Consider the following 57,671-nt stretch of genomic DNA (forward strand, 5'->3'; position numbering starts at 1 on the left):
TTTTAAAAGTTCTATTTCTTCTAAGTTCAAATCAAAGCCACTTTTATCAAGTAATATTTTTTCAAAATCAATCTTAAATAAACCTCTAACTTTAGTATTATTTTTAAAACATCTAAAAGGTTCCTTAAAATAATCAGCATAATCCCTAAAACTAGGAATACTATTTTCTATTGGGTAAGTCATAATTTTCACATTATTTAAAAACTTCGTTCATGTAATTAATTTTGTCTTCTTCGCTTGGTCGGTAATAGGCATTAAATACCTCTAAACTAGTATGACCAGTGTAAGACATGATTATTTTATCCGGAACCAGCTGATTTTTCAATATTGTTATAAAGCTCCTCCTGGAAGTATGACTCGAAATTCGGCGCCAAAAATTTGAGTTCTTCTCAACCAGCTCATCACCATATTTCATTGTCTTTTTTATTTCTTCATCAAATTCAAGCTCCTTAAAAACTTCTTTGATATATAGATTCATCTTTTGATTAGTAATTCTTGGTAACTCATAATCATATTTTTCTAAAATCTCCCTAGATATTGAATTTAAAGGGATTGCTAATTTCTTTGATTTACTCTTTAAATCTGTGACTCTAATAAAATTTCCTTGTATATCACTCTTTGAAATCTGACTATAATTCCCAAATCTCATTCCTGTTGTACAGCCAAGAACAAATAAGTCTCTAACCTTCTCCAGTCGTTTGTTTTTAGAGAAATCATAATCATAGATTTTCGTTACTTGTTCAAGATTTAAAGCGATTTCATCAGTTTGAAATTTCGGAGGTTTCTTAAAATTAAAAAAGTCCGAATTATATGTATGCTTTTTGGTGTAAGCCCAGTTTAGAAAGGTTTTTAAAAGTCCAACATTTCTATGGACAGTATTTGCAGAATGTTTACGATTTTCAATACAGAATTTTAAAAATTGATTATACTTCTTTTCATCGAATTTTCCTAAAGCCAATTTTGCATTTGAACTAACTTGAAAATCTTCTAAAAGGTTACGATTGCACTTATAACGTTTAAGCGTTGAATTTGAGATTGAATTTCCTGAATAATCATTTTCCTTCTCTTCAATAAATAAGTCATATATTCTGAAGAAATCATCTACTTTCTTTGTTTTCTTAAAATGTTCATCAAATCTCTGTCTAAGAATATCAATTGTTAATTCTTCGTTGATGTTTTTATATCGATTTACCATTTCAAGAAAAAATGAACTATATCTATCTAATTGTTTTTTGATACTCCTATGGTTTTCCGCTTTAGATGTTCTTCCATTTAAATCATTGGGTAATCTATTTTTGAAATCCCATTCATTAGGTTTTAATTTTTCACCAGTTGAATATATAAAACTCTTCTTTTCATTATCGAAATACGACCGGAAGTAGATTAGTGATTCTTTGACTGAATTAGGTTCTTTTAACTTATATGTAAAATTCATTAGGTGCTAATTTAGGTGCTAAAAATTCAACAAATAAACATAAAATACACCTATGTTTATTTATACAAATATAGATAAATTACTGATAAACCGTATATTTATTGAAAATAAATTATAACCATTTTAATAAGGTTCATTTCCCTCCAACTCCACATTTTAAGATAGAACCCATTGAAAATTCAGTGGGTTTTCTTTTTTCATTATGACACAAATAAATTAACTGGTTAATGCTGACATTTCTCACCATTCAAAAACTCTTAATCTTTGATAATTTTTCTGCAAACAATGTCTAAATTTGAATAAAATTTCAATAATGAAAACATCTCCCGAACTAAAACTATTCTCATTTCTCTTCTTTCTTCTAACCACCTTTTATTATGCTCAGAAAAACGAAAATAGGTATCAACCCAAAGAATATGTAGAAATCACTCATCCAGAGTGGTCGAAAAATGCTACTATTTACGAGGTCAACATAAGACAATATACCCCAGAAGGAACTTTCAAAGCTTTTGAAAAACACTTACCAAGGCTTAAAAATATGGGAGTAGATATTATTTGGCTGATGCCTATACATCCTATTGGAGAGACCCATAGAAAAGGAAAATTGGGAAGCTACTATTCCGTGAAAGATTTCAAAGGTATTAATCCAGAGTTTGGAACGATGCAAGATTTCAAACATTTAGTCAATGAGATTCATAAGTCTGGAATGCATGTCATTATAGACTGGGTCGGGAATCACTCAGCATGGGATAATCCTTTGGCAAAAGAACATCCAGATTGGTATACCAAAAACAGAGATGGAAACTTTCAACCTACGCCTTGGTACGATTGGGATGATGTTATTGATTTCGATTACAACAATTCAGAATTTAGAGAATACATGACTGGAGCACTGAAATTTTGGATCAAAGAAGCCAACATTGATGGGTATAGAGCAGATGTTGCCGGATTTATTCCAGTTGATTTTTGGGAAAATGCTCGCCAAGAGTTAGACCAAATAAAACCAGTCTTTATGCTGGCAGAATGGGAAAGCAGAGATTTGTATAAAAAATCTTTTGATATGACCTATTCTTGGACATTATTTGATAAAATGAAGGATGTTACCACACAAAACAAAGGAATTGGCGGATTAGTTGAATATCTAGCTCATGATGTTGGTTCATCACCAAGAAACGCGTACAGAATGCTTTTTACCGACAACCACGACATGAATTCTTGGACCGGAACTCCTCAGAAAAATTTCGGAGAAGGCTACGAAACCACTATAGTTTTTTGCAGCGTTGTTAACGGAATGCCTTTAGTCTATAGTGGACAAGAAGCGGACCTTAATAGAAGCCTTAACTTTTTTGATAAAGATCTGATAGATTTTAGCAATTTAAAATACGAAAAGTTGTTCAAAACCTTGTTTGACCTTAAACATCGCAACCAGGCTTTATGGAATGGTAAATATGGGGGCGAAATGATAAGAATCACCAATAACCAGCCTAACCAAGTTATTTCTTTCTATAGAGAAAGTAACAAAGATGCAGTCATTTCGATTTTTAATTTTTCTGATAAACCGGTGGAAGTCACCCTTAATACAAAGGATTTCAAAGGTAACTACACTGACGTTTTCAACACTGCAAGATCAACTCTTGGGAACGCCACAACATATCAAATGAAGCCTTGGGCTTATATTATTATGGAGAAAAACTAAGCAAACCTAGATATATCTAAGCAACTAAAGATTCAAAAAAATACAAAAAAACAAATAATACTAAAGATTTTTTTATATTTGCACATTAACAATTTTAAAAAACCAAACTATGTCAGACATTGCATCAAGAGTAAAAGCTATCATCGCTGATAAGCTTGACGTTGAAGAAACAGAAGTAACTAACGAAGCTAGCTTCACTAACGATTTAGGAGCTGATTCATTAGATACTGTTGAGTTGATTATGGAATTTGAAAAGGAATTCAACATCCAAATTCCTGATGATCAAGCAGAAAAAATTACTACAGTAGGTCACGCTATCACGTACATCGAAGAAGTAGTAAACAAATAATATCTTCAACCGAATATCAATTATTGAAAATTTATGGAATTAAAAAGAGTAGTCGTTACAGGCTTTGGCGCAATTACCCCTATTGGCATTAATGCTGATGAGTATTGGAATAACCTTATCAAAGGTGAGAGTGGAGCCGCTCCGATTACTCTTTTTGATGCCACAAATTTCAAAACTAGGTTTGCCTGCGAAGTAAAAAACTTTGATCCACTTAACTACTTCGAAAAAAAGGAGGCAAAAAAAATGGATCGTAACACACAATTTGGGATGATTGCAGCAAAAGAAGCTGTTGCTCATTCTCGAATTATTGAAGACAATGTTGACAAAAACAGAGTTGGTGTTATCTGGGGTTCTGGAATAGGAGGATTAGAAACATTTGAAACTGAGGTTTTAGGTTGGGCTAATTCAGAGATTCCTAGATTCAACCCTTTCTTTATTCCAAAAATGATTGCGGACATTACGCCAGGACATATTTCTATTGAATATGGCTTCCATGGCCCTAACTACACCACTGTTTCCGCTTGTGCTTCTTCGGCCAACGCACTTATTGATGCTAAAATGCTTATCCAGTTAGGAAAAGCAGATGTAATCGTTTGTGGAGGCTCTGAAGCTGCGATTACTGCAAGTGGCGTGGGAGGATTCAACGCGATGATGGCACTTTCTACGAGAAATGATGATCCAAAAACTGCTTCAAGACCTTTTGACAAAGACAGAGATGGATTTGTGTTAGGAGAAGGAGCGGGATGTATCATTTTGGAGGAATACGAACACGCTAAAAAACGTGGAGCAACAATTTACGCAGAACTGAAAGGTGGAGGAATGAGTGCTGATGCACATCACATGACTGCGCCACATCCAGAAGGTCTAGGTGCTTACTTGGTAATGAAAAACTGTCTAGAAGACGCAGGTCTTTCAACGGATGATGTTGATCACATCAATATGCATGGAACTTCTACTCCTCTTGGAGATATCGCAGAGTCTGCTGCAATTTCTAGATTACTTGGAGATCACGCTTACGATATCCAAATCAATTCAACAAAATCAATGACAGGGCATCTTTTAGGAGCTGCTGGTGTTATCGAAGCTATCGCTTCATTAGGTGCGATTATGCATGGGATTGTCCCTCCGACAATTAACCATTTTACGGACGACGAAAAAATCGACAATCGATTGGATTTCACATTCAATACGGCAGCGAAAAAGGATGTAAAAGTAGCCATGAGTAATACTTTTGGATTTGGAGGACATAACGCTTGCGTACTTTTCAAAAAAATTGAGTTGTAAGATTGGATGTATTTGAAGAAATACTTTTCTAAATTCCTTCCGCTTAAAAGAAAAAAAAATCTCTCTGGCAGAGATGTGGTTCTTAGTGCCAAAATCAGTCAGTTAATTGGGCATCCCATTGGAGATATCCAACATTATCGAAAAGCTTTCACTCTTAAAAATTCTTCTCAGGAAGACCATCACTCCTATGAAAGATTGGAGTTTTTGGGAGATTCTATGTTAGGAGCAATCATATCTAACCATCTCTATGAGAAGTATGACACTGCCAATGAAGGTTTTCTCACTCAGATGAAATCCAAAATTGTCAACCGAAGGTATCTTAATCAGATTGGTGACGAACTAAAGCTTACTGATTTTATTGTTCTAGGAAGAAAAAAAATGCTCAGCGCTAATATCTCTGGTAACTTACTGGAGGCTTTAATTGGTGCTATTTATCTAGATTTAGGATACACTCTTTGTAATGATATTGTTTTAAACAAAATTATTACACAAGAAAAAATGAATGCCTTAGAAGGCAAAATTGTCAGCTACAAAGGTCTCCTCTTGGAATGGAGTCAGAAGACGAAGCAAGTCATCTCCTATCAAACAACGTCAGAGAATGGCGTTTCGGGACTTACTTTTAGGTGCAATATATTTTTGGAGCAGAAAAGGATAGCTACCGCTACCGAAACCTCTAAGAAAAAAGCAGAAGAAAAAGCAGCTCAAAGAGCTTTCTATAGTTTAGATAAAAAACAAGATATTCTTGGACATTCAAAGAATCATATTTGATGATCTAGAACAAGAAGACTCCACCGTAGGATTAGTAAAGCTGGTTGAGAAGTTGGATGATGTTCTGTTCTTTTTCAAACTCAATCAAAATCAAAGCATCAGTTTCTCACGAGGAGATGATTTGAAGATTGAGGGAGAACATTATGACCACTATTTCATGGTTTTTGAAGGAATTGATCCAGAGACCAAAACATGTTACAGGTGGATTAACAACAAATCTTGTTATTCAGTAGAAAAAAAGGCAATTACAGAACTATTTGCTAATGAGGAAGAAACAAGATTTCTACTCCCATCAATCACCGAAATAGATTATATTATTATTACAACAGATAAGTTTGTTGATTTTTCATTAATTTTGCTGCCGGAAAATCTTGTTTTACCAATAATGGGAAAAAAGATTACTTCCGAACAAGAATTATATCATATCATTCAATATTATGAATAAATACCTAAAAAAAACTAAAATAATCGCAACATTAGGACCTGCATCTTCTGACAAAAAAACAATGTCAGAATTGATAAAAGCGGGTGTTGATGTATTTAGAATTAATTTTTCGCATGCCGATTATGACTTAGTTAGAAATAACGTACGTCTCATTAGAGAACTTAACCAAGAAATGGGAACTTCTGTTGGGATATTAGGAGATTTGCAAGGTCCGAAACTTAGAGTAGGAGTTGTTAAAGAAGGCTCTTACCTTAATCCAGGAGATATCTTGACCTTCACCAATGAAAAAATTGAAGGTGATTCCACTAAAGTTTATATGACCTACCAACAGTTTCCGAACGACGTCAAGGTAGGCGAAAGAATCCTTATTGACGATGGCAAACTTGTATTAGAGGTTATCGACACTAACCATGTTGATACCGTAAGAGCAAAAACGATTCAAGGAGGACCGTTGAGTTCCAAAAAAGGAGTTAACCTTCCGAATACCAATGTATCTCTTCCAGCTTTGACAGAGAAGGATATTGAAGACGCTAACTTCATGCTAGAATTAGAACTGGATTGGATAGCACTTTCATTTGTTCGTCATGCTCAGGACATCAAAGACCTTAAGGATTTAATTGCAAAACATCCAACTAATAATGACAAAACCCCAATTATCGCCAAGATTGAAAAACCAGAAGGGGTAAAAAACATCGACGAAATCTTAAGTGAATGTGATGGATTGATGGTTGCACGTGGTGACCTTGGGGTTGAAGTTCCGATGGAGGAAGTTCCAGCAATTCAAAAAATTCTTGTTGAAAAAGCAAGAAACTATTCTAAGCCAGTAATTATTGCAACCCAAATGATGGAAACAATGATTACCAGCCTGACTCCAACAAGAGCAGAGGTTAATGACGTTGCTAACTCTGTTTTAGATGGAGCCGATGCGGTAATGCTTTCAGGAGAGACTTCTGTGGGAAGATATCCGGTAGATGTAGTCAAAAACATGACTAAAATTGTAAAAAACATCGAAAGCACCAATTTCTATAAAAGTAAAAACGCTCCTATCGAAAAAGAATTTAATTGCATTGATAGCAGATTTATTACCAACAGAATTTGTTTAGCTGCTGTTAGAATCGCGAAAACGACCGAAGTTGAAGCGATCATTACCCTTACACACACTGGATACACGGCGTTTCAGATTTCAGCTCATCGACCAAATTCGCATATCATTATTTTCAGTTCTAATCATAAAGTAACAACTATGTTGAATCTACTTTGGGGCGTTAGAGCTTACTATTATGACAGTAACAAATCTACGGATGAAACTATTATTCAAGTTAACAAATTAACCGAAGATCTTGGCTTTGTTGAAAAAGGAGATTTTGTTATCAACCTTAATGCAACACCAGCTGGAGAAGGAGGAAAAACCAATACGTTAAGACTTACAACGATATAATCCTAGATTATAGAACATATAAAATAAAGCCTTGTGAACTTCACAGGGCTTTATTATTTCCCTAACCAAAACCTTTAGACTATAAACAAAAAGGATGCGACTTCTCAGACGCATCCTTCTTTATATTATCATTAAATATTTTATTCAATTACAATTCTCTTGACTCCTACCACTTCATTATTATTCAAAATATTAACTACATAGATACCAGCGTTAATACCTCTAATATCAACTGGTACGTAATCCGAAGATTTACCAAAATCAAGCTTCCTAACCAACTTACCACTCATATCAAAAACCTGAATTGCATTCATTTTTTCATTTTTCAATTCAATGAAAAACTTTCCATTAGAAGGATTTGGGAAAATATTAATCTCTGCATTGGTTTTCTCTTTAATTTCATCAGTAGCTAGACTAACAAGAGGAGCTGTACCATAAGAAACCAAAAATGAATTAACAATCAAATGAGGATTGTAGCCATCATTACAGTTAGCACAAGTTACTCCAGTTATGCAATTAGGATTATTAGCATGGCAAAAATCAACATAAGAATTATCAAAAACATACTTTAGCGATACACTTGGCTGAGAAACATACGCATTCATACTATAATCATAATATTGCGCAATACTTCCTGGACACCATCCTGCTCTATTGTAATACCAAGTCCCATTTTGCGGACTACAACCGTCTGGATTGGGATTACAAACTTTCCAGTTATTTTGTGTAAAGGTTTGCAAATTATTAACCCAAATATGGTGCGTATTATTAGAAAATTCTGCTGCGTTATTGGTGTTATTATCTCCCCACCCGTGCCCTGTTGAAACAAGTTTGATTTTCGCAGAAACCGTATTTGGCGGAAAATTCTTCACAACCTCAGGAACTGGCTGAAGATTTCCCGGATCTCCAAACTGATGCGTACTAGTCCACAATTTCTGAACCTTAGAATAAGGATACTGTGCAGTACCAGCAACATAACCTAATTGAAGCGTATAAAGAAAACCGTTACCAGTAGTTCCAAGATTAACTCTAAATTTTGTTTTACCCTTTAACAAAGAAGCAAAATCAGTTAAATCAATACTATGATAACACGAAACACCATAAGGCGTAATGTACCTTATAATTTCGTACCATTCACCATCTTTTCCCATTGCTTCAATCGAAGAAATTCTATCCCATGGATCACAACCACCAGTTGGACACGTAATGACTAGCGTCCCAATAATTTGATTATATGCGCCTATATGACTCGGTAAATCAGCTTCAACTGTCGCAGAAGGCACATTTCCATTTACCCAAACATTAGTTGTGGCAGAAGCTGATGTAGTTATAGCAGTTTGACTCACGTTAACAACAGCGGTTTGACTTGTTGACGTTACAAAATTATTAGTACCACTAATAACTAGATTAGCAGATCCATATTGCGTTGGTGTCCACCAACCTGTAAAATATCCATTGCCATGATTCTGCAAAGGAATGTTCACCCCATTAACTGTACCATAAATTGTACCGATTGAAAACAAACTGGGATAAGCTATATCTGCGCGAACCGCTACTTCTATTGGTATCAAACTCGGCATATTAACTTCTCCCGCCAAAGGATGAAGAATAGTAATATTTGGGACTACCTGACTTTGACTTAAAACATCAAACGAATCGCTAACATCTGGTGCAGCTTGCCACGTTGAATTTCCAGCTTGACTGGCTTTAATTACAACAGTTCCAGGCGCTCCTGTTAAAGTAACCATATCTCCGCTAACTGTCGCTGGTCCAGAAACAATCGTGTAAGTAATTGGTAAACTTGAATTAGAATATGCTGTCAACTGAAATGCCGGACTAGAAGTAAGCTTGTCTGGAATCTGTGGAAAATTAATAGCTTGAACTCCTGGGTTCAAAGTTCCAATAAAATTAGAGGTTGTCCCAGTTAAAGCAAAATTATTGAGATTCATATTCTTACTAACGGTACCACTTTTATCGGTAACCTGAGTGATATTCAAATTATTTCCAGCAGGATATCCTTGATTAAATTTATAATAAAGCGCTAGTCCAGTTTCCGTACCTAGCAATTCATTAGTCATCATATTTTGGATCTACGTCTGCGTCAATGCTTTGTTCCAGAGTGTTACTTCATCGACACCACCGTTATATACAAAATTATATCCTGATGCTATTGTTTTACCAACAGCAAATGGCCTATTGGTCGCCGAAAAAGTTCCAGACGTTGCAACACTGCCCTGCAAAACACCATCAACGTATAGTCTTGCAGTTGTCTGATTAAAAACCCAAGCCCAATGCTGCCATACTCCAACTTGTGTAGTACCAGCAGGAGCGGTAAAAGTGTAGGTTCCTGTCGTAGTAATTACTCTACATTCAACAGATCCATTTCCTAATTGCAAAAGATACATTTGACCGCTTCCACTTCCATCACCACGAAATCCAACCATACCCTGACCATAAGCCAAAGCGTCATTTTTAAACCACCCTGTAATGGAAATATTGTTAGAGCCATTAACATACTGCGAAGCATTATTAATAACCGCATAATCATTAACACCGTCGAAATGCAAATACTGATTGGATTGAGCCTTTGTTGTTATTCCTAAAAAAATCCAAAAAACAACCAGACTTCTTAGAAAATAAAAATTCTTCATACTTTTTTAGTTAATTTTTTATTATTAAAACCACTTTTGATTAATCAATAAGTAGTCCTCAAATATAACATATTATTTTTAATGATAATTAAAGCCATTATGTCAACAATAAAAAGCCCAAGCAATTGATGCTTGGGCTTTAAATAAAATTGAGTTCACATGGTTATAGAAATCCACGCGAAGGTAATTTAAAAATTTGTGAAAAGTATAATTTTTCAAATAAAAACAACTGTTTATCAGATGCTTAGCATAGCAAGTGCAAGAAGAATAATTACTCCTTCATGTTTAAGATCAGACAATCTGCTCGTTAGAAAAAATTTAATCCCGCTACTATAACTGTTTGTAAATATCAACAATCGTTTGGTTAGCTTTTGAGGTGTTAATAAACCCCCTTCTTGGATTACCTGCATCAATGATAATTAGAACAGTAATTGCAGGCACCACAATGTAGACGATATCAATGATTCTATTATAGGATTTCTCTTTATCACTGAAAACAAAAATAAAAGTTGAGCAAAAACTCAATATCAACAAAGTATATATGATAGATTTGGGCAACGTTGCAATAATGGAGGAATCCCTAGAAGTCACGGCATCAATCATATCATTAAGAGCTGGTAGCATTAATCGACTTTCTTCAACATAATTTTTGCTTTTTTGTAGGTTAACCGCCAAATCCCAAATCTTATCAGATTTCTTTACTCCAAGATCTAAAACCGCTTTTGATCAATCAATAAGCGGTTCTCAATTATGATATATATTTTTTAATAATAAATTAAAGCCATTATATCAACAATAAAAAGCCCAAGCAATTGATGCTTGGGCTTTAAATAAAATTGAGTTCACATGGTTATAGAAATCCACGCGAACTTAGTTAAAAAAACAAATTAACAATATAAAATACTGTTCATCAGTGTTTTACTTGCTTATTTAACATAATACAAGTTAACATAATGCCTCCTAATAAGACCGCTTACTGAAAATTAATCTCACTTTAAAAGCAATTAGTTGAAAATAGTGTTAAAAATTTAAATTAGTAAGGAATTCAACCTGCTATTCTTTTAAAAAAAATCAAATATTTACAATTGCTTATAAATATCAACAATCGTTTGGTTAGCTTTTGAGGTGTTAATAAAACCTCTTCTTGGATTACCAGCATCAATGATAATTAGAACGGTAATTGCAGTCACCACAATGTAGACGATATCAATGAGTCTATTGAAAGATTTCTTTTTATCACTGAAACCAATGATAAAGGTTGAGCAAAAACTCAATATCAACAAAGTATATATAATAGATTTGGGTAATGAAGCATTAATGGCGGAATCCCTAGAAGTCACGGCATCAATCATATCATTAAGGGCTGGTAGCATCAATCGACTTTCCTCAACATAATTTTTGCTTTTTTGTAGATTAACGGCTAAATCCCAAATCTTATCTGATTTTTTTAGACCTAAATCTAAAATCGCTTTACTTTTTTCGTCGTCGCTATTAGCGTTAAAATAATCTATTCTTGTTTTAAGATAATCCTTGATTAAAGCCTTGAACTGTTTTTCGTTCTCAGTATCGTACATCTCAGTCCTAAGAATTGCGGTCCCGATAGCATTAGATTCTTCGATACTTGTTTGCCTTACCGTCTCGAGCTTCGACGCTGAAATACTGAATGTAAACCCAAGAAAAAAAGCAAACATTGCTAGTAAAGCGCCGACAACTGTCCCCATACTATCACCGCCACTCCAGCTTTTTTTATTCTTTAAGTATCTTTTAACATATCCACCAAGAAAATAGGAAATAAGAAGTCCTGCTAAAAATAAAATTAGAAATTGTGCGTCCATAGGTTATTAATTTTCAACTAATTTAAGACAATTTTAAAAGATTAGTACTTAAATTTCAAGAAAATGAGGGACATTAATGATCAAATGTGCACCCCAACGCATTATTTTGAATCTCAATAACTTCTTTTAAAATAAAATTAAAAAAAATGAATTCAAAAAAAATACAATACGAAATATGCACTTCCGCTAATGCTCAATGATTACAGTGCCATTAACTTTCCTCAGGTGCTTTTTATTATCCAGTGTATGATAATAAAGTGTTGCTTGATTCTGACTTTCTGTTTTTATTGCAAATTTGTCTCCAAAAACAATATTTCGATGCTTTGATAACTTCCAGTCTTCATTTTTATCTTCAGGAACAAGACTATCCAAGACCACCTCTAATCCGAAATTTTGATACTCTACATAGAACTCAGTTTTTGCACTTTCATCTGTATTTTCAACAAAGTAACCGTCGGTCATCAACAGAATATCTACAAGTTCAACCCCTACTCCTTCGTTGAAATTGTTTATTTTAACAAATGGATCATCTTCTTTCTTCCGAATAGTCTTTCTTATTTCTTTCTTTTCTATCCATAGACTATCTCCCAATTGTCCGTTCTCTGAAGCCAGAAAACTTCTAACATTCAAAGGCATGCTGAAGTAACTTACCATATCAGAACCCCAATTTTTTTCTTTGACTTCAGCAAGAAAAAATTTATTCTTATCCACCCTCAAAACCTTATAAACATGTTGCAAATAACCCTCTGTTTTAAAAACTAAAAAAGTATTTTTATTATCAATCGAATCTATCCTTTTGTGTAAAACCTTTCCCGTTGTTAACATTTCCTCTTCGATTTGTTTCTTCCGGTGATTAGAAGAAATCTCTTGAGAAACCATAAAAATAATGAAACCCACAAACAACAACAAAGGCAAAGCGAAAGCACCAAAATGCACCCTTGAATGCGGATAAATCCGTCTTATCCTTTCATCAATCTGAGGACTGAGTTCATATAACTTACCTTCTTGTTTCACAACCCAAATTTGACCCAAAGGAAAAACGGGAATAAAGTACAGATGAGCATATTTTTGGAGCAATTGTATTTCACTTCCCTTAAATTCGTCATCAGTGATTCCTACTTCTCGAGGTGACAATCGTTTTACAACAAAAGAACTATGACCAAAAAAAACACTCATCTTTTTTTCAATTGGATTAAAATCAAAAATAAATACTAATTTTGAAAAAAAACGAATTTATGAATTTTAAATTTTTACTTTTTCTGTTGGTTGCGATTACCTTAATTTCTTGTGAAAAAAAGCCAATAAAAATAGACATCAGCTATGATAGTGAAACCCAGAGTGGTATTCTTTTAGTCGATGGACAAACCAAAATCAAACTTCCTAAAGATTCGTTATCCATTACAGCAAGCATACTCCCTGGGGAACATAAATTCAAACTAAACAAAGACAAAGAATTCACTATCACTATAGCAGATGTTGGCGGAATCTTAAATCTTGATAATCAGCGTTTCGTAACCGTCCAACAAGATTATGGAACAAGTGAAGAACAGATTAATACATACAACATGATGAGGGTTAAAAACGAATTTATCATTGCAGACAGTATTGTATTTTTCTATAGAGAAGATTCTCTCCAAGAAGTGTCAGACACCGACATCAGAAACGCAATTGCAATGGACAAAAAATTTGATGGTTCTTCTAATACCATGAAACTTTATGAAGCTCAAAAATTTATACCAAAAGACTGGAACTATGGACTCAATGAAGAATTCCCCGAATCCATCGAACAGTATACAAAAAGTACCGACGTATTTCGAACTGCTACCAGAACCAAGATATTACCTTTGAATTTGTTTGTCACTTATGCTTACTTAAATCCTGCAAATTTTGTCATAAGGAGTTTAAAAGAAATCGAAGCAGGAGCAACAGACAAAGAAGTAGATAAAACAAAAACAAACAAACAAATGGAGATGGAATAGCCATCATGAAGCAAACCTAATCAGAAGTTGCAACCACAAATTGCAACTTTTTTCATAACTTTACTACTTTAATTCAAGGAATAATGCGCCAAAAAATTCACAATCAGAATCCAGATTTTAAAAACCTAACATTCAGCTCTAATTCAGAGAATTACACCTTCGAAAAAGATGGTCTCGAAATGAAATCGTCTTACAGCGAAAGTGATATAAAAGACAAGTCGATTGCAGAACATTCCGCAGGAATTGCACCTTATTTAAGGGGGCCTTACTCAACCATGTATGTTCAGAAGCCATGGACAATACGTCAATACGCAGGTTTTTCTACTGCCGAAGAATCCAACGCTTTTTATAGAAGAAATTTAGCAGCGGGACAAAAAGGACTTTCGGTGGCATTTGATTTGGCTACGCACAGAGGTTATGATTCGGATCACGAAAGAGTTGTTGGCGATGTTGGAAAAGCAGGAGTTGCCATAGATTCTGTTGAGGATATGAAGATTTTATTCAATCAAATTCCTTTGGATCAAATCTCGGTTTCGATGACCATGAATGGCGCAGTTTTACCCATTTTGGCTTTTTATATCGTTGCTGCAGAAGAACAAGGAGTTGCTCAAGAGCAGCTTTCCGGAACGATTCAGAATGATATTTTGAAGGAATTTATGGTACGGAACACCTACATTTATCCACCTGCACCCTCCATGAAAATTATTTCTGATATTTTTGAATACACGTCTCAGCATATTCCGAAATTTAATTCCATTTCTATTTCGGGTTATCACATGCAGGAAGCGGGAGCTACTCCGGTGTTGGAGATGGCTTATACGCTTGCTGATGGAGTCGAATATGTGCGAACAGGCATCAAAGCTGGGATGAAAATCGATGATTTTGCGCCGAGATTATCCTTTTTCTGGGCTATTGGAATGAATCATTTCATGGAAATTGCCAAAATGAGAGCCGCACGATATATTTGGGCAGATTTGCTTTCAAAATTCAATCCGCAGAATCCCAAATCTTTAGCGTTAAGAACACATTCTCAAACTTCGGGTTGGAGTTTGACCGAACAAGAGCCATTCAATAATATTACCCGAACCACCATCGAAGCGCTATCTTCGGCTTTAGGAGGAACCCAATCTTTACACACCAATGCATTGGATGAAGCCATTGCTTTACCGACTGATTATTCGGCAAAAATTGCAAGAAACACGCAGATTATTTTGCAACAAGAAAGTGGCATTTGTGATGTCGTAGACCCAATGGGAGGCAGTCATTTGGTGGAAAGTCTGACGCAGCAGATGATTGAAGAAGCCATGAAATTTATTGATGAAGTAGAGCAAGAAGGCGGAATGACCAAAGCCATCGAAGCTGGAATCCCAAAAATGAGGATTGAAGAAGCGGCTGCTAAAAAGCAAGCCAAAATCGATAGTGGTGAAGAATTTATCATCGGAGTGAATTCGTTTAAATCCAATCTTAAACAACAAGAAATTGAAATTCTAGACATCGATAACACCGAAGTTCGCCGAAAACAAATTGAAAGGTTGAACCGCATCAAAGCTGAACGCAATAACCAAGCTGTTTCTGAAATCTTGGAAGAATTGCGATTTGCGGCGAAAAACCACGACAAAAATTTGCTCGAATTAAGTATCGAAGCAGCTCGAAGAAGAGCCACTTTGGGCGAAATTTCCGATGCTTTGGAAAGTGAGTTCGGGCGTTATAAAGCCAATATTAAAACCATTTCAGGAGTTTATGCCATGAATGCCAGTAAAAATGAATACTTTGAAAAAGCCGTTGCTTTAACCCAAAAATTTGAAGATGAAGAAGGTCGACGCCCCCGAATTATGGTCGCCAAAATGGGTCAAGACGGACACGACAGAGGTGCGAAAGTGGTTGCCACTGCATTTGCCGATATGGGTTTTGATGTGGATGTTGCGCCATTGTTCCAAACGCCAGAAGAAGTGGCGAAACAAGCGGTGGAAAATGACATTCATATTTTGGGGATTTCTTCATTGGCTGCAGGACACAAAACGCTTGTTCCGCAAGTGGTGGAAGAACTCAAAAAGTTAGGAGCCAACGATATCGAAATTGTGGTGGGAGGAGTGATTCCTCAACAAGATTATGATTTTCTTTACGCCAACGGCGCCGATTTCATCTTCGGCCCTGGAACCAATTTGCCAAAATCTGCGGTAGAGATTTTAGAATCTCTGATGAAACGTTAATCAGATAAAAAATTAAACTGAATTAAATATTACAAAAAATAATAAGCATGTTTTTTGGCATGTTTTTTGGCATGTTTTTTGTTGCAAAAAAAAACATAAATTATGAAAAAAATTGTTTTTATTTTAATCTTAGTTTTCAATCTATCTAGCGCACAAAAGGTAGGAATTGGAACTACTACACCTGAAGCTGCTTTGGATATTGTTACCCTAACGAATGATTCTAGCAATAAATCTCTTCACGTCCTTAACAGTGACGATGAAACAATCATGACAGGTCTTGATAATGGGGATGTAAGTATCGGAAAAACCGAACTTTTACCTTCTGGACAACTAACAATTTTTGGGGATAATAACAACTTTTTGGATTCAAAGGCTGCCTTTAATGTCACTTACAATGGAAATCCTCAACGATGGGGCATTTATATCAATCCGAAACAAGGCGATCTTAATCCCGCCTACCCTGGCTATTTTACAATTAATTTTGATAATGATGGTAATAAATCTCTTTATTATGACAACACGAATAAAGTATATGGAGGGTTTTTGGGACAACACGGATCCGGAACAGCTTCAGGCATATTTGTGGCGGAAAACGGTTCAACATTTATAGCTTCATATCGAGTGGATTTTAATAACCTTAATTACCTTACTACAAAGAGAATTGGTGCATTTTTCTATGGATCAATTCGTATTCAAGATGAAAATAAAGGCCATGTTGTAGGTGGATCTTGTACGAATCCAGGAACGATTGCATTTGATTCAGTAAATAATAATTTCATAGGATGTGCCGAAATTTATTCCGGGGGTATTCCCACAGGAAGTATTGTCTGGAAAAAACTTAACAATTTATAGTGATGGTTAAAAGAAAAATTATACTTTTTATTTTTTGTATGAGCATAATGTCTGTTGGTGCACAATCTAATTATGTTGGTATTAATACTGATACACCAGATGCTAGGTTAACAATTTTATCCAATGGAAATTCTAATGCTACAAAATCATTTAGAATTCAAAATCAGAGTTCTTTAGAGACGCTCAATCTATTAGATGATGGCACTATGTCCATTAATAATTCAATGACACCCAACTCTACTATCAATCTTTTAGGCACTTCATCTGGTAACGATTTATTAATTGAAAAGCCAATAGCAATCACTGTGGGTTCTTCCTCCTATAAACCTAATTTTAGGCATCTTAAATATTTTGGAGGAGGATCTTTAAATAATGGAAACTATGGAGGACAATTGTTTATTATGGATATTGGAGGTACTGCTGCTAATAATGTTGTAGAGAGAGGGTTCTTTATAAGACCTTACAATCCAAACTTAACTGCTTCAGGAATTTATTTTGGCTCAAATGCCTATACTGGATTTTCTCTTGATAGGTTACCAACTACAATTGGTGACGTTGGAGGAAGTATCAGAATAAGGGAACAAAGTGAAGCCATAACGAATGGAGGAAGTTGCTCAGGAAGAAATGGTGAAATTGGTTATTATCAAGGTCATTTTTATGGTTGTTCAAATAATGCTTGGAAACAAATTGATAATTAAAACATGATGAAAAAAATATTCTTTTTAATTTCATTTTCTGTAATTGCATTCACCAATGCGCAATTCAAAAACGTAGGAGTTAATACGAACCAGCCAGAAGCTCCTTTAGATATCAAAACACTTTCATCTACCATAATTCCTTTCAGAATTGGTAAAGGAGCAGGAGTCAATAACCATTTGTTTCGGGTGATGAATAACGGTTACGTGATGTCTGGAGTGGGAACAACCCCTTCTTTTCCATTAGCAATCTATCCTTTTAATGATACACATGCAGATTTCGCAATCGTTGACAAACAAAATGGAAATGCATTTTTAAAACATTATCATATGAATACTGGAGCTGAAGTTACTGCCTATGGAATTCCTTCCTATGGTCAAGGGCCTGTATTTGTTTTTTCAAGTGGCGGAAATTATGAAAGTGGTCTTTCTTTAAATCCATTCTCGGATGTAGCTGGAGGTATTTATGTAGGAGAAGATGGCAACAATGGTATTGGACTTACTGAAAAACCAACTGAAAAACTTGATGTTGGTGGTAACATGAGGGTTGGAGCCCAAGCATTACCAACGACATCAATAGTTGAAAACGGACCCTGCAATCGACCTGGCGAAATCGTTCACTCTGGAGACGGATCTGGCTTTTGGGGTTGTGCAAATACAGGTTGGAAAAAATTAACAAACTAATATTTTAATCAGAAGCTCACACTCAATGCAGGAGTATGAATCAAATTTTTGATATTAAGAAAAATCATACATCACTAGGACTTAATTCCAGAGTCGAGTAAAGACTATTATAATAATTTGACAAAAAGGATTCTAGATGCATTGTATCTAAATGATGACACTTATAAAATCAAAGCAATTCTGGAAGCCAAAATAGTCATTGGACTGGGTCTACTTAGCTTTTGAACTTTATTTACATCAAGATACTGGCATAACTTCCTTATTTTGAATCAATAAAAATTATCACCCAAAAAACTGGAATTAAAAAATAATTCTATATTTGCACTCGAAAATAGTATTTAACCCAAATTAAAACGAAGCAAAATGTTCAAATTTAATAGCAATTTAACAGCAGATTTGCCCCTTATGGTGGCGAGGCTTCGTGGTTTGGTACTTTCTTAGAAGAACAGTACAATGAAATATCAAAACCCGAAGTCATCAGATTTCGGGTTTTTCTTTGCGCAAAATTTCAAAACTAAAGTTTCCCCGAAATTCTAAAATTTTATCAGGAGCTGAATCCCGCTTTCCACTGTATCTTTTTCGCCTTCGCTTTTTTGCAAAGCCTTCGCAGAAAAAGGGTGCCGTTTCAATCGGGGCTAAAAACTCAGCCAAAATCAAAACGTCATCAATAAAAAGAAATTGAATGGCAAGTAAAAAGATATGCAGTTAGAACTCATCTGCCTTCTCATATCTAACCTCTAAAATCTTTATAATGGGAAATTTAAAAATAAAAGGAAAAGATTTACTGAAGTTGGGATACCCTCAAAATCAGAGCATCAACATCGCAATGGAAGTGATGAAGAAAAACTTTTCCGCAAAAAATACAGCATACGTAAAGTCACTTTTAAAAGAGATTTTACAACATCCTGAAAGGTTCGAAAAAGATTTGAGCTTTGGTCAAATCGCTGAAGCACTCATCCATTCGACCAAAACGGAGAAAAGAATGTTAAACGCACAAAGAGCGCCTTACCAAATATTTGGAAACGACATTAGTGACGAAGCCATGCATCAATTGTTTACCGCTTTGAAGTTGCCAATTTCCGTTCAAGGCGCTTTGATGCCCGATGCACACAGCGGTTATGGACTTCCCATTGGCGGAGTTCTCGCGGTAGAAAACGCCGTGATTCCTTATGGAGTTGGGATGGATATTGGTTGCAGAATGTCGCTTAGTATTTTAGATACCCCGATTACCTACTTGGATGGAGCGAAAGGAAAATTTGAAAATGCCTTGATCGAGCACACCAAATTCGGAATGAACGAAACGCACAAAATGCATGTTGACCATGAGATTTTTGAGCGAGATACGTTCGATTTAATTCCGATTTTGAAGCGATTGAAAGGGAAAGCCGTCAAACAAATGGGAACTTCCGGAGGTGGAAATCACTTTGTAGAGTTTGGTGAAGTAGAAATTACCGAAACCAACGAACAAATTGGTTTGCCGAAAGGAAAATATTTAGGAATTCTTTCGCACAGTGGAAGCCGAGGATTCGGGGCAGAAATCGCTCAATACTATTCCAGAATTGCGATAGAGCAATGTCCACTTCCGAAAGAAGCACAAAATTTTGCTTGGCTCGGTTTGGACACCCATCTTGGTTTAGAATATTGGACCGCAATGAATTTGGCAGGAGAGTACGCTTCAGCTTGTCACAACGACATCCATCGAAGATTGGTAAAAGCTGTTGGTGGAAGAGTGAAAGCCAAAATTGAAAACCATCACAATTTTGCTTGGAAAGAAATCCATAACGGTAGAAAAGTCGTGGTTCACAGAAAAGGAGCAACTCCTGCCCATGAAGATGAGTTGGGACTTATTCCAGGTTCGATGACCGCAAAAGGGTTTATTGTGAAAGGAAAAGGAAATCCAAATTCATTGAAATCAGCTTCACACGGAGCAGGAAGAGCTTTTTCGAGAGGAGACAGTCGTTCGAGGTTTACGAAAAACGAAATCAATAACGAATTGAAATTGAAGAAGGTAACCCTGATTGGCGGAAGTACCGAAGAAGCACCGATGGCCTACAAAAACATCAATGAAGTCATGCAAGCGCAAACGGAATTGGTGGATATTTTGGGAACCTTTCAACCACGAATTGTGCGAATGGATAAATAATTTGGTTGCTATAAATAAGTACGGCTTGTCATTTCGACGAAGGAGGAATCTCAATGATTTCTAAAAGATTCTTCGACTTCACTCTTGAACTTCGTTCGCAGACCTTCAGTCTGTGCTCAGAATGACAGCGTTCAACTTATATTTAATTAAAACAGAAAATTCAATCAAGCACAAGCAATAATAATTAGTCTTAAATCTTGTGTCTTGGTTCTTGAATTTAAAACAAAATGGAAAAATTAATTCAAATAACCTCGGGAAGAGGACCTTTGGAATGTCAATGGGTTGTTGCCAAAGTTCTAAAGGTCTTTCTTGAGGAAGCAAAAGATAAGAAAATAGACTACGAAATCATTCATCATGAAAATGGAGACGAAAACCTCACGTTGAAATCGATTTCGTTGCTATTAAAAGGAAAAGCCGTTCCTGACTTTTTAGAAAAATGGTTGGGAAGCATTTGTTGGACGGGCAAAAGCACTTTCCGAAAACTTCACAAACGAAGCAATTGGTTTATTGGAGTTTTTGAAGTCGAAATGCCAAATTCAATTGATTTTTCTGAAAAGGAAATTCAATTTCAAACCACAAGAAGTCAAGGAAGTGGCGGACAAAACGTCAACAAAGTGAATACGGCAGTTAGAGCAACACATCTTCCGACAGGAATTAGTGTTTTTGCGCAAGATTCTCGCTCACAATTGGAGAATAAAAAATTAGCAATTGCTCGACTGAAAGAAAAAGTTAACCAGCAATACATCCATGAGATGGAAAAAAAGATGCAGGAAAAATGGACACATCATTTGCAGGTACAAAGAGGAAATCCGATTCGGACATTTACGGGGACGGATTTTAAAAAGAACACTCAGGATAAATCTTTCAAAAAGCAAAGAAACTTCCTGAAAAATGAATTAAAAAAGGAAAACAATGACACTTACTAAAAGCAAATATTATTTTGAGGCTTTGGATAACTATCCTTACAACTTGCCAGATTGTTTGGAAGCATTGAACTACGCTTTGTCTTACGACTCTGAAGACGCAGACAGCTTATGTTTGATGGGAAGATTGCACTCAGAAATTTTAAGGAATTACGAAGAAGCCAAATTGTATTTTGAACAGGCGATGCAAAATGATATTACCAACATCAATACGCCTCAGTATTACATACTTTGTCTTATCAATAACGAGGATTATTTTGAAGCGGAAAAATTAATCAATTTTTCTTTGCGAATAAAAGGGATTGATAAATCTACGATTTGGTATTATAGGTCAGTACTTTCAGAAAAAAGAGGAAATTTTTCAAACGCTTTAGAGTTTCTGAAAAAAGCAGAAAAGTTCTGTTTTAACCAAAGTAGTATTGATTTTATAAAAGAGCGAAAGAAATTTATAAAATCAAAGATCTCGAAAAAGAAAAGCTCAAAAAAGAAGGAAACCGATTAAGGTTTCCTTTTTCTATTTTTTAAGTTGCCACGAACGCCTTAATTTCTCCAAATCTGCTAGTATTTTTTAAATAAAACTTCCTTACTTCAAAGAAATCGTCCACATTTGCGGTTTATATTTTTTTGTCTTTTCAGTGGAGAAAAGGACGGTGTTTTCATCCAAAAAAGTCACGCCCTCAATTTGTGCTCCGTCAATATCGGATAAATCGATTTTCTTAAAATCAGAAGTTAAAAACTTTTGAGAGGTTGCTCCTTCGAAAATCCATAAAAAATTCTGCTCATTATTATTGTAACCGCATAATACCAAACGTTTATTTTTAGCATCATAATCGGCACCAGTAATTAACGCCCCAATCTCCAATTTTTCGGTAGGTGAAATTTTGATGACTTCCTCTGACGAATTCAAAGGAATGTGATAGACTTGAGTTGAATTTTCTACCCAATCTTTACTAAAAAACACCAATTCATCTTCCAATGCAATAAGTGATTCTCCATCAAATCGACTTTTTCTTTTTTCAGAAACCAGCTCTGTTTGGTCAGCGTATTTAAAATGGGTGGCCTTCGCTTCCACTTTATCTTTACTCAAGTCCGACAGCGGAAAACGATAAATCGTTAAATCATCTCTATCTCCAGAATTATTCCCAAAGTCTCCAATAAAAAATTCCGTTGAATTAGCGGCTAAAGATTCCCAGTCCTTGCTTTTGACATTTTTAATTTCAATTTTATTAAGCTCCTGTCCTTGCATGTCCATTACAACTAATTCAGCTTTTCCGCCATGGTCGTTCATCGAAAATATTTTTCCGTCATAGACTTCCAAACCAGAACTTTCGTTCAAGCCTTTTGGCAAGTGTGAAAAAGAAGTTGGGTGAAAACCTGATTCCGCAGCCGCCATTGGAGATTCTGATTTTGGATTAGTACATTGGGTAAGAAACATAACCGATAAAAGCGCTAAATAAGAATGATTCATTTTGATTTCTCTATACGTTTTTGAAAAATTTAGAACAAAAAAATCAGAAATCTTAAAGTTCGATCTCTGTAGCAGATTGTGGTAAATTCACAATTCTTTCGATGGGATAAATAAAATCGTTATCCATCGTATTCATAGCGTTAATAATCTGAAAATGAGAAAACTCCCTAATATTTTGAAGTGAAATTTCGGTCTCTGTAATTTTACCTTTACTCAATAGATTTTGTCTTTGAGTCCCATTTAATAAATAGGTTGATGGCGTATACCACTTTTCACCTTTCAAGAAAAGAAGATTAGCCGCAGAGGCATCTGTGACCATTCCATCTTTCACAATGATAATATCTTCCGTCTTGGCCTTCAATTTCATGTTATCAATTTCTTTACGATCTTCGTACTTGAAACTGTAATCAATCCCATTATTCTCCACAATTTGAAACCCTTCGATTTCCGGGAAAGCATAAGGAATCATCTGAATTCGGTAATTATTATCCAAATCATATACAATTCTCCACTTGTACAACCCATCTTCATCATGCTCCATCTTTTTAAAAATGGAGGTCAGTTGCATTGTGCAAGGCTTCCCAAAATGAGAAAAGGTTGCTTCTAATCTCTTTTGGTGCAGGTCTATCAAGAAGGGTTCTTGATTTTCTACTTTAATACTTTCAATAAATCGGGACATATATTTTGTTCTTAAATTCTTCGTATTCGTCTTCTAACTTGCTTTGATGGGTGATTCCTCCTCCACTTTTGAAATATAATGCATCACCTGACTTCTCCAAAAACCGAATCATTACGCAACTATCAAGATTGGTACCATCAAACCAACCGCTTACTCCTGTATAAAAATCTCTGGAATCTTTCTCGGCTTCAAGAATTATTTCCAACGTCTTTCGTTTTGGCGCACCCAAAATCGAACCTGCGGGAAGCAAAGTTTTCATAATACTTCCAACTTTGCCCTGAAACTGTGGTTTTACATTACCAGTAATCTCCGAACTCATGGCAAACAAATTTTTTTGCCTTGTTTTGATGTAATCCATCCTTTGAAACTCCAATACTCTGACCTCATCCGCAACCATACTCAAGTCATTCCTTAGCAAATCGACAACGGTATAATGTTCGGCTTTTTCTTTGGTGTCATTCTTCAACTTTTCCTGTGCATCAGGAATTTCAGCATCAATCGTTCCCTTCATGGGATGCGTAAAAATCTTATTATCCACGATTTCAACGAACGTTTCCGGTGAAAAAAACACGAATTGATTGGGGAAGCAGACTTTATATTTGGCTTTCGAAAGATAGAAAATATCTTCCAAACTAAGGTTAGTTTCTACCTTTGTTTTTCCAGTATAGTTAACAAGGTATGAATTGCCTAAATGTAAATTCCGCTGTACAATATCAAATCCCTTCTGATAGTCTTCTAAACTTTGTGGGAATGACTTCCATTCGATTTCGGCGTGATTAACATCTTGCTTTGACACCGTTTTAAAATTCTGAAAATCAATCAACAAACCTGATTCCTTAATTTCTGATTCGGTGAAAATAAGAACATGCTCCATAAGAAAATCAATCATAAAGAAAAAGGAAGTACCAGATTCTGATAACCGGTCCATCTCGTCGAAATTGGGATGAAAATTGTCTTTTAGCATTCTGCAAAATTAATTTTTTTAATCATACTTTTGCCAAAACAAAACAATGCAGCAAGATTATCCGCAGAATCCAGGAGTCAACTTTATCCTTAAAAAATCCTTTTTCTATTGGAGTAGGACTTTGGGTTATCAATTTATCTACAGTATACTCTATTTCTCAATATTATTCACGGTCTACTATTTTTCATTAGTAAAATTAGACCTCATTGATGATATTACTGTTATGTCGCAAAAGTACATAAGCGGAGATTTAAAAGGTTTTGTTGATGAGCAAACCAAGCTGGCATCTCAGCCGAAAATGGTTACTTTTAATTACATCATTTTGGGGACACTTATTTTTTTGTATCCTCTTAACCTAGGATTCTACAAATTATTCCGAAAGATTGATTTGAAGGAAAAATTAGAACTCAATGACCTGTTTTCCGGATACATGGGACTTAATTTCTTTCGATATACCAGTTATTACCTGTTTTGGTTTATGGTTTTTCGAGTAGCTTCTGTTGTCATTATTCCTGGTTTTTTTTGGGTCATGTTAACTCTCTTCACTGGTCCACTGATGTACTTTAAAAATATAAGAATTTTTGAATCTATTCCCCTCAACATCAATGCATACAAAAAGCACTTTTTAGTAATTGTAATCTGTACATTATTAGCCTTTGCCATCAAATTCTTCATCTTCTTGTGGCCTTTGACATGGGGCATATCCAATGCGGTCATCTATACTTTGTATTCGTCTTTTTTTGATGAAAGCGAAATCAATACAAAACCCCAACCTTAGAAATCCGATTTCTAAACTGCCAAAATCAGAGATAAAAAATAATCTTAAAATATTAAAAATAGATGTGCATTATTTGTACTTTTGAAAAAAAGCATTGACCATGTCAGAAAAATCACCTCAGATTAGTGGAAATATCATCAAACAGATTTTTTTGCTGATTCTTATTGTTATCCTTATTGGACTTATTGGCTACAATCTTTCCATGTTTATCCCTGCAATTCTCGGAGCAATGACATTGTATGTTTTGAGTAGAGACCTTAATTTCAAACTTCAAGAAGAAAGAAAATGGAAACCAGCGTGGGCGGCATTATTCATCATTTTCATTTGCATGATTGTACTCATTATTCCGCTCTATTTTATGGCGGATTCGATAATCGCTAAAATCGGTGATACACAATCTTACATGGGGCAACTCAACGAGTTTTTGAAAGAAATTCAAAAATTCATCTACAAAAAAGTAGGAATTGATGTCCTTAATAAAGACAACATTCAAAAAATACAAAGCACCGCAGGAAAGATTTCCACCACTGCCCTGAGTGGAACTTTCAATACTCTTTCTGTCCTAGCTGCAATGTTTTTCATGTTATTCTTTACTTTGGAAAAACCTAGAACCTTCGAAAGAATTGTTAGCAATACTCTTCCGCTTAAAAGGTCTAACATCGCTTTAATCAGCAAAAAATTTAGAAAACTGGTAATCGCTAATGCTGTTGGTATCCCAGTTGTAGCCTTAGGCCAAGGCATTGTTGCTCTGATTGGCTACCTCATCTTCGGCGCTCCAAGTCCTTTTTTACTTTTTGCTTTGACCGCTTTTGCATCGATGATCCCGATTGTAGGAGCTGGTATCGTCTATGTCCCTATTTGCATTTACATGGCCGCAACAGGAGATATGACAAGTGGAATTGGGCTATTAATTTATTGTGCCGTTGTTGTAGGCTTAACGGACAATGTACTTCGTTTTACCCTTCTCAAAAAACTAGAAAACATCCATCCACTGAATACAGTTTTTGGTATCATCATGGGAATCAATTTATTCGGATTCATCGGATTAGTTTTCGGTCCTATCTTGGTCTCCATGACCGTTTTGTTAATTCAAGTTTATAGAGATGAGTTTTCGGAAGATGACAGCTTACCTATCAATGAAGACTTCGACGAACCTGAAGATGTTACAACCGAACAAAACCCGACCTAATGGAAGGATTAAAACCAGAAATTCTCCAAGAAATATGTGAAGTTAAAATGCCATTCGGAAAATATAAAGACCGAATATTGGCAGACCTTCCCATCTCCTACCTCGAATGGTTCATGAGAAAAGGAGGCTTCCCCCAAAACAAACTTGGGATGCAATTGGCAACCGTCTACGAAATAAAAATTAATGGACTCGAAGCATTATTGAACCCTTTGAGGAAATAACTTTATCTTATTTCTTTAATAAATTTAACACTTTCAAACCTCTATTCCGAATGCCAGAACTTGGATTTTGTTCCAAATTAAATTGAATTAGGGCGGCTAATTCTGGTTTCAAATCAGGGAATATCAGAGTAATATCGAACGCTACTTTCATCGCAAAAGCTCTAACTGCAATAGCTTCCGATAAATCACCCAAACAATCACAACAAGTGGAATATAATTGACCCATATGCACCTCTGGAACTTTTACAAATTGCAAAAATCTTAAAATATTTCTTTTCTGAGTTTTGGTTGGAGTCTGAAATAAACAATTAAGCAACGCATCCAAATGGGGCAAAAGTAAGTTTTTATCAATATCGATAATGGTCATAACATAAGCTGAAGCTCTTTGAGAAGTGCAATACTCTGGAGCAAAAAAAAGTTCTAATAATTGAGCAACCTTCCCCTCCCGAATAATATCTCTCGATACTTTCAGCCAATATTCTTTGTTGTTTTCCCGAAAAATAATTTCTTTAAGACTCATTATTATCTTTTGAGCGCAACAATTTCATCTCTTAGTTTAGCCGCTTTTATAAAATCAAGATTTTTGGCGGCAACTTCCATTTCTTTTTGTTTTTGAGCAATCAATTTTTCCAAATCTTCCGTTCCATAAGAAGCTCGTTCTTCGGCAACCTTTTTCATGATGTCTTTTTGAGTATATCTTTCATCAGGAAAATCCTTGCTTCTTCCGACTAAAGATTCAGAAATTTTCTTGTTCAAAGGTTGTGGTGTTTTGCCATGTTCTTCATTATACCTTTGTTGTTTTTCTCTACGATACGCCGTTTCATCAATTGCTGCCTGCATACTTTTCGTCATTTTATCTGCATACATAATCGCTTTACCATTGATATTTCTCGCAGCCCTTCCCACCGTTTGAATCATCGAACGGCGAGAACGCAACATCCCTTCTTTATCGGCATCTAAAATTGCTACCAATGAAACTTCCGGCAAATCGAGTCCTTCCCTTAAAAGATTGACCCCAATCAAGACATCGAATAATCCAGTTCTTAAATCCTGCATAATCTGGATTCTTTCCAAGGTCTCCACATCCGAATGAATATATCGGCATCTGATTCCAAATTTGGTAAAATATTTCGTGAGTTCTTCTGCCATTTTTTTGGTTAAAGTCGTCACCAAAACACGCTCATCTTCCTCTGTCCTTTTCTGAATTTCTTCAATTAAATCATCAATCTGATTCAATGTTGGTCTTACTTCAATAATCGGGTCTAAAAGTCCCGTTGGACGAATAATTTGCTCCACATATTCTCCTTTAGTTCTTTCAAGCTCATAATCAGCAGGTGTTGCAGAAACATAAATCACTTGATTTTGCATTCCTTCAAATTCTGGAAACTTCAAAGGTCGGTTATCCATCGCAGCTGGAAGTCGGAATCCATATTCCACCAAAGCTTCTTTTCGGCTTCGGTCTCCACCGTACATCGCGTGAACCTGCGGAATCGTTACGTGAGACTCATCAATCACCATTAAGTAATCTTTCGGGAAATAATCTAAAAGACAGAATGGTCTCGAACCTGGTTCTCTTCCGTCTAAATAGCGAGAATAGTTTTCGATCCCAGAACAATAACCCAGCTCTTTTATCATTTCTAAATCGAGTTCAGTTCTTTCCTGCAAACGTTTAGCTTCCAAAGGTTTTTCAACCGATTGAAAAAACTCAACTTGTTTGACCATATCATCTTGAATGTCACGAATCGCTCCATTCAAGGTTTCTTTAGAAGTTACAAAAAGATTGGCTGGATAAATTTGAATTTGGTCGAAATTGGCCATCACATTCCCCGAAACAGGATCAAAAGTTTGAATTTTTTCGATTTCATCCCCAAAAAACTGAATCCTAATCGCATTATCTGCATAGGCAGGAAATACATCAATCACATCTCCTTTCACACGAAACGTACCACGCTGAAACTCATTTAACGTTCTCGCATACAACGCATTAACCAAAGAATGAAGTAATGCAGTCCTTGTAACTTTTTCGCCAATTTCTATAGTAATCAAAGACTTATGAAACTCATTCGGGTTACCAATACCGTAAATGCATGAAACCGATGCAACAATCAACACATCCCTCCTACCAGAAAGTAAACTGGCTGTCGCAGATAATCTCAATTTTTCTACTTCTTCGTTAATACTCAGATCTTTTTCGATATAAGTTCCGGTACTCGCAATATAGGCTTCAGGTTGATAATAGTCGTAATAAGACACAAAATACTCCACTGCATTGTCAGGAAAAAACTCCTTGAACTCCATAAACAATTGCGCCGCCAAAGTTTTATTATGTGCTAAAACAATAGTGGGTCTTTGGATATTTTGTACCACATTGGCAATGGTAAAGGTCTTACCTGAACCTGTAACCCCGAGCAAGGTTTGATATTTCTCGCCCACCTCAATTCCGTTGGTGAGCCTATCTATCGCTTGAGGCTGATCTCCGGTTGGTGTATATTCTGACTGAAGGTTGAATTGCATTTTTCAAAAGTAAGTAACAAAGATAATGACAACTAAGCACTTTTGATGTACAAAACCTTCAACTTTACCAAATAGTCTTGAGAAAAATTAAATATGGTTTTGATTTTAATTAAAACTAATCTCTATAATTTTTTGCGTAATTTTGTAGTCTTTCAAAAAAGAAAAATAAATTTTTAGCACAGATTAGTTATGAAAGGAATTGTATTAGCGGGCGGATCAGGAACAAGATTGTACCCATTGACTATTGCTGTCAGCAAACAGTTGATGCCCATCTACGATAAACCAATGATCTACTATCCTTTATCAACATTGCTTTTGGCGGGAATCCGTGAAATCTTAATTATCACAACTCCTCATGATCAAGAACCATTTAAGAAATTATTGGGAGACGGATCACAAATCGGGTGCAAGTTCGAATACAAAGTTCAACCAAGCCCAGATGGACTAGCTCAAGCCTTTATTTTAGGAGAAGAATTCATAGGTGACGACTCAGTCGCATTGGTTTTAGGTGACAATATATTCTATGGAACTGGATTACCACAATTGCTGGAAAGTAAAACAAATGTTGACGGCGGATGTGTATTTGCATACCAAGTTTCTGATCCAGAAAGGTATGGCGTGGTTGCTTTTGACGAAAATAACAAAGCAATTTCTATAGAAGAAAAACCTACAAATCCAAAATCTAATTTTGCGGTTCCTGGATTGTACTTCTATGACAACTCTGTTGTAGAATATGCTAAAAATCTAAAGCCTTCTCCAAGAGGCGAACTTGAAATTACCGATATCAATAAAATATATTTGGAAAAAGGAAATCTCGAAGTTGGTGTTATGTCACGTGGGACAGCCTGGCTAGATACGGGAACTTTTGATTCCTTACATGAAGCTTCGGAATTTGTAAAAGTCTTGGAAAAGCGACAAGGATTCAAAATCTCTTGTATTGAAGAAATTGCTTATAAGAAAGGATTTATCAATCAAGAAGAGCTTCTGAAATCAGCAGAAAAATATGGAAAAAGTGGTTATGGTGATTACTTGAGAAGCATCCTAAAGTAAAAGTTCTTAAAGGCACAATAACTTTTCACATTGCAAAGAAAACTCTACATCAATATTATATTCGCAGCGGTATTGGCTTTTATGGTCAATACTTTTGTGTATTTTGGATTTGGAAATACTTATTCATCTAACATTTTTAGCTATACCCAATTTCAGGAGCAATTTCAATCTGGAGTATATCAGTATCGCATCTTAAGTGGATACTTTCTCACATGGATCTATGAAACTCTGGGAACTCTGGATTTGAATTATACAGTTTTCAAATTCAAGTTCTTTGATAAAAATGCAGAACCACAGATGTATCTTTCCTTTTATCTTCTCAATACGATGTTCGCTGTTCTTTCAGCAGTTTTGATGATGCTAATAGCTGAAAGTAAATATTTTGTGGCTACTCATGCGGAAAAAATATTGATTGTTGCTATCGGGATATTTTCAATGGCGCTCACCCAATTTTCCATGTCTCCTTACGATAATTCGGGAATTTTCTTTTTATTGTTGTTCTTTTGGGTTTTTCTAAAATTAATGAACCATTGGTCAGTAATGACACTTGCTGCTTTAGCAATAATCATGGTCATTTCAACATTTAATAGAGAAACCTCTGCCCTTTCAATTGCCTTAGCTGCAACCTTACTTCATCAGAAAACTGGTTTCAAAAAGCAATTTTTAATCATAGTGGGAGTATTGACGATTTCATTTTTAAGCGTTTATTTAGGACTTCGCCTAGGCATGCAAAGTTTTGCAACCAACGATGGCAACTTGCTTCAGGAAAACTTGAAGATGCCAAAAAATATTTTGGGAATATTATTTTGGTTCACCTTTTTTATATTCAGTCTTTTTATTTCCAAAGACAAACAGACAAAAAGAAACATCATTATTTTTCATCTCTTATCATTACCCTACATCTTAATGTGCTTATATGGCGGAATTATGTACGAAGTAAGATTATATATCCCTATTCTAATAACATCGATTCTTTTAGCTAGAATTGAAAATAAAGCTTTATCCTCTTTAAAATGAATTTCAGAAAACAAATTAAAAAAATCTTGACTTACCCCTCTCTGCCAGATTTTTACATTTTGGGAGCGCAAAAAGCAGGAACTACATCAATTGATTCTTATCTGAAATATCACCCTGATTTCCAAGGTTCACATCCAAAAGAAATCCATTTTTTCGATAATAAAAAAGTAAATGAGAAGGGATTGAAATGGTATAAAAATCACTTTAGAAGATTCTATTTCGGAAGAAAAAAACTTCTTTTCGAATCTACACCTAATTATCTGTTCAATAAAGAACTCCCAAAAACTTTGAAGACCCTAAAACCGGATTTGAAGTTTGTCGTTATTCTTCGTGACCCTATTGACAGAGCTTTCTCGGCGTACAATATGTTTAAACTAAATTATTTGGAACAAAAGAAAATAGGTGGCTTTCATCAAGAACATTTGCTAAGGTATGAAAGTGAGGGACAATTCATGAGTTTCGAAGAAATGGTTAATGAAGAGTTGAAAAGGATTGAAGAAGGAATTGAAAATCCACAATGGGACGAGTCGTTTACACTATTAAGAAAAGGACTCTACCAACAACAACTAGAAACCTGGTATCAATTTTTTCCAAAAGAGCAATTTTTGATTTTACAATTCGATGACCTAAAGCAGGATCAGACAAAGGTTCTCAACACAATTTCTGCTTTTTTGGGTGTACGAGATTTTAACGGTATAAAAATTGATAAAGAACCACGAAACAAAAGAGAATACAAGGAAGGGATCTCTGAAGAAATGAAAGCAAAACTTTCTGCTTTTTACAAAAACTAGTCGTTGACATTCTCATCTCAACATTAATCCCTTAATATTATTATCTTTGTACACTCAAAAAATTTAATATTGAAAACCGTTGTATATACATCTGATAAGCGTACTCACTTCTTCAAAGAGCTGAAGGAGATGTATCATGATATCAGAAAATCTAACTTCCTTGCCTTTCAAATTGCCAAAAGGAATATCCAAGCTCAATATAGACAATCACTCCTAGGATTTTTTTGGGCGTTTGCTCCCGTAATTGCCAACTCTCTAGTTTGGATTTTTCTTAAAAAATCAGGAACAATCAATATTAGCGAACCTCAAGTCCCTTATGCTTTGTTTGTCGTGATTGGAACAATGCTTTGGAGCGTATTTCTAGAGTGCCTACAAAACCCTATAGCCGCCATTAATTCTGGAGCAAGTATTATATCTAAGATAAACTTTCCAAAAGAGGCTTTACTCATCAGTAGCTTATATAAGACTATTTTTAACCTAATTATAAAACTAATCCTCATAGCAATTTTATTGGTGTTTTTTGGAATTATACCAACTCACACAATCGTCTATTTCCCAATATATTTAGGTGCAATTATGTTACTCGCTTTTTCAATAGGAATCTTTATTGCTCCAATTGGGCTGCTGTATCCAGATATTAACAAAATAATCGGAATGGCCAGTGGATTTGCAATGTATGTCACCCCAATTGTTTATATGGCGCCACAGACTGGTTTTTTCAAGAATATTTTTGAAATCAACCCTTTGACCCATCTCATCAATGGTACACGAAATAGTCTCACAGGTTTTGAAGTCCAACATCTTACTTATGTTTTGGCGCTTGCTTTTCTCAGTTTAATATTATTAGTTGTAGGACTGGTTATCTTTAGAAAATCAATGCCTATCATTATTGAAAAAGTATCTTAACTATGGAAAAAGAAGTATTGGTAAAGGTACAAAGTGTATCAAAAAAATTTAGTTACGACCTCAAAAAGTCTTTAAAATACGGAGCCATAGACATTATCAGAAGTTCTTTTGGGCTCAAAACCAATAAGGAACTTCGAGAAAAAGAATTTTGGGCAGTCAATGATGTAAGTTTCGAACTAAGACGAGGAGAATGCATTGGTCTGATTGGTCATAATGGTGCGGGAAAAAGCACTTTACTAAAAGTACTCAATGGGTTATACGCTCCTGACAAAGGACAAATAACCATGAAAGGAAAGATTGGCGCTCTCATTGAATTGGGTGCTGGCTTTACACCCATTCTTACAGGGCGGGAAAATATTTATAACAACGCTGCTATATTAGGATTTACAAGAGAAGAAGTAGAAGAAAAAATGGACTCCATCATTGCTTTTTCAGAAATCGAAGAATTCCTTGACACTCCAGTGAAAAACTACTCTTCTGGAATGAAAGTGAGGCTTGGATTTGCCATTGCGGCTCATATGGAGCCTGACATTCTAATTATTGACGAAGTTTTAGCAGTTGGAGATTTAGGATTTGTGTTGAAATGTTTCAAAAAAATTGATGAACTTTTACCAAATACAGCAGTGATTTTTGTTTCACATAATATGCCAATGGTTTCCCGAATCTGTAACCAAATTATCTTAATGGACCATGGGAAAGTTGTATATCAAGGTAATAACGTTGCAAAAGGAATAGACCAATATTATAAAAAGTTTTCGAATAGTGATAAAAATACAATTTTTGACGATGGCAGCTTAGAACTTATTGATTTGAAAATGAGAAATCAAAGAAATGAGTATACCAGCGACTTTAACTGGTTAGATGACCTTACGGTTGAAATGACATTTAAAAATTTGAAACTCAAGCAAATACCACATATTATCCTCTCAATATTTGATAAGGAACAGAGAGGACTTGCAATATTCCAATTTGAAAGTGGTAAAGAAACTTTGACCCCACAACAGGAGTTTAAAATCGTATTAACTCATTTACGCCTTCAGCTTTCTAAGGGAAAGTACAGCTTTAATATAAATATCTCGGAGGAAGCCAACTTTAATCCTATATTAAGAATCAATAACGTTGAATATTTTTTCATTTCTCATCAAGAGGAAATCTGGCAACCATTTTTACTTAATAGTAAACAATATGTTGAGATTGATTAACAAGATAATCGTCTCCTCCAAGAAAAGAAAGATTACTAAAATAAAAGAAATTTTGGAAAATATCCATGAACCATAGTTTAGAGATGATACCAAAATCAAATATAGAGACTAAAAAATTATTCTGGTTTTTTGAATATTAAACTAAACAATATGTTTAAAAAAAAGAAAAAAAAAATTTTTTGCATAGGTCACAATAAAACAGGGACTACATCAATTGAGAAATTTTTCAAAGAGCATGGCTACGATGTTGCTCCCCAAAGAGATTTTGAACTTTTATTAGATGATTATATTCAACGAAATTGGAGCCCTATTATTAAACTTTGTAGTAAATATGAAGTATTTCAAGATGTGCCATTTGCTAATAAATATATGTACCCTATATTGCACTATGCCTTTCCTGATGCAAAATTTATTCTTACAACTAGAGATAATGCAGAACAATGGTACAATTCTATAACAAAATTCCACTCAAAATTGTTCGGAGATGGAAATAAATCACTGACCAGAAGTGAACTAAAAAATGTCCAATACATACATAAAGGATGGCTATGGAAAAACCTTACAGATAATTATGGTGACCTAGAAGACCCATATGATAAGACAAAACTAATTTCTTTTTACGAAAGCTATAACCAAGATATACGAAATTATTTTCGTGATAATCCCAATTTTTTGGAGTTGAACATCGCAGAAAACAATTCAGTAAAAAAACTATGTACTTTTTTAGGAATCGAAGCTAAATTTGATTCTTTTCCACATGAAAACAAAACATAATGATTAATGTAACCCAAACCTTCGTCCCACCAATGGAAGAATACTCTACGATTCTTCAAGAGGCCTTTGATAAAAAATGGCTTACAAATAGAGGCGTCTTGGTCAATCGATTAGAGGAAAAGTTAAAAACTTTTTTGAAAGTTCCACATCTTACCTTGTGTACTAATGGAACTTTGCCCTTACAAATTGCCATAAAAGCACTACAATTGCAGGGAGAGATTATCACTACCCCTTTTTCGTATGTAGCAACCACATCTAGCATTATTTGGGAGAATTGCACCCCTATTTTTGTTGACATTCATCCTGATTACCTGAGTATAGATGAAGAGAAAATAGAAAAAAAAATCACCAATAAGACATCTGCAATTCTTGCCACCCATGTTTTTGGAAACCCATGTCATGTAGAACGTATCGAAGAAATCGCCAAAAAACATCATCTTAAAGTCATCTATGATGCGGCTCATTGCTTTGGTGTAAATTATAAAGGTCAAAGCATCTTTAATTTCGGAGATGTTTCAACCTGCAGTTTTCATGCAACTAAAATTTTCCACACGGGTGAAGGAGGGTGTTGGATAACAAAAGATAATCAACTTCAAGAGCAATTGTATTACCACCACAATTTTGGCCACAATGGTCCGGAGGCATTTCATGGCTTGGGCATTAACGCAAAAATTAGTGAACTTCAAGCAGCAATGGGGCTTGCCGTTTTCAACCACTTGAAAAAAATTTTTGAAGGTCGTAAAAAAGCTGTTGAACTTTACCTAGAATTATTACAAAATAAAAATCTTCAGTTTCTGAAGATTCGTGAAAATACAGATTGGAATTACCATTACTTCCCCGTAATCTTCAACTCAGAGGAAGAATTACTTGAAGTACAAAAAAAGATGAACGAGAATCAGATTTTCCCAAGACGATATTTTTATCCTTCACTCAACCAGCTTCCGTACCTCAAAAATCAAGCATGTCCAATCAGCGAGTCATTAAGTAGTAGAATATTATGTTTACCTTTATCACATGAAATTTCCAATGAAACCATTAAAAAAATAATAAATCTGCTATGATAATTGTTGGCGCAAAAGGAATGGCAAAAGAAATTATCTCTGATATTGATTCGACGATAGATGAACTATTTTGCTTTGATAACATTAATAATTTCATTGACCAAAAGGTCTTTGGTACTATTCCTGTGATAGATTCGTTTGAAGGAGTGCAAAAAAGTTTACAAAGAGGATTCATTTTAGGAATAGGCAATCCTTACCATAGGAAAATTCTTTACCATAAATTTTGTGGCTTAGGACTTCTACCTTATACTTTTATCAGCAAAAATGCTAAAATTGGAAATTACGATGTTATGATTTCCGATGGCTGCACCATTATGTCTGACTCAATCATTACTGCATCTGTTATCATCGAGAAAGGGGTCTTAATTAATGTTAAATGCGCAATAATGCATGACTCATACGTTGGAGAATTTTCCGAAATATGCCCTTCGGTCAATATTAGTGGAAATGTTAAGATAGGAAAAAACTGTTTTATTGGAACTGCAGCGACAATTCTACCAAATATAGAAATTGGTGACAATTGCATTATCGGGGCCGGCGCAGTTATTACCAACAATATTCCTAAAAACAGCACTGCAGTAGGCGTACCTGCAAGAATAATCAAAATAAAAGAAAGTGAGTAAATTAGTATCAGTTGTTGTGATTACGTACAACCATGCTTCATACATTAATGAAGCAGTTGACGGAATTCTTAGCCAAAATTTTGATGGAGAGATAGAAATCATTATTTCTGACGATGCATCAACTGATAGTACGGTTGATATTGTCTGCGAAATAATAAAAAAGAATCCTAAAGCTGACATTATTAAACTTCATCCCCATAAAAAGAATATGGGTATGATGCCCAATTTCATTTTTGCACTAAAAGAATGTAAAGGAAAATATATTGCATTGTGCGAAGGAGACGACTATTGGACAGACCCCTACAAGCTACAAAAACAAGTTGATTTTCTTGAAAAAAATCCTGATTATACTGTATGCTACCATAATGTTGACATATTACAAGAAAATATGATCAATAAAGAGGACAGATTAAACCTACCTCAAGATACTACATTATCAATTACCGATTTAACAGAGAAAAACATAATACACACGCCTAGTGTAATGTATAGAAAGCTTTACTCGGAACTACCTAATTGGTTTCGACACTGCACAGTTGGTGACTACCCATTGCATCTTTTACATGCTGAAAAAGGAAAAATATTCGGTATGTCCCAACATATGGCTGTCTATCGTTCTGGAGTAGGAATATGGAGCCAACAAAAGGAAGATGAAATCCTTAACAAATGGACAAATTTGTTATACTACTTATCAGACAAGTTTGAAGACAAAACTAATGATGGTCTGTTAAAGTCTCTTCTCGAATATAAGAAAAGGATGGTTTTTAATGAGTTTCCACAATTAAGAAGAATTGAGAATCACCTTAAAAGAAAGGAACAAAATGAATTTTACTTTCAACGAATAAGCTCCTTGACCTACTTGGATTTAGTAAAGTTAGCAATTAAAAAACTGATGGGAAGTTGAATCGGTTTGTGCAAAAATTCATTAACAATATAAAAAGCAAATAAATGAGGTTCTTGTGCTGAAACAATCTTGTTAAGCTTAGCCTTAAAATACTTAATTAATTTTGAATAAGAAAAAAAATAAAATATCAATCTGCATTCCAACATATCAAGGAGAAACATTTATTGGAGAATGTTTAGAATCTATTTCGAACCAAACTTTCCAAGACTTCGAGGTTATCATTTCAGATAATTTATCGCAAGACAATACCGTTGCAATATGCCAAGCATGGGCAAAAAAACAATCTTTCCCTGTACTCATTTACAGTAATCCTCATCAAGGGATTGGAATTAACTGGAATTATGCAATCAAAAAATCTAATGGTGACTATATCAAACTCCTTTTTCAAGATGATTATATGAAAGAAGATTGTTTGGAAGCAATGTATAATGCCTCACAATCTCAAAATGCCAAAATTGTAGTTTGTAAAAGGAATATTGTTTTTCAAAATGGAATAGTCAACCAATCTTTTCTCCAAAATTATGGAGATTTGCAAAAATCAATTGGTCATCAAAAAGAAGAACTCTTTTGGATTACAAAATCTCTATTCAAAAGCGCAGCATTCTTTCAAAGTCCCTTAAACAAAGTTGGCGAACCAAGTACCACATTAATTAGCAAAGATGTTTTTCAAAAAGTGGGATATTTCGATGAATCGTTGAAACAAATTTTAGATTATGAATTTTATTATCGTGCTTTATTAAAATTTGACATTTTGGTCTTGTCACAAAAGTTACTGAACTTTAGAATTCATGATCAGCAAGCAACACAAGTAAACAAATCAAATAACATACAAGAAGACCAAAACTACTTTGGAAAGGATGTTCCAAAACTGTTTTTCAGATATTTGTCATACAACAAAAAGAAAGAAATAATTACAAAAAAAATAATGTCCATTTTAAAGAACATCTAGTATACTTTAAAATCAATTATAAACTTAAAAGACATCAAAATCTAATGCCTCTCATATCTGTCATCATTCCCAATTATAATCACTCCCAATTTCTTGAGGAAAGAATAGACTCTGTTCTTCATCAGACTTTTCAAGATTTTGAAATTATTCTTTTGGACGATGCATCAACGGATGATAGCTTGAAGGTTCTTGAAAAGTACAAAGAACATCCTAAAGTCAGCCATGCAGTTTTCAACAAAGAAAATTCTGGAAGCCCTTTCAAGCAGTGGAAAAAAGGCATCGAATTAGCCAAAGGAGATTTCATTTGGATTGCTGAAAGTGATGACTACTGTTCCAATAACTTTTTAGAAGAATTTGCTCAACAAAAGAATGCTGTAAATGCTGTTTACTATTGCAACTCACATGACGTCAATCAAGAAGGAGCATTTATCTTGGACAGAATTGACAATACAAAAGAGTTTAATCCAAATATTTGGACAGATGATTTTAACATGGAGGGTAGTCTATTTATCGAAAAATATTTAAAAACTAAAAACGTAATTCCCAATGCAAGTGCCGTTATTTTTGATAAAAAATTAATAAAACAAGGGCTTTTCAGCAAAGATCTCTTAGAGATGAAAATGTGTGGAGATTGGCTATTTTGGATCAAATTACTTCGCAATGGGGAGATTATCTATTCCAAAAAAGCAAATAATTTTTTCAGGAATCATAATGCTGTCACTCGCAACCACAGTGATAAAACCAAAATTACTAGAAGATTATTAGAAGAAAAAATGGTCCGACAATTTCTGCTGGAACAAAAAATCGAACAAAAAAAAGAAGTTTTATCTTTGTATCGAAGATGGAAAAAAGAAGTTGGAGGAAGTTTTTTCAAAATAGCTCTTCCTATTGATTACATTAAAAACTTTTTCATTTTTACATTCAAATTCTAATGACAAAAAATATTGCGATATTATCCGCCAGCAAAGAAAATGTTACCGAGACTTTTGTGCAAAATCACAAAAACAATGTCATCGGCAATGTTTTTTATTATTACAATGGATTCATCCCTAAAAACCTTGATGGACATGGAAATTTAGCAAAAACTCAACAATATACTACTTGGAATCGCTTCAAAAAAAAATTAGGACTTCCGATTTCATCCATATCCTCTTCCGTGGCACTAAAAAAATCCCTACAGGAAAACAAAATATGCGGAGTTATAGCAGAGTTTGGCAATGTAGGTGCCTCTAATATTGAAATAATCAAAGAACTTAACCTTCCCATGATTACCTTTTGGTACGGGTACGAAATTTCAATGAGAGATACCATCATGCAATTCGAAAATCAATATCGTCAGCTCTTGCAATATGCAAACAACACCAACATGGTGGTTTCACGGACTATGATAAAACCTTTGATGGAATTAGGAGCTAAAGAAAGTAGTATCGTATATAATCCTTGCCCTCCCAGCGAACTTTTTTTTGATTGCGCCCCATCCTTTGATAATAACAATATTCTCGCAATCGGAAGATTTGTCGACAAAAAAGCTCCTTATTATTTGGTGCTAAGCATGATTGAAGTTATTAAAGAAATTCCTGATGCTATTTTGAATCTTGTTGGCAACGGCCCATTATTTAACACTGTTGAAAACTTGATAAATCATTATCAACTTAATGATAATATAAAACTTTTAGGACCAAAAACGCCGGAAGAAATAAAAGCACTAGTGAACCAATCGTCTATTTTCGTCCAACATTCTATAACTTCATTAAGTGGTGACAGTGAAGGGACGCCTGTTGCTATTATGGAAGCTTCAGCTGCAGGATTACCCGTTGTTTCTACCTTTCATTCGGGGATTCCAGACGTCATCATTGACAAGGAAACTGGACTTCTTACTCAAGAACACGACACCAATAGCTTTGCAAAGCACATCGTTAGCTTATTAAAAAACAAAAACATCGCAAAAGATATGGGACGAATGGGAAGAGAAAATATGCAGACTAATTTTAGAAACGAGCTTCACCTCCAAAAAATTAACGATTTTTTTTGCAATTAAGAATTTAAAGATGATAATAGGAAATGGATTAATGGCAGCAACTTGTGCTTCAATAGATAATGACAACATAATCATTTTCGCATCTGGAGTATCTAATTCTGGTGAAACTAATGAAGCTCCTTATCAAAGAGAAAAAAAATTGCTTCAGCAGACCATACTTGACAATCAGGAAAAAACTATTATTTACTTTTCTACTTGTAGCGTATATGATCCTTCAAAAAGAACAAGCAGATACGTCATACACAAATTGGAAATGGAATCAATAATAAAATCAGAGACACCAAAATATTATATTCTTAGAGTAGGAAATGTTGTAGGCCCAGGTGGAAATATACATACACTGTTTAATAATTTCAAAAAAATCATCAAAGAAGGTGAAGCAATAAGAATTTTTGCAAAAGCAAAACGGTTGCTAATTGATGCGGAAGACATTCCAACTACTATTCAGCAAATAATAATGTCAAAAAAAATTAACTCAACTATTAATGTTGCGTTTCCTCATCAATTTCAACCAGATGCAATTGTTGAAGCTATCGCAAAAAAACTCTCCATCACACCTAATATCCAGATAGAAGATATAGGAAGTAATTATGATGTTAATATTGAAGAGATATTTTTTCCAGAAAAGCACCTACCTGACGCCTATTTGCAGAAGTTAGTTGAAAAATACATTTAACTACCTTGAAATAAAAATTGTATAAAAAAATGAAATTTTCCATACTTATAGCTAATTACAATAACGGCAAATACTTCAAAGACTGTTACGATAGTATCATGTCGCAATCATATGAAGATTGGGAGTGCATCATTGTTGATGACGCCTCGATAGACAATTCTGTCGACACAATTAATGCTATTATTGGAGACGACGCGCGATTTAAAGTGTTTTGTAATGACAAAAATTATGGATGCGGCTACACTAAAAGAAGATGCGCAGAGCTGGCAAGTGGGGATGTTTGTGCTTTCCTAGATCCAGATGATACCATCACGTTTGATGCTTTAGAAAAAATGATTAAAGTTCATCAGGAAAATATGGAACTGTCTCTAGTGTTCTCCAATATTATCATTTGCGACGAAAATCTCTCTCCACAGCATGTAATCAAAAGAAAAGGTATTGAAAGTAACGACCCCTTTTTCTTCAATTTAGGTACTCCTATTCACCAATTGGTAAGTTTCAAAAAGAAATTATATGACAAAACAGAAGGTATAAGTAGCTATGCGCAAAGAGCTGTTGACCAAGACCTCTACATCAAACTGTATGAAACAGGACCTGTAAGCTACCTAGATGCGGATCTTTACTATTATCGAATTCACAATTCTGGGATTTCAACCTTTGATAATCAGAATAAAGCCTATTTTTGGCATTGGTTTGCCATCTTTGAGGCAGCGAAAAGGAGAAATATCAATATTGAAAGTCTTTTCAATGAACATTTTTCCAGGAAGGATGTAATGAAAAAACAAATCGCTGAATTACAAGAAGACCGAAAAAAAATTGAACTCCTTAAGAAATCCCGTCTACTAAGAATTCTGTCAAAATTAGGCGTTTTTAATACTTTCAAGCATTTGTAAAATGGAAACTCCCAAAATATCAATCCTTATAGCTCACTACAAAAACAGCCTGTTAATAGCTGATTGTATCAATAGCCTACAAAAACAGACGGAAGAAAATTGGGAAGCTGTTATTTTGGACGATGCTTCTGACGATAATTCCGTTGAAGTTATTTCAGGCTTGATTGATTCCGATCCTCGATTTCAACTGCATAAAAATGAAAGAAATATGGGCGTTGGGTATACCAAAAAAAAGCTTGCAGAAATCGCAAAAACACCCATCTTTAGTTTCCTTGACCCCGATGACGCACTTAGAAAAGATGCCTTAGAACAGATTATTAAAGCTCATCATACTTATCCTGAAGTTGGACTAGTATACAGTAACTTTGTTTATTGTGATCACCATCTTAATGAAATCAAAATTCATAAAGCAAAACAGGTCAATTCTATACAAGATGAAGAGTATTACAATTTCAAAGGAGAAATCTCGCACTTTGCGACATTTAAGAAGAAATTTTATGAAAAGACAACTGGTATTGATGCTAATCTTAAAATCGCAGAAGACAAAGATATCTATATGAAAATGTGTGAGGTTGCCACAGTTAAGCACCTTGACGAAGATTTGTATCTATATCGCTTACATCAAGGAGGAATTTCTACTGGGAAAAATGCGCAGAAGGCATTATTTTGGCATTGGGTTGCGCTAACAAAAATGGCTGAAAGAAGAAATATAGATATTTCGGATTTATTTTTAGACAAGTGGATACCTCGCTCTGTATATGATAAAGAAGTGAGCAATAATAGACATTATCATACTAAAATCAATAAATCCCGCTGGATAAAAATTGGGAAACAATTGGGTCTCCTCAACTGGCTTAAGAAGTAATTATGAAAAAAGTAACCATCATTGTACCTTGCTATAATCAAGCGGCATATTTAGACGATTGTTTCCAATCCGTTCTAGAACAATCCTATAGCAATTGGGAGTGCCTAATGATTAATGATGGTAGTACTGATAACACGGATAAGATTTTATCGGAATGGGAACAGAAAGATACCCGATTCAAGAAATACTCAAAAAAAAATGGGGGTCTTTCATCGGCTAGAAACTATGGTTTACAGCACGCTGAAGGAGATGCTATTCAGTTTTTAGATTCTGATGATGTTTTAAAGTCAGAAAAATTAGAGCAAAGTGTTCAATTCCTGAATGAAGATTTTGACATTGTGATTTCGAGCTTTTATCGATTTACTAATGAAGAAATCAAACGCCCATATTGTAATCTTGCAGAAGTTGATTTCACCTACGACGAAATCCTTAATAAGTGGGAAAAGGGTTTTACTATCCCTATTCATTGCGCAATATTTTCGAAGGAAATAATTGGAGACATTCAATTTCAAGAAAGCATTAAATCTTTTGAAGATTGGATTTTTTGGATTGCCATCATGAGTAGAAAACCAAAGGTAAAATATATTGACACCCAATTGGCAGGTTATCGAATCAATCAAAATTCCCTCACTGCGAACAAGTTCAATATGTATCTAAGTTATCATAAAGCTATTGCATTTATCCTAGAGAACTTTGAGATTACGGATCAAAAAAAATTCATGGAACGTAACTTTCCAGATAACGACCGTAAACTGAACTATATTATCAACCATCAAGAAAAAGTAATTAATTATTATCAAAAATCATCCTTGAGATACTGGATTGACCGAATAAAAAAATGAATTGTCGACTAACCACATCTGTAGCATTATGTACTTATAATGGCGAAACACATATTGCAGAACAACTGGACAGCATTCTCAATCAGTCGTTGGCGATTGATGAAATCGTGCTTTGTGATGATGGTTCTACAGATAATACAGTGAACATTCTTAAGGGTTATCAAAAAACCTATCCTCAAAAGATTTTTATTTACCAAAATGAGAGCAATCTAGGATATGTTAGAAATTTTGAAAAAGCCATATCCCTCTGCAACAACGAACTCATCTTCTTATCCGACCAAGATGACTACTGGTTTCCAAATAAGGTAGAGACGGTTGTAGAATATTTTGAAAAATATCCGAAAGTTAATGTTGTCTGTCATGATCTTCAGTTATTAGGATTTCAGGATGACACTACCAAAACCTACTGGGATCTTAGAAACTTTGATCGAAAAAATGATAATGATAAAATCCTGGAAAGAATCTTATTCGAAGGAAATATATTCCCTGGAATGTCAATGATTATCAAAAAGAAAATGAAGGAAAACCTCCCATTCAAAAATATAAAGCGAGTGATGATTCATGACTTTGAATTGGCTATTTTGGGATTGCGTGACAACAGCTTAGGACTTGTCAACCAAGTTTTAGGTGTCTATCGACTTCACGAAAATCAGAATGTTGGATTCAGTCTTCGAACAAAGCCTAAAAATTTAGATGAAAATCAAATTTTCCAGCATTATAGAGGTATTGCAAATACCGAACTTTATGTCTCTACTTTCAATTTGCCTGCTACCTTAATCAATGGTCATAGAACATTTTTTAAAGCAATAATTGAAAAATACATGAAGCAACTTAATCCTATAGCAAGGGTTCTCAAAAGATTTAAGTTCAAATATTATTACAAATTTTAGATTTTCAAAATAATACACTCACTAGTTATCGCGTAACATTGTGCAATAAAAACATTGTAAAAATCAAAATTCAAAAAAAAAATAAATGAAATCCTTTATACATCTCATCATAACCCGCTTCAATGTTCCGACAAAAAATTGGAACAAGACTAAGTCTGGTGAGCCTGTCCTTTCCGACGAATGGATGGACAATCGTTTGGAGCTTTTCCGAAACATCACTTTTTCTTCGATGAAGAATCAGTCCAACCAGGATTTCCATTGGTGGGTGTTTTTTGATAAGAATACCAAACCAAAATATCTAAAAATCATTGAAGAACTTCAAAGAGGGTTTCCAAAATTCACACCGGTATTTGTTGATGACTTCCCAGACATGAAAGTGGTTCTACACAACAAAATACAGCAATTAGATTCGTCAGAGTACCCTTTCATCGTGTCTGCAGACATTGACAATGACGATGCTTTACATGAAGATTACATCCAGACCGTGAAAGATCTTTACGAACCTAAACATAATTTAGTAATAGATCTAACCGATGGATACAAGTTAGTAATAAGAGGAAAAAATAATGCAGTAGCACAACCTCATTATATGAAAGCCAATCCTTTTGTTAGCCTTGTAGAGCGATTTGATGAGGCAGAAACCGTGATAAAGGATAGACATCTTGCTTATGCTCACTTTCCTTTATATAAAAGTTATAATAGCAACAGAATGTACCTCCAAATAATTCATAATCAAAACCTTGTCAATTCCATCGGATATGCAAAAGCTGTTAACGAGGTAGATTTACAAAGTTTTGGTATCCAAAAAAATTACCTTCAAATTTCAAAAAGTGAGACAAAAAAATTCAACTATGAAATAGATTGCCTGAGATGGGAAAGAAGATTCTCTCGTTATATGTCAAAAACAAAATTTACCGCAAGAGCCTATGACTTGTATAAAAAATGGACAACGCCCTCAGAAAAGAGTAAAAATTAGCTAAAAACAAGTGCAATATGCAAGAAAACGTCCAAGTAAGCATCGTCATCGTCACCTACAACGCTATGAAATGGGCAGAAAAATGTTTTTCTTCTTTAAGAAACTCTTCTATCCCTGTGGACGTTATTGTGATTGACAATGGGTCAACCGATGGAACTCAGGATTTTGTAAAAGCTCAATTTCCTGAAGTTACCTTCATCCAAAGTCCCGAAAATTTGGGTTTCGGAAAAGCCAATAATCAAGGAATCGAAATCGCCTATCAAAGAAAAGCCGATTTCGTATATCTTCTTAACCAAGACACTTGGCTCTATCATGATACGATTGAGCAAATGCTTAAAGTCTATAACTCCTACCCTAACAAAACCGAAATAGGAATATTAAGTCCTTTCCACTTAGATGGTTCTGAAAAGAAACTAGATATCTTCTTGGATAAGTATATTAGCCATAGTTTTGAGACCACAAGAATGATTTCGGATCTGTACCTCAACCTAAAGAAAAATTTTTATGAAATTGGTTTTATTAATGCCGCGCATTGGTTTATTCCTATCCTGACAATTGAAGAAATAGGAGGTTTCAATCCTTATTTTTTCCACTATGGAGAAGATAATGAGTACGTCAACAGAATCCATTTTCATCAGAAAAAAATTCTGCTCTGCTCCCATAGTAAAGCGGTTCATGATGGAAAACAAGATCTCAAAAAAGTTAATTATTCTAAATTCAAAAATTTAACTTTAGAAACCAAGATCATGAACCCAAGCTACGAAAACAGCTGGGAAAAGGAGAAAAAAGCCCTGAGACAAAGTATTATCAAAGATGTTTTCACAGGAAAACTTAATTTTGCAAAATCAAAATATCAAAAATATAAGAAGCTTAAGTCTGAGGCTCAAGAATTGCTAAGGCTTAAGAAACAGGTTTCCAACAAGGGAGCAAGTTTTCTTCAACTAAAATAATGATTAATTATGTGCGGTATTGCAGGAATTATTGCGCCCAACGCTATATCTTATAAAAATCAAATTCAAATAATGACCGATGCAATTGCGCATCGCGGTCCTGATGCCGAACATCACGAATTTTATGAAAACGCTGCACTAGGACATCGTCGTTTATCCATTATTGATTTATCAGAAACTGGTAGACAACCGATGTTTTCGGATACCAAAAGACAATGTATTGTCCTGAATGGAGAAATCTATGGATTTCTTGATATTAAAAAGAACTACGCCGATTATCCATATCGCGGAACCTCTGATACTGAGCTTATTCTGGCAATGTATCGCGCAAAAAAGCAGGAGCTTATTCATGAACTTCCTGGGATGTTTGCTTTTGCAATATGGGACGAGGATCGTCAAGAACTTTTCTGTGCACGTGACCGTTTTGGAGAGAAGCCTTTCTATTATGCATTTGGAAACAATGGCGAGTTTATATTTGCGTCAGAAATTAAAGCAATCTTGCGATCAGGTCTAATTGAGGCAAAGATTAACTCTGAAGCGCTATATCACTACCTCAAGTATGGATACGTTGGTGCTCAACAAAGTGTCTATTCTAATATCTATACCTTGCCTCCTGCTCACACACTTGTGCTATCTGATGGTAAGATTAGTATCAAAAGATATTACAAAATACCGCATAAGGAACGCGCTATCTCTCTTTTAGAAGCTAAGGAAGAGTTTTCGCATTTGCTCAAAAATGCAGTAAAAAAGCAACTTATTGCAGACGTCAAAGTTGGAAGCTTCTTAAGTGGAGGCTTAGACTCATCAACCATTGTTGCAATGGCGAGCGAGTTTTTACCAAGCCAGACGACCATAAGTTATGGCTTTGACAATGAGAATAGTGAATTGAGATACGCAAAGGAAATAGCAGAAAAATACCAATCGGTTCATCTAGAAATCCATGAGGAAAGGAAAAATATTGTCGCCGATATCACATCCATTTCTCCTTACTTTGATGAGCCATTTTCGGATATGACTTATATGCCGCAGTACAAAATATCTGAAGCTGCAGCAAAACATCTTAAAGTAATTTTGTCCGGTGACGTAGGTGATGAGCTTTTTGGCGGGTATCATTTCTACCAATTCGAACACGAAATGAAAAACCACTTTTCTTACAAGAATTTAATTGCTAAAATTGGAATCAATGTATTAGGATTAGTAAAAGATACCTCCTTCGTTTCTAAACAGAACTCGAAATATGATTCTGTCCTCGATTTTCATCAAAACTATGTGAGAAACCTCTTACAAGATGATGAAATTCAAAAATTAGGAATCAAAGACTCTTATCATCAAGATTATAGCTTTAATATCGACCCGCATTCGCTTAGCGATATGATGCGAGTTGATATGGAGCGATATGTACCAGGAAACATGTTGGTTAAATCAGATAGAATGGCGATGGCTAACTCTCTGGAAGTCAGAACTCCATTTTTGGATACCGATTTTGTTGAATTTTGCCTTCAACTACCAGAAAATCTGAAACTCGATGGGCAAAAAGATAAAATTATCCTGCGTGAATCTGCTCAACACTACTGGACAGAAAACATTAGAAATCGCAGAAAAAAAGGATTCGGATCATCGGTTGACAGTTGGATTAATGAGCCTTCCTTAACCGAATTTTCAAATCAATTATTAGGAAATAGAAATTCTAAAGTATTTAATTTTATAGACTTTGACTCTGCAAGTAATTTAATAAAGAATCCTAAAAAGCATTGGACAATTCTGCAATTAGCTATTTGGGCTGAAAATTACCGCCAATTTATTTAACTATGAATATCTCTGTCGTCATCCCTGTTTATAACGCCGAAAAATTTCTGGAAGAAGCTGTCGAATCTGCACTTAAGTTCCCAGAAGTTAAAGAGATTGTACTGGTAGAGGATGGCTCTCCAGATGACTCGCTTGCTGTTTGCAAAAGATTAGAAGAAAAGCATCAGATAGTTAAAGTTTTTCAACATGACAACGGTGTCAACAAGGGAGCTGGTGCAACAAGAAACCTAGGAATGGAGGTTGCCTCTCAAGAATACATCGCTTTTTTGGATGCAGACGATGTATTTACCGAACTAAGATTTACTGCTGAGAAGGAATATTTCAAAGATCCAAAAATTGATGGTGTGTTTGGTGCAATTGGAGTGAGGTATCTTAGTGAAAAGGGCAAAAAAGAGTTTCAGGAAAAATTCAAAAATACAGAATTGACCACTGTCAAATACGAAGCCGAAGGAAAGGATGTTTTCTTAGGATTATTGGATGAGTCGAGAAATTTCGGCGTCTTTTTTTCGCTAATTGGTCTTACAGTAAGAAAGGCAGCAATAGAAAGAGAAAATTTGAAATTTAACGAAAAGCTTCGTATTCATCAAGATACAGACTTTATAAGAAAGCTAAGTTATCACTGCCATCTCAAAACTGGTATTATTGACAGACCTGTGTCACTTAGGGGAGTTCATGAAGACAATCGAATTACTAAGGTAAAACAATATTCGAGTTTATTCTATCGAAATATGGATTTGCTCTATACCTCTTCTAATGAATGGGCTCAAAACCAAGGTGATATGGATACACTAATCAAACAACACATCACTTCTCGTCAACAATCTTTTCGCGTTGCCAACACCAAAGGACTAATGAAGTATTTGCTTTTTGCTAAATTCAGTTTGACTAATCCAAAAATCTTGAAAACAAGATATCGTTTTCATGCGCTCAAAAAACACATAGGATGAAAAAGATTAGACATCTTTTAAGCTTAATAAAGGATCTTTTTGAGTATAACAATCGTCTTAAAACGGATTCTAAAAGTCCAGAGACAGATAACTCTATACTCGTAGAATTCAAGAACCCTAATCTCTATCATCGCTTTTTCTATATTTTTCTTAAACAGCTTCAACTTTCCGGATATAAAATATACTTTCCGATGAACTTTGAGCAATACAGAAATATCAAACATAATAATGTCTATTTTGGATGGATTGTCAATGAAAAAAATCTGGTATCAATCTATAAACCAAAAAACTCAGACAATATAATTTCCATTAAAGATGATGATTTAAGCGCAGATTTCTTTCATGATTATTTTCATAATCATAATACAGAAACAGGCTATCACATGCCAATGACCTATCATCCTATGATGTTTCATCAAAAGATTAATGAGCAAGAGATTGATAGAGCCAAACGAATTAACTCGTTGTTATGCTTCGGAAATTTCGCAAAAGAGAACTATTTAGAAATCGACAGCACCCCGTTTAAGGTAATTAATCGATATCATCTTCTACAATATTTCTCAAAACTTCGGAATTTTGTTTCTATTAAATCCAGTGCTGAATTTCAACAGATATTAATTGATCGGCAAGATGAGAAACATTTTTTTGTTGAGAAGGAGTTCTATAGCCTACCAATTGAGGATGTGAGAAAACACCTCTCTCACTTTAATTACTTCCTTGCTTGCCCTGGAGTCGTAATGCCACACTGTCACAATATTATTGAAGCATTATCAGTAGAAACTATCCCTATTTTACAGGAAGAATATGCTCAAATGTTTTATCCCCATCTTGTAAACGATGTACATGCTTTCACTTTTAGGAATAAGGAAGATTTACAGATTCTAATTTCTAAAATCTTCGAAACACCAGAAGAAAAATTGAATGAAATGAGAAATAATATCAAGAAATATTATCAAACTCACTTGACCCCAAATTCAATTTCTGAAAACATTATCAAAACTTTAGGTAAAGAAAAAATATTTCTGAATGCAGAGCATAGAAGTGTTAATATGATTTAGATTTATGATGAAGTTTACATCAAATACATTTGGAATTGTCCTTTTTTTCTTTTCTCAACTTATTTTTTCACAAAAAAATGTTGTTCATCAAGATGCATTTTGGGTTAGATATCAAGGAAAAGTAAACATCAATGACAAAAATACGGTTGTGCTCGAATTGGATGAGCGTAATTACATTTCGCCTTGGCGACAACAACAATTTGTTGCAAGGACCACCTTTGAAAGAAATCTAGGAAATAACTGGAAAGCGGATGTTGGATTTGCTTTTGTTGACCAATCCCTCCCTCAAGACCCTTATGTAGATATAACTCAAAATACACTTGAATTGCGTCCGCATATTGGTTTGAGTTATGAACAAAAAATAACAGAAAAATTATCCATTGGCCATCGGTATCGAATGGAATTCCGTTTTATTGAAGAGAATTTGGGGAAGATTCTGTACACTAATAACCGAATGCGCTACCAGCTTGGACTAAGGTATATGATACATCCAAAGATTTCGGTACTTGCATTTGATGAAATCCATCTCAATATTGGCAAAAAAATTGCAAGTAATGTCTTCGACCAAAATAGAATCGGAGGAAGCGTTGTTTTTTATCCAAACAAAAATTTCGCCTTAGAAATGGGGTACTTCAATTATTATCAACAGAGAGTCACAGGAACTGATTTTTATAGTAGAGACATCTTAAGATTTACGCTACATCATAACATTAATCTGAAAAAGAAAAGAAACTGATTTATTGAAAAGTTTTTTTTTAAAATAGCACAAAAAAACAAGAGCTTTTTAACTAAAGTAAAAAACGCAAAAACCGCGATATGAAAGATAAATTTTATACCTTTGCCACTCAATATTTTATATGCTGATAAAACTTAGAGAGCTTACAAAAGAAAAGCTCAAATCCAGTAGAACCAGACATGTTTTGAAAACAATAACATGGAGAATTGTAGGTTCTTTGGATACTTGGATATTAGCTTATTTTGTGACCAAAAGTGCAGGAAAAGGAGGAATGATTGCAGCTGCTGAAGTCATTTCCAAAATGGTGTTATATTACTTGCATGAAAGAGTTTGGTATCGAATCCAATTTGGAGTTGATGAAGAAAAAGGGACGGTTGCTAAAAAAAGACATATTGTAAAGGCGGTTTCTTGGCGGGTAGTCGGGACTTTGGACACGATGTTTTTAGCATTCTTAATTACAGGCAATGCCATGGACGGTTTCAAAATAGGAATGTACGAACTGATTACAAAAATGCTATTATATTATTTACACGAAAGAGCGTGGACACATGTTAATCTAAAATATTTCAATGAAAAATCTTGACATTCAGGAAAATATTATCAAACATAACTTTAAAGTTAGCAAATCTGACCGGGAGAAAATTAAAAATCAGTCTGCAAAATTGCTTTGGTTTACAGGTCTTTCAGGATCGGGGAAATCTACTGTTGCTAATGCCGTAGATATCTACTTGAATCAAAAGGGTTATCATACTTACGTCATTGATGGTGACAATACGAGAAAAGGAGTTAACTCTGACCTCGACTTCACAGAAGCAAGTCGAAAAGAAAACATTCGAAGAGTTGGAGAGATTTCCAATTTGTTTCTCGATGCAGGAATCATCCTTTTGGCAAGCTTTATTTCTCCCTTCGAAGCAGATCGAGAGAGAGTAAGAAGTTTGGTCGGAGATGATAATTTTGTCGAGATCTTTATTGATTGTCCTTTGGAGGTTTGTGAAAAAAGGGATGTCAAAGGATTATATGCAAAAGCAAGAAAAGGCGAAATCAAAAATTTTACTGGCATTGACTCACCATTTGAGATTCCAGAGCATCCTGAGATCCACATCTACACTAACAAAGACGACCTAGAAACATCCGTTAACAAGATACTTAACTATCTTTTAGAGAAAAATATTATTCAATAAAAATACAATATATGAAGTACAAACTTTCATACCTCAAAGAACTGGAAGCTGAGTCCATTTTCGTCATGCGAGAAGTTTTTGCGCAATTTGACAATCCTGCGATTTTGTTTTCAGGAGGAAAAGACTCCATTGTGTTGGTACACTTGGCTATGAAAGCGTTTGCTCCTGCAAAAATACCTTTCCCATTAGTTCATATTGATACAGGTCATAACTTTCCCGAAACGATGATATTTCGCGACAACTTGGTCAAAAGGCTAGGTGTTAATCTAGTCGTTGGATCTGTTCAGAAATCAATTGATGAAGGAAGAGTCAAAGAAGAAACTGGACTCAATGCTTCAAGAAATGCTTTACAAACCGTAACCCTACTTGACACTATAGAAGAAAATCAATTTGATGCTTGTATGGGTGGAGCAAGAAGAGACGAAGAAAAAGCTCGCGCAAAAGAAAGATTTTTTTCTCACCGTGATGACTTCGGACAATGGGATCCTAAAAATCAAAGACCAGAGCTTTGGAACCTCTTCAATGGAAGAAAAAACATGGGTGAACATTTTCGTGTTTTTCCAATTTCTAATTGGACAGAAATGGACATTTGGAACTACATCATGGAAGAGAATATCGAACTTCCTCCTCTTTATTTCGCAAAGGAAAGAGAGGTGGTTTGGAGAAATGGCTCGTGGTTGCCTAACTCAGAATTTCTACAACTAAGAGAAAACGAGAAACTAGAAAATAAAGTAATCCGTTTCCGTACTTTGGGAGACATAACCATCACAGGAGGAATCGAATCCGATGCGGATACCATCGAAAAAGTGGTTATCGAAGTTTCTACTTCTCGCAACACAGAAAGAGGAAATCGTGCTGATGACAAAAGGAGCGAAACCTCAATGGAAGATAGAAAGAAAGAAGGCTATTTTTAATTGATGGCGAATGGAAACCAAGAGATGGAGGTTTTATCAATTGGCAAATCTTACATCTGCAATCTTGAACCTTAAATAAGAAAACATGCAAAATAATAAAGAAAGAGAATTATTACGTTTCACAACAGCCGGAAGCGTTGACGATGGCAAAAGCACCTTAATAGGAAGACTTCTATACGATTCCAAATCCATTTTTCAAGATCAATTTGAGGCAGTTGAAAAATCCTCTCTCAAAAAAGGTCTAGAGCACATCGACCTTTCTCTATTGACCGATGGTCTCAAAGACGAAAGAGAACAAGGAATTACCATTGATGTTGCTTACCGATATTTCTCAACCCCTAAAAGAAAATTCATTATTGCGGATACTCCGGGACATATCCAATACACCAGAAATATGGTAACAGGGGCGTCTACTGCCAATTGTGCTTTAATTTTGGTTGATGCTAGAAATGGGGTAATAGAGCAAACCAAAAGACATAGCTTTATTGCTTCATTACTCCAAATCCCACATTTGATTGTTTGTGTTAACAAAATGGATTTGGTAGAATATTCGGAGGAAAAATTCGAGCAAGTATGTGAGCAATTTAAAGATTTTTCGAGTTCATTAAATGTTACCGATGTGAGATTCATCCCTATTTCTGCTCTTTTAGGAGATAATGTAGTGGACAAGTCAACCAACATGCCTTGGTACACAGGAAGAACACTTTTAGATACTTTAGAAACAATACATATCACTAGCGATGTCAATTTGATTGATGCTAGATTCCCGGTACAGACTGTTATTAGACCTCACTCAACAGAGTTTCATGATTTCCGAGGTTATGCTGGAAGAGTAGCAAGTGGTGTTTTCCACAAAGGAGACAAAATAAAAGTCCTTCCTTCTGGCTTCGAATCCGAGATAGAAACTATTTACACCTATGATGGTGAGATTGACAATGCTTTTGCTCCCATGAGTGTTACTCTTACATTGAAAGATGATATCGATATCGCTCGTGGTGACATGATTGTAAGACATCAAAATATTCCTGAACAAAAGCAAGAGTTTGATGTAACGCTTTGCTGGCTAAATCAGAATGCTGCGAATCCAAGGACAAAATATTATATCAAGCACACGTCTAACGAAGCAACAGCAATGATCAAAGAGATTAAATATAAAATTGATGTTAACACACTCAGAAGAAACGAAGACAACAAAGAACTGAAAATGAATGATATCGCAAGAGTTACCATTAAGACAACAAAACCCTTATTTGTTGATGAGTATCGCGACAATCGTATGACGGGGAGTATAATCCTTATTGACCAGCAAACCAATGAAACCGTTGCTGCCGGAATGATTCGTTAATCATCATTAAAGTTGAAAAAACCTTTTTTAAGAGGTTTCGCAAGATGAAAATTTCAGTCATTATTCCAGTATACAACGCCGAAAAATATATCATTCAAGCCGTAGAATCAGCTCTTCGGCTTGATGTCGTTTATGAAGTGATTCTTGTTGAAGACCAATCACCAGACAACGCACTGAAAATATGCAAAAATCTCGTAAATCAGTATGAAAAAGTGAAGCTTTTTCAACATCCTGATAAAAAAAATCACGGAGCTGGAGCTTCAAGAAATCTTGGGATAGAAAAAGCAACAGGAGATTTCATTGCATTTCTAGATGCAGATGACTATTACCTTCCTAACCGTTTTGAAGCAGAAAAAGAACTCTTCAACAACAATGAAGTTGATGGTGTTTATGGAGCGATAGGTGTAAATTATTATTCAGAAAAGGCAAAAGACCAGTTTTATCACATCTATCAAGATAAATTAGACACCATCTATGGAAAGCCTAAGCCAATAGACGTTTGTCCTGGTCAAATGAATTTAAGAGGTGGTTTTGGGCTAATGCACTTGGACACGCTTACCATTAGGAAGTCTAGTTTAGGGAAAATTAATCAGCTTTTTAATCCCGACCTTCGCCTACATCAAGATACTGACTTTACGATTAGATTAGCTTTTTATCTAAATCTTTACGCAGGTACAACAGATCAAGCTATTGCAATGAGGGGCATCCACGAGAGCAACCGAATTACTGCTATTGAAACAAAAAAAATAAAACCTTCAACAACTAGAATCAAACTTTGGAAAGCGTTAAAAGATTGGTCAGATTCCGAGGAATCCATTCCTCAAGAGTACAAAGACCATATCAAGAGAATGTATCAAAGTTTTGAAATTGCCAATTCACCCATCCCTAAAAAATGGATATTAATTATATCTGGAGCCCTAACTGATTACAAGGGAATCCGTTCGGGATTATACAACATCAATTGGAGGAGAGATTTAATCTAAAAAAAGACCTTTCCAACATCTCTGAAAAGGTCTATTCTTAATTATTTGTATATTTTAGTACGATCCTACCTCAAACCAAGGATTGAGTAGATTCTCCTTGTTATAGACAACTTCATTCTTATTGTCTGCTTGTATTACAGGAATTCCCGCAAATTTGCAAATCGCATGTCCCGCTGCAATATCCCATTCCATCGTTGGCGCATAACGAGGATAGAAATCCGCTTCTCCTTCTGCAACCAAACACAATTTCAAAGAAGAACCAACACTTCGGGTCACGATCTTTTTACCTGATTTTTCATTAGCAATTTTATCCATTATTCCCTGTGTTTCAGGAGTTAAATGCGATTTACTCGCTACAATGACAAAATCTTCAGCATCTTCCCTTTTGCCAAGTTTCTCTGCTTTCTCTATTGAGAATTCGCTAAAACACTCAATATTCTGAACCCTATAAGAAGCATCCTCAGTCGTGAAAAATAGTTTCTTCTGAACTGGAACATAAATTACTCCAAAAATTGGCTTCCCGTCTTCAATAAGTGCAATATTAACAGTAAACTCGCCATTCTTTTTGATAAATTCTTTAGTTCCATCAAGCGGATCTACTAACCAAAAAGTTTTCCAATCAATACGTTTGGCGTAAGGAACCTCTTTACTTTCTTCACTTAAAACTGGAAACTCGCCTCCTTCAAGGTATTCCATTATTTTTTTGTTAGACCTCTTATCAGCCAATGTTAATGGAGAATTATCCCCCTTAATTTCAACTCCGAAGTCTGCCGTTTCATATACCTTCAATATTTCCTTTCCTGCCTCAATAGCTGCTTGTACTGCCTGAGTGTGTTTGACCATCATTCTTTATTATTTTTTTTAATTCTTTTCCAAGTTCTTTTGAAAACAAATCAGCCCCCTTGCTATTAAGATGTCCATAATCCCATCTGTATTTAAGTAGATAAAAATTAGGATATTTCACTGGATCCAAGAAACTAACTGTTGGTATGCCTTTCAAGTGCTCATAGGCTAGAAGTCTCTTCGCATTAGGTTCTGCTGGTGCGGGAATCAGCAAAACAAACTGTATCCCTTGTTGATCACATTTAACCTTAATTTCCCTCAATTTGTTTTCTAAAGCAGCATTTACATTGTACACTTTTTTATCATTTTGATAAACTAACAATCTTTCCTTAATCTGAGTCGTATCTTCTAATAAAGCTTTGTTTCTCTCCACAACTTCTTTATTAGAATCTTTATCAAGTGGAAAATACCCACCATTTTTGGAAAAGAATAAATAGTCTTTTGACAACTCCACTTCAGAAATATCATTTTGCCAATTAAAAATGTTGAGAACAGTACTATAACCAGTAAAAACAAGTTGACGTAGATTCCTTTCGTCAATAGCGTATTCTACTGCAAATCTCAAATTGGAAGGTGTCAATGTCGAATAACTTCTTTTTGTTGACATATTGGCCTTTGTAAATTTTACCTTGTCCTGAACCTCTAAAACTAGATACTTGGGTTTATAACCATCACTCTCTAGCAGTTTGTCAATGACTTGAAAATTTTCGAGATTAAAACTCCCATTAGCTCCCAAGTTAAACCATTTTGTACTAGGATTAATAGAATCCAAAATTCTAGGGTTGATCTGATTATTAATTTTACTACTGCCAATAACCACCCCATCATATTGTGGATGAGACCCCAAAAAGTCAAGTTTATTATTGATGTATTGATTTTCAATATACTCATTACCTCTATTATTCCAAAGAATAACACCCACAACAAAAAATGCCGACGTTAACAAAACTATTTTGATCAGAAACTTCTTCATTCTGCTTCCTTTTAGAATTGAAAATAAATAAATTCATTATTTCCAAAATTGGCGTAACGAAGTATAATGAAAGTCACTACAACATAAAGCATCCATCTAATCCATTGATGATATCTTTTGATCTCGAGACCATGTTGTTGCGTTCTATTTAGCCATTCCACTACCAACATAAAAGCGATAAGAAGTCCTATTTTAAGTTTAAATTCAGATGGAAATCTTAGCAGCGAATAACTGAAAATGTTTTTAATATAATCAATAGCCTGTGTTACGCTCTCTGC

The 57,671-nt window shown here is 34.9% G+C and carries 60 protein-coding genes (1 of these 60 running past the window's edge); 45 read left to right on the forward strand and 15 right to left on the reverse strand.

The genetic code is table 11. The features are described 5' to 3' along the window. Both AC4AGG_RS02415 and AC4AGG_RS02420 read right to left on the reverse strand, forming a co-directional pair. On the reverse strand, positions 1–183 hold a 183-nt coding region (locus tag AC4AGG_RS02415; protein WP_489770385.1), incomplete at its 3' end, for a hypothetical protein. A gap of 10 nt (positions 184–193) precedes the next feature. After that, positions 194–1,435 carry a tyrosine-type recombinase/integrase gene (locus AC4AGG_RS02420; protein WP_489770386.1) on the reverse strand — a complete coding sequence of 414 codons (1,242 nt, stop codon included), beginning with the start codon at positions 1,433–1,435 and terminating at the stop codon, positions 194–196. Positions 1,436–1,748: 313 nt separating this feature from the next. Between AC4AGG_RS02420 and AC4AGG_RS02425 the strand changes: the two genes are divergently transcribed. From AC4AGG_RS02425 to pyk, 6 genes are all read left to right on the forward strand, one after another. Beyond that, complete coding sequence (locus tag AC4AGG_RS02425) at positions 1,749–3,131, forward strand: alpha-amylase family glycosyl hydrolase (RefSeq protein WP_489770387.1); 1,383 nt, start codon at positions 1,749–1,751, stop codon at positions 3,129–3,131. Between the two features lie 109 nt (positions 3,132–3,240). Beyond that, positions 3,241–3,480, forward strand: a complete 240-nt coding sequence (locus AC4AGG_RS02430) for an acyl carrier protein (protein WP_489770388.1) — start codon at positions 3,241–3,243, stop codon at positions 3,478–3,480. 33 nt (positions 3,481–3,513) lie between these two features. After that, positions 3,514–4,764 carry a beta-ketoacyl-ACP synthase II gene (fabF, locus tag AC4AGG_RS02435; RefSeq protein WP_489770389.1) on the forward strand — a complete coding sequence of 417 codons (1,251 nt, stop codon included), beginning with the start codon at positions 3,514–3,516 and terminating at the stop codon, positions 4,762–4,764. A gap of 6 nt (positions 4,765–4,770) precedes the next feature. Further along, entirely contained in the window at positions 4,771–5,532 is a 762-nt protein-coding gene (gene rnc / locus AC4AGG_RS02440) for a ribonuclease III (RefSeq protein WP_489770390.1), read from the forward strand. Next, on the forward strand, positions 5,507–5,977 hold the full coding sequence (locus AC4AGG_RS02445; protein WP_489770391.1) for an IPExxxVDY family protein: 471 nt from the start codon (positions 5,507–5,509) through the stop codon (positions 5,975–5,977). Before rnc ends, AC4AGG_RS02445 begins: the two co-directional genes overlap by 26 nt. Beyond that, positions 5,970–7,415 (forward strand): pyruvate kinase, encoded by a 1,446-nt coding sequence (gene pyk / locus AC4AGG_RS02450; RefSeq protein ID WP_489770392.1) that lies wholly within the window; start codon positions 5,970–5,972, stop codon positions 7,413–7,415. Before AC4AGG_RS02445 ends, pyk begins: the two co-directional genes overlap by 8 nt. A gap of 140 nt (positions 7,416–7,555) precedes the next feature. Here pyk and AC4AGG_RS02455 read toward each other — a convergent pair whose 3' ends face one another. The 5 genes from AC4AGG_RS02455 to AC4AGG_RS02475 all read right to left on the reverse strand — a co-directional run bounded on the left by AC4AGG_RS02455 (position 7,556) and on the right by AC4AGG_RS02475 (position 13,077). Then, entirely contained in the window at positions 7,556–9,496 is a 1,941-nt protein-coding gene (locus AC4AGG_RS02455; protein ID WP_489770393.1) for a T9SS type A sorting domain-containing protein, read from the reverse strand. Between the two features lie 9 nt (positions 9,497–9,505). Further along, the gene (locus AC4AGG_RS02460) at positions 9,506–10,066 is read right to left on the reverse strand and encodes a LamG domain-containing protein (RefSeq protein WP_489770394.1); all 561 of its coding nucleotides are present in this window, start codon (positions 10,064–10,066) and stop codon (positions 9,506–9,508) included. A gap of 330 nt (positions 10,067–10,396) precedes the next feature. Next, a complete protein-coding gene (locus AC4AGG_RS02465) occupies positions 10,397–10,741 on the reverse strand; it encodes a hypothetical protein (protein ID WP_489770395.1) in 345 nt (114 codons plus the stop codon). Between the two features lie 404 nt (positions 10,742–11,145). Beyond that, positions 11,146–11,901, reverse strand: coding sequence for a bestrophin-like domain (locus tag AC4AGG_RS02470; protein ID WP_489770396.1), 756 nt, complete (start codon positions 11,899–11,901; stop codon positions 11,146–11,148). A gap of 186 nt (positions 11,902–12,087) precedes the next feature. Beyond that, positions 12,088–13,077, reverse strand: a complete 990-nt coding sequence (locus tag AC4AGG_RS02475; RefSeq protein WP_489770397.1) for a hypothetical protein — start codon at positions 13,075–13,077, stop codon at positions 12,088–12,090. 59 nt (positions 13,078–13,136) lie between these two features. Here AC4AGG_RS02475 and AC4AGG_RS02480 point away from each other — a divergent pair, with 59 nt between their 5' ends. From AC4AGG_RS02480 to AC4AGG_RS02515, 8 genes are all read left to right on the forward strand, one after another. Further along, complete coding sequence (locus AC4AGG_RS02480; protein WP_489770398.1) at positions 13,137–13,880, forward strand: hypothetical protein; 744 nt, start codon at positions 13,137–13,139, stop codon at positions 13,878–13,880. An 83-nt stretch (positions 13,881–13,963) separates the two neighbouring features. After that, complete coding sequence (scpA, locus tag AC4AGG_RS02485; RefSeq protein ID WP_489770399.1) at positions 13,964–16,090, forward strand: methylmalonyl-CoA mutase; 2,127 nt, start codon at positions 13,964–13,966, stop codon at positions 16,088–16,090. 102 nt (positions 16,091–16,192) lie between these two features. After that, entirely contained in the window at positions 16,193–16,942 is a 750-nt protein-coding gene (locus AC4AGG_RS02490; protein ID WP_489770400.1) for a hypothetical protein, read from the forward strand. A 38-nt stretch (positions 16,943–16,980) separates the two neighbouring features. After that, positions 16,981–17,640 (forward strand): hypothetical protein, encoded by a 660-nt coding sequence (locus AC4AGG_RS02495; protein WP_489770401.1) that lies wholly within the window; start codon positions 16,981–16,983, stop codon positions 17,638–17,640. Positions 17,641–17,643: 3 nt separating this feature from the next. Then, positions 17,644–18,321, forward strand: a complete 678-nt coding sequence (locus AC4AGG_RS02500) for a hypothetical protein (protein ID WP_489770402.1) — start codon at positions 17,644–17,646, stop codon at positions 18,319–18,321. Positions 18,322–19,072: 751 nt separating this feature from the next. Further along, positions 19,073–20,464: an RtcB family protein gene (locus AC4AGG_RS02505; RefSeq protein WP_489770403.1), complete on the forward strand. Its 1,392-nt coding sequence runs from the start codon at positions 19,073–19,075 to the stop codon at positions 20,462–20,464. A 227-nt stretch (positions 20,465–20,691) separates the two neighbouring features. Beyond that, on the forward strand, positions 20,692–21,390 hold the full coding sequence (gene prfH / locus AC4AGG_RS02510) for a peptide chain release factor H (protein ID WP_489770404.1): 699 nt from the start codon (positions 20,692–20,694) through the stop codon (positions 21,388–21,390). Beyond that, positions 21,377–21,889: a tetratricopeptide repeat protein gene (locus AC4AGG_RS02515; RefSeq protein ID WP_489770405.1), complete on the forward strand. Its 513-nt coding sequence runs from the start codon at positions 21,377–21,379 to the stop codon at positions 21,887–21,889. The genes prfH and AC4AGG_RS02515 overlap by 14 nt, the downstream gene beginning before the upstream one ends. An 81-nt stretch (positions 21,890–21,970) precedes the next feature. Here AC4AGG_RS02515 and AC4AGG_RS02520 read toward each other — a convergent pair whose 3' ends face one another. The 3 genes from AC4AGG_RS02520 to AC4AGG_RS02530 are packed head-to-tail and all read right to left on the reverse strand — an operon-like array spanning position 21,971 to position 24,498. Continuing rightward, positions 21,971–22,855 carry a hypothetical protein gene (locus AC4AGG_RS02520; protein ID WP_489770406.1) on the reverse strand — a complete coding sequence of 295 codons (885 nt, stop codon included), beginning with the start codon at positions 22,853–22,855 and terminating at the stop codon, positions 21,971–21,973. A gap of 52 nt (positions 22,856–22,907) precedes the next feature. Next, a complete protein-coding gene (locus AC4AGG_RS02525) occupies positions 22,908–23,534 on the reverse strand; it encodes an aminotransferase class IV (protein ID WP_489770407.1) in 627 nt (208 codons plus the stop codon). After that, a complete protein-coding gene (locus AC4AGG_RS02530) occupies positions 23,518–24,498 on the reverse strand; it encodes an aminodeoxychorismate synthase component I (protein WP_489770408.1) in 981 nt (326 codons plus the stop codon). The genes AC4AGG_RS02525 and AC4AGG_RS02530 overlap by 17 nt, the downstream gene beginning before the upstream one ends. Positions 24,499–24,544: 46 nt before the next feature. Between AC4AGG_RS02530 and AC4AGG_RS02535 the strand changes: the two genes are divergently transcribed. From AC4AGG_RS02535 to AC4AGG_RS02545, 3 genes are all read left to right on the forward strand, one after another. Continuing rightward, on the forward strand, positions 24,545–25,276 hold the full coding sequence (locus tag AC4AGG_RS02535; protein ID WP_489770409.1) for a hypothetical protein: 732 nt from the start codon (positions 24,545–24,547) through the stop codon (positions 25,274–25,276). Positions 25,277–25,376: 100 nt separating this feature from the next. Next, positions 25,377–26,465 (forward strand): AI-2E family transporter, encoded by a 1,089-nt coding sequence (locus AC4AGG_RS02540; protein WP_489770410.1) that lies wholly within the window; start codon positions 25,377–25,379, stop codon positions 26,463–26,465. After that, complete coding sequence (locus AC4AGG_RS02545) at positions 26,465–26,686, forward strand: DUF3820 family protein (RefSeq protein WP_489770411.1); 222 nt, start codon at positions 26,465–26,467, stop codon at positions 26,684–26,686. Before AC4AGG_RS02540 ends, AC4AGG_RS02545 begins: the two co-directional genes overlap by 1 nt. Positions 26,687–26,693: 7 nt before the next feature. Here the strand turns inward: AC4AGG_RS02545 and AC4AGG_RS02550 are convergent, their stop codons facing one another. Both AC4AGG_RS02550 and uvrB read right to left on the reverse strand, forming a co-directional pair. Then, entirely contained in the window at positions 26,694–27,206 is a 513-nt protein-coding gene (locus AC4AGG_RS02550) for a hypothetical protein (RefSeq protein WP_489770412.1), read from the reverse strand. A 2-nt stretch (positions 27,207–27,208) separates the two neighbouring features. Continuing rightward, complete coding sequence (uvrB, locus tag AC4AGG_RS02555) at positions 27,209–29,200, reverse strand: excinuclease ABC subunit UvrB (protein WP_489770413.1); 1,992 nt, start codon at positions 29,198–29,200, stop codon at positions 27,209–27,211. Between the two features lie 189 nt (positions 29,201–29,389). Between uvrB and rfbA the strand changes: the two genes are divergently transcribed. The 28 genes from rfbA (at position 29,390) to AC4AGG_RS02695 (ending at position 55,577) form a co-directional block, all read left to right on the forward strand. Further along, positions 29,390–30,250 carry a glucose-1-phosphate thymidylyltransferase RfbA gene (rfbA, locus tag AC4AGG_RS02560; protein WP_489770414.1) on the forward strand — a complete coding sequence of 287 codons (861 nt, stop codon included), beginning with the start codon at positions 29,390–29,392 and terminating at the stop codon, positions 30,248–30,250. Positions 30,251–30,280: 30 nt separating this feature from the next. Then, positions 30,281–31,267 carry a hypothetical protein gene (locus tag AC4AGG_RS02565; protein ID WP_489770415.1) on the forward strand — a complete coding sequence of 329 codons (987 nt, stop codon included), beginning with the start codon at positions 30,281–30,283 and terminating at the stop codon, positions 31,265–31,267. Continuing rightward, positions 31,264–32,058: a sulfotransferase family protein gene (locus AC4AGG_RS02570; protein WP_489770416.1), complete on the forward strand. Its 795-nt coding sequence runs from the start codon at positions 31,264–31,266 to the stop codon at positions 32,056–32,058. Before AC4AGG_RS02565 ends, AC4AGG_RS02570 begins: the two co-directional genes overlap by 4 nt. Before the next feature lie 69 nt (positions 32,059–32,127). Beyond that, positions 32,128–32,964: an ABC transporter permease gene (locus AC4AGG_RS02575; protein ID WP_489770417.1), complete on the forward strand. Its 837-nt coding sequence runs from the start codon at positions 32,128–32,130 to the stop codon at positions 32,962–32,964. Positions 32,965–32,966: 2 nt separating this feature from the next. Continuing rightward, positions 32,967–34,166 carry an ABC transporter ATP-binding protein gene (locus tag AC4AGG_RS02580; protein ID WP_489770418.1) on the forward strand — a complete coding sequence of 400 codons (1,200 nt, stop codon included), beginning with the start codon at positions 32,967–32,969 and terminating at the stop codon, positions 34,164–34,166. Between the two features lie 150 nt (positions 34,167–34,316). Then, positions 34,317–34,940 (forward strand): sulfotransferase, encoded by a 624-nt coding sequence (locus AC4AGG_RS02585; protein ID WP_489770419.1) that lies wholly within the window; start codon positions 34,317–34,319, stop codon positions 34,938–34,940. Further along, positions 34,940–36,001 (forward strand): DegT/DnrJ/EryC1/StrS family aminotransferase, encoded by a 1,062-nt coding sequence (locus AC4AGG_RS02590; protein ID WP_489770420.1) that lies wholly within the window; start codon positions 34,940–34,942, stop codon positions 35,999–36,001. Before AC4AGG_RS02585 ends, AC4AGG_RS02590 begins: the two co-directional genes overlap by 1 nt. Beyond that, entirely contained in the window at positions 35,998–36,624 is a 627-nt protein-coding gene (locus tag AC4AGG_RS02595) for a NeuD/PglB/VioB family sugar acetyltransferase (RefSeq protein WP_489770421.1), read from the forward strand. Before AC4AGG_RS02590 ends, AC4AGG_RS02595 begins: the two co-directional genes overlap by 4 nt. Further along, the gene (locus tag AC4AGG_RS02600) at positions 36,617–37,528 is read left to right on the forward strand and encodes a glycosyltransferase (protein WP_489770422.1); all 912 of its coding nucleotides are present in this window, start codon (positions 36,617–36,619) and stop codon (positions 37,526–37,528) included. The genes AC4AGG_RS02595 and AC4AGG_RS02600 overlap by 8 nt, the downstream gene beginning before the upstream one ends. A gap of 103 nt (positions 37,529–37,631) precedes the next feature. Further along, positions 37,632–38,477: a glycosyltransferase family 2 protein gene (locus tag AC4AGG_RS02605; RefSeq protein ID WP_489770423.1), complete on the forward strand. Its 846-nt coding sequence runs from the start codon at positions 37,632–37,634 to the stop codon at positions 38,475–38,477. Positions 38,478–38,488: 11 nt separating this feature from the next. Next, positions 38,489–39,409: a glycosyltransferase family 2 protein gene (locus tag AC4AGG_RS02610; RefSeq protein WP_489770453.1), complete on the forward strand. Its 921-nt coding sequence runs from the start codon at positions 38,489–38,491 to the stop codon at positions 39,407–39,409. Next, complete coding sequence (locus AC4AGG_RS02615; RefSeq protein WP_489770424.1) at positions 39,409–40,515, forward strand: glycosyltransferase; 1,107 nt, start codon at positions 39,409–39,411, stop codon at positions 40,513–40,515. The genes AC4AGG_RS02610 and AC4AGG_RS02615 overlap by 1 nt, the downstream gene beginning before the upstream one ends. A 10-nt stretch (positions 40,516–40,525) precedes the next feature. Then, entirely contained in the window at positions 40,526–41,191 is a 666-nt protein-coding gene (locus AC4AGG_RS02620) for an NAD-dependent epimerase/dehydratase family protein (RefSeq protein WP_489770425.1), read from the forward strand. Positions 41,192–41,220: 29 nt separating this feature from the next. After that, a complete protein-coding gene (locus tag AC4AGG_RS02625; protein WP_489770426.1) occupies positions 41,221–42,084 on the forward strand; it encodes a glycosyltransferase family 2 protein in 864 nt (287 codons plus the stop codon). Position 42,085: 1 nt separating this feature from the next. Further along, complete coding sequence (locus AC4AGG_RS02630) at positions 42,086–42,949, forward strand: glycosyltransferase family 2 protein (RefSeq protein WP_489770427.1); 864 nt, start codon at positions 42,086–42,088, stop codon at positions 42,947–42,949. Between the two features lie 2 nt (positions 42,950–42,951). Next, positions 42,952–43,791, forward strand: a complete 840-nt coding sequence (locus AC4AGG_RS02635; protein ID WP_489770428.1) for a glycosyltransferase family 2 protein — start codon at positions 42,952–42,954, stop codon at positions 43,789–43,791. Next, positions 43,788–44,681, forward strand: coding sequence for a glycosyltransferase (locus AC4AGG_RS02640; RefSeq protein ID WP_489770429.1), 894 nt, complete (start codon positions 43,788–43,790; stop codon positions 44,679–44,681). The genes AC4AGG_RS02635 and AC4AGG_RS02640 overlap by 4 nt, the downstream gene beginning before the upstream one ends. 85 nt (positions 44,682–44,766) lie before the next feature. Then, positions 44,767–45,657, forward strand: coding sequence for a glycosyltransferase (locus tag AC4AGG_RS02645; protein ID WP_489770430.1), 891 nt, complete (start codon positions 44,767–44,769; stop codon positions 45,655–45,657). 17 nt (positions 45,658–45,674) lie between these two features. Further along, positions 45,675–46,607, forward strand: coding sequence for a glycosyltransferase family 2 protein (locus AC4AGG_RS02650; RefSeq protein WP_489770431.1), 933 nt, complete (start codon positions 45,675–45,677; stop codon positions 46,605–46,607). A 9-nt stretch (positions 46,608–46,616) separates the two neighbouring features. Further along, positions 46,617–48,413: an asparagine synthase (glutamine-hydrolyzing) gene (asnB, locus tag AC4AGG_RS02655; RefSeq protein WP_489770432.1), complete on the forward strand. Its 1,797-nt coding sequence runs from the start codon at positions 46,617–46,619 to the stop codon at positions 48,411–48,413. A 2-nt stretch (positions 48,414–48,415) separates the two neighbouring features. Continuing rightward, positions 48,416–49,360: a glycosyltransferase family 2 protein gene (locus AC4AGG_RS02660; protein WP_489770433.1), complete on the forward strand. Its 945-nt coding sequence runs from the start codon at positions 48,416–48,418 to the stop codon at positions 49,358–49,360. Continuing rightward, entirely contained in the window at positions 49,357–50,418 is a 1,062-nt protein-coding gene (locus AC4AGG_RS02665; protein WP_489770434.1) for a hypothetical protein, read from the forward strand. Before AC4AGG_RS02660 ends, AC4AGG_RS02665 begins: the two co-directional genes overlap by 4 nt. A gap of 4 nt (positions 50,419–50,422) precedes the next feature. Then, positions 50,423–51,154, forward strand: coding sequence for a DUF2490 domain-containing protein (locus AC4AGG_RS02670; protein ID WP_489770435.1), 732 nt, complete (start codon positions 50,423–50,425; stop codon positions 51,152–51,154). A 121-nt stretch (positions 51,155–51,275) separates the two neighbouring features. Beyond that, positions 51,276–51,737: a DUF2061 domain-containing protein gene (locus tag AC4AGG_RS02675; protein WP_489770436.1), complete on the forward strand. Its 462-nt coding sequence runs from the start codon at positions 51,276–51,278 to the stop codon at positions 51,735–51,737. After that, complete coding sequence (gene cysC / locus AC4AGG_RS02680) at positions 51,724–52,335, forward strand: adenylyl-sulfate kinase (RefSeq protein WP_489770437.1); 612 nt, start codon at positions 51,724–51,726, stop codon at positions 52,333–52,335. The genes AC4AGG_RS02675 and cysC overlap by 14 nt, the downstream gene beginning before the upstream one ends. Positions 52,336–52,346: 11 nt before the next feature. Further along, positions 52,347–53,249, forward strand: a complete 903-nt coding sequence (gene cysD / locus AC4AGG_RS02685; RefSeq protein WP_489770438.1) for a sulfate adenylyltransferase subunit CysD — start codon at positions 52,347–52,349, stop codon at positions 53,247–53,249. Between the two features lie 85 nt (positions 53,250–53,334). Further along, positions 53,335–54,594 (forward strand): sulfate adenylyltransferase subunit CysN, encoded by a 1,260-nt coding sequence (gene cysN / locus AC4AGG_RS02690; RefSeq protein WP_489770439.1) that lies wholly within the window; start codon positions 53,335–53,337, stop codon positions 54,592–54,594. Positions 54,595–54,638: 44 nt separating this feature from the next. Next, entirely contained in the window at positions 54,639–55,577 is a 939-nt protein-coding gene (locus AC4AGG_RS02695) for a glycosyltransferase family 2 protein (RefSeq protein WP_489770440.1), read from the forward strand. Between the two features lie 54 nt (positions 55,578–55,631). Here AC4AGG_RS02695 and cysQ read toward each other — a convergent pair whose 3' ends face one another. The 3 genes in view from cysQ to AC4AGG_RS02710 are tightly spaced (at most 11 nt apart) and all read right to left on the reverse strand, a layout consistent with a single transcriptional unit that may run on beyond the window. Continuing rightward, positions 55,632–56,423, reverse strand: a complete 792-nt coding sequence (gene cysQ / locus AC4AGG_RS02700; RefSeq protein WP_489770441.1) for a 3'(2'),5'-bisphosphate nucleotidase CysQ — start codon at positions 56,421–56,423, stop codon at positions 55,632–55,634. Then, on the reverse strand, positions 56,383–57,393 hold the full coding sequence (locus AC4AGG_RS02705; protein ID WP_489770442.1) for a hypothetical protein: 1,011 nt from the start codon (positions 57,391–57,393) through the stop codon (positions 56,383–56,385). Before AC4AGG_RS02705 ends, cysQ begins: the two co-directional genes overlap by 41 nt. An 11-nt stretch (positions 57,394–57,404) precedes the next feature. Beyond that, a protein-coding gene (locus AC4AGG_RS02710) for an MBOAT family O-acyltransferase (protein WP_489770443.1) crosses the window boundary here: on the reverse strand, positions 57,405–57,671 show its 3' portion. Its footprint extends 1,167 nt past the window's final position; the window shows 267 of its 1,434 coding nt (coding positions 1,168–1,434); the start codon falls outside the window, past its right edge — the gene reads right to left on this strand; it ends in the stop codon at positions 57,405–57,407.

It is taken from the genome of Chryseobacterium sp. CG10_8, assembly GCF_058117085.1.

Coding starts and splice junctions, on each gene's coding strand:
- AC4AGG_RS02620 (WP_489770425.1), top strand. CDS start 40,526: ATGATAATAGGAAATGGATTAATGGCAGCAACTTGTGCTTCAATAGAT.
- AC4AGG_RS02615 (WP_489770424.1), top strand. CDS start 39,409: ATGACAAAAAATATTGCGATATTATCCGCCAGCAAAGAAAATGTTACC.
- AC4AGG_RS02505 (WP_489770403.1), top strand. CDS start 19,073: ATGGGAAATTTAAAAATAAAAGGAAAAGATTTACTGAAGTTGGGATAC.
- AC4AGG_RS02595 (WP_489770421.1), top strand. CDS start 35,998: ATGATAATTGTTGGCGCAAAAGGAATGGCAAAAGAAATTATCTCTGAT.
- rfbA (WP_489770414.1), top strand. CDS start 29,390: ATGAAAGGAATTGTATTAGCGGGCGGATCAGGAACAAGATTGTACCCA.
- AC4AGG_RS02525 (WP_489770407.1), bottom strand. CDS start 23,534: ATGTCCCGATTTATTGAAAGTATTAAAGTAGAAAATCAAGAACCCTTC.
- fabF (WP_489770389.1), top strand. CDS start 3,514: ATGGAATTAAAAAGAGTAGTCGTTACAGGCTTTGGCGCAATTACCCCT.
- AC4AGG_RS02480 (WP_489770398.1), top strand. CDS start 13,137: ATGAATTTTAAATTTTTACTTTTTCTGTTGGTTGCGATTACCTTAATT.
- AC4AGG_RS02640 (WP_489770429.1), top strand. CDS start 43,788: ATGAATTGTCGACTAACCACATCTGTAGCATTATGTACTTATAATGGC.
- scpA (WP_489770399.1), top strand. CDS start 13,964: ATGCGCCAAAAAATTCACAATCAGAATCCAGATTTTAAAAACCTAACA.
- AC4AGG_RS02425 (WP_489770387.1), top strand. CDS start 1,749: ATGAAAACATCTCCCGAACTAAAACTATTCTCATTTCTCTTCTTTCTT.
- AC4AGG_RS02650 (WP_489770431.1), top strand. CDS start 45,675: ATGCAAGAAAACGTCCAAGTAAGCATCGTCATCGTCACCTACAACGCT.
- AC4AGG_RS02590 (WP_489770420.1), top strand. CDS start 34,940: ATGATTAATGTAACCCAAACCTTCGTCCCACCAATGGAAGAATACTCT.
- AC4AGG_RS02520 (WP_489770406.1), bottom strand. CDS start 22,855: ATGAATCATTCTTATTTAGCGCTTTTATCGGTTATGTTTCTTACCCAA.
- AC4AGG_RS02535 (WP_489770409.1), top strand. CDS start 24,545: ATGCAGCAAGATTATCCGCAGAATCCAGGAGTCAACTTTATCCTTAAA.
- AC4AGG_RS02550 (WP_489770412.1), bottom strand. CDS start 27,206: ATGAGTCTTAAAGAAATTATTTTTCGGGAAAACAACAAAGAATATTGG.
- AC4AGG_RS02490 (WP_489770400.1), top strand. CDS start 16,193: ATGAAAAAAATTGTTTTTATTTTAATCTTAGTTTTCAATCTATCTAGC.
- AC4AGG_RS02430 (WP_489770388.1), top strand. CDS start 3,241: ATGTCAGACATTGCATCAAGAGTAAAAGCTATCATCGCTGATAAGCTT.
- rnc (WP_489770390.1), top strand. CDS start 4,771: ATGTATTTGAAGAAATACTTTTCTAAATTCCTTCCGCTTAAAAGAAAA.
- AC4AGG_RS02670 (WP_489770435.1), top strand. CDS start 50,423: ATGATGAAGTTTACATCAAATACATTTGGAATTGTCCTTTTTTTCTTT.
- prfH (WP_489770404.1), top strand. CDS start 20,692: ATGGAAAAATTAATTCAAATAACCTCGGGAAGAGGACCTTTGGAATGT.
- AC4AGG_RS02645 (WP_489770430.1), top strand. CDS start 44,767: ATGAAATCCTTTATACATCTCATCATAACCCGCTTCAATGTTCCGACA.
- AC4AGG_RS02500 (WP_489770402.1), top strand. CDS start 17,644: ATGATGAAAAAAATATTCTTTTTAATTTCATTTTCTGTAATTGCATTC.
- AC4AGG_RS02570 (WP_489770416.1), top strand. CDS start 31,264: ATGAATTTCAGAAAACAAATTAAAAAAATCTTGACTTACCCCTCTCTG.
- AC4AGG_RS02455 (WP_489770393.1), bottom strand. CDS start 9,496: ATGATGACTAATGAATTGCTAGGTACGGAAACTGGACTAGCGCTTTAT.
- AC4AGG_RS02460 (WP_489770394.1), bottom strand. CDS start 10,066: ATGAAGAATTTTTATTTTCTAAGAAGTCTGGTTGTTTTTTGGATTTTT.
- cysC (WP_489770437.1), top strand. CDS start 51,724: ATGAAAAATCTTGACATTCAGGAAAATATTATCAAACATAACTTTAAA.
- AC4AGG_RS02475 (WP_489770397.1), bottom strand. CDS start 13,077: ATGAGTGTTTTTTTTGGTCATAGTTCTTTTGTTGTAAAACGATTGTCA.
- AC4AGG_RS02585 (WP_489770419.1), top strand. CDS start 34,317: ATGTTTAAAAAAAAGAAAAAAAAAATTTTTTGCATAGGTCACAATAAA.
- pyk (WP_489770392.1), top strand. CDS start 5,970: ATGAATAAATACCTAAAAAAAACTAAAATAATCGCAACATTAGGACCT.
- AC4AGG_RS02695 (WP_489770440.1), top strand. CDS start 54,639: ATGAAAATTTCAGTCATTATTCCAGTATACAACGCCGAAAAATATATC.
- AC4AGG_RS02630 (WP_489770427.1), top strand. CDS start 42,086: ATGGAAACTCCCAAAATATCAATCCTTATAGCTCACTACAAAAACAGC.
- AC4AGG_RS02545 (WP_489770411.1), top strand. CDS start 26,465: ATGGAAGGATTAAAACCAGAAATTCTCCAAGAAATATGTGAAGTTAAA.
- AC4AGG_RS02515 (WP_489770405.1), top strand. CDS start 21,377: ATGACACTTACTAAAAGCAAATATTATTTTGAGGCTTTGGATAACTAT.
- AC4AGG_RS02625 (WP_489770426.1), top strand. CDS start 41,221: ATGAAATTTTCCATACTTATAGCTAATTACAATAACGGCAAATACTTC.
- AC4AGG_RS02495 (WP_489770401.1), top strand. CDS start 16,981: ATGAGCATAATGTCTGTTGGTGCACAATCTAATTATGTTGGTATTAAT.
- AC4AGG_RS02470 (WP_489770396.1), bottom strand. CDS start 11,901: ATGGACGCACAATTTCTAATTTTATTTTTAGCAGGACTTCTTATTTCC.
- asnB (WP_489770432.1), top strand. CDS start 46,617: ATGTGCGGTATTGCAGGAATTATTGCGCCCAACGCTATATCTTATAAA.
- AC4AGG_RS02540 (WP_489770410.1), top strand. CDS start 25,377: ATGTCAGAAAAATCACCTCAGATTAGTGGAAATATCATCAAACAGATT.
- cysQ (WP_489770441.1), bottom strand. CDS start 56,423: ATGATGGTCAAACACACTCAGGCAGTACAAGCAGCTATTGAGGCAGGA.
- uvrB (WP_489770413.1), bottom strand. CDS start 29,200: ATGCAATTCAACCTTCAGTCAGAATATACACCAACCGGAGATCAGCCT.
- AC4AGG_RS02420 (WP_489770386.1), bottom strand. CDS start 1,435: ATGAATTTTACATATAAGTTAAAAGAACCTAATTCAGTCAAAGAATCA.
- cysD (WP_489770438.1), top strand. CDS start 52,347: ATGAAGTACAAACTTTCATACCTCAAAGAACTGGAAGCTGAGTCCATT.
- cysN (WP_489770439.1), top strand. CDS start 53,335: ATGCAAAATAATAAAGAAAGAGAATTATTACGTTTCACAACAGCCGGA.
- AC4AGG_RS02530 (WP_489770408.1), bottom strand. CDS start 24,498: ATGCTAAAAGACAATTTTCATCCCAATTTCGACGAGATGGACCGGTTA.
- AC4AGG_RS02660 (WP_489770433.1), top strand. CDS start 48,416: ATGAATATCTCTGTCGTCATCCCTGTTTATAACGCCGAAAAATTTCTG.
- AC4AGG_RS02705 (WP_489770442.1), bottom strand. CDS start 57,393: ATGAAGAAGTTTCTGATCAAAATAGTTTTGTTAACGTCGGCATTTTTT.
- AC4AGG_RS02635 (WP_489770428.1), top strand. CDS start 42,952: ATGAAAAAAGTAACCATCATTGTACCTTGCTATAATCAAGCGGCATAT.
- AC4AGG_RS02675 (WP_489770436.1), top strand. CDS start 51,276: ATGCTGATAAAACTTAGAGAGCTTACAAAAGAAAAGCTCAAATCCAGT.
- AC4AGG_RS02665 (WP_489770434.1), top strand. CDS start 49,357: ATGAAAAAGATTAGACATCTTTTAAGCTTAATAAAGGATCTTTTTGAG.
- AC4AGG_RS02580 (WP_489770418.1), top strand. CDS start 32,967: ATGGAAAAAGAAGTATTGGTAAAGGTACAAAGTGTATCAAAAAAATTT.